The following is a 56,371-nucleotide window of genomic DNA, read 5'->3' on the forward strand; positions in this document are numbered from 1 at the left end:
GCTGAACGAGACACTGGGCCGGTTCCATTTCTGGGTCACCTTCCTCGGCGCCTATCTGATCTTCTTTCCCATGCACTATCTCGGCTTGATGGGCGTGCCGCGGCGGTACAACGAATTGACCGACATGACGATCATGACGGAATCGGCCCACCACCTGAACTCGTTTATCAGCATCATGGCTTTTATAGTCGGTTTTGCTCAGATTGTGTTTCTGTTCAATCTCATCTGGAGCATCCGCCATGGCCGTGAGGCTGGCGGCAATCCGTGGCGGGCAACGACGCTCGAGTGGCAGACGCCCGAAACACCGCCCGCCCACGGCAATTTCGGCAAGGATCTGCCGATCGTCTATCGCTGGGCCTATGACTACAGCGTACCGGGAGCCAAGGAGGACTTCATACCGCAAAACGTTCCGGGCTCCTTCGCGCCCTCCAGGGAGCCGGCATGAGCGTAATCCTGGTCTTCCTGCTCGTGATCGCCGGTATTGCCGGGTGGTGGCTTTCCCATCAGCGGCTAATGACGAAGCCGTGGCTCGAGCAAGGTATGATCGGGGATTTTGTCGCTCTGGACCGATCGGCGCTGCCGACCGCAAAGATCGGTCTCGGCGTCTTCCTTGCCGTCGTCGGCTGCCTGTTCGCGCTGTTCACCAGTGCTTATTTCATGCGCATGGCGCTGTCGGATTGGCGGCCGCTGCCCATCCCGCCCCTGCTCTGGCTTAACACCGGCGTACTGGTCTTGAGCAGCATTGCGATACAGTGCGCTTCGCTCGCAGCGCGCAAGGGTCAAGTGGACATGGTCAGGCTTGGCCTCGCCACCGCTGGACTCACGGCGCTCGTTTTCCTGATTGGACAGCTTGTGGCATGGCGGGAACTGAGTGCGGACGGCTATTTTCTGGCATCCAATCCGGCCAACAGCTTCTTCTACTTGCTAACGGGAATGCATGGCCTGCATATACTGGGAGGACTGGTCGGGCTGGGCAGAACGAGCGTCGGCGCCTGGAACGGAGCGCAGCCGCAGCGGCTTCGCCTCAGTGTCGAGCTGTGCGCCATGTACTGGCATTTCCTGCTTTTCATCTGGCTCGCCATCTTTGCGCTTCTGGCCGGCTGGGCTTCGACTTTAATCGACATTTGCCGAGGGTTGCTGACCTAGGAGGAATGGGCGGATGGCAGAGACGACACTGGCCCACATCGGCCGAACAGAGCTGCGGCCCGCAGGCTTGCAAGGCATCGCCGCCGACTGGTCCTCGGATCAGCGGGCGTTCAAAAACGTGTCCTGGGGCAAGGCCATGATGTGGATCTTCCTGCTCAGCGACACGTTCATCTTCGGCTGCTTCCTGCTCTCCTACATGACCGCGCGTATCTCAACACGCGTGCCGTGGCCCAATCCGAGCGAGGTCTTCGCCCTGCGCATCGGTGGCTCCGACATTCCACTGATCCTTATCGCCATCATGACCTTCGTGCTGATCTCGAGCAGCGGAACGATGGCCATGGCGGTCAATTTCGGCTACCGCCGCGACCGCCGCAAGACGGCAGTGCTGATGCTCTTGACCGCAGCACTCGGCGCGACCTTCGTCGGCATGCAGGCCTTCGAATGGACCAAGCTGATTACCGAGGGCGTGCGGCCTTGGGGCAATCCCTGGGGCGCTGCCCAGTTCGGCGCATCCTTTTTCATGATCACCGGCTTCCACGGCACGCACGTGACGATCGGCGTGATCTTCCTGATCATCGTGGCGCGAAAGGTCTGGCGCGGGGATTACGATGTCGGACGGCCCGGCTTCTTCACCAGCCGAAGGGGCCGCTACGAGAACGTCGAAATCATGGGGCTTTACTGGCATTTCGTCGACCTGGTCTGGGTGTTCATTTTCGCATTTTTCTATCTTTGGTGAGAGGCAGGACATGGCTGAAGCAACCGCAAACGGCCTGGGACAACACGCACTGGACAGCGCCCGTACCCATGATGCGACGACGACCGGCGTTACCCCGGCGGAGGTTCATCAGGAGCACCCGATCAAGCTCTATCTGGTGGTCTGGGCGTGGTTGTTCATCCTCAGCACCTGCTCCTATCTGGTCGACTATTTCGGTCTCCACGGCTATCTCAGATGGTCGCTGATCCTGATCTTCATGATCCTCAAGGCAGGACTGATCGTCGCCATCTTCATGCACATGGCCTGGGAACGGCTGGCACTGGCATATGCAATTATCCTGCCGCCGGTGCTGGTTCTGGTGTTCGTGACGATGATGGTCTTCGAAGCGGACTACACGCTTCTCACCCGAATGGCGTTTTTCGGGGCCGGGCCCTGACATGCAATCCGGATCCAGGCCGTCCGGTCCTGGAGCCTTCGCCTTGAAACAATCCACGACTGGTCCATTTCTGTTGGTATCGGAAACGACAGGCGATGCCGGCGTTTCCACATGCGTCGCGAACACCAGCAAGGGGCGCCCAAGATGACCATCGCAAACAGACTGAAGGACTTCATCGATAGGAAAGGAATTTCCTACGACACCGTCGAGCATCACCGCACGGCGACAAGCAGACAATCTGCCATTGCGGCACATGTGCCTGGCAGCATAATGGCCAAATCGGTGGTCGTTCACCACGACCGTGGCTACGCGCTCGCCGTGGTTCCAAGCACGCACAGGATAGAACTCGCGACATTGCAGGATGTCATGGACAAGCCTCTTGGACTTGCCTCCGAAGACGAGGTGGTCTCGTTGTTCGGCGATTGCGATGTCGGCGCTGTGCCGCCGATCGGCGCTGCCTATGATGTGCCAGTGGTCCTGGATGAAAGCCTCGGCGACGCTCCCGAAATCTATTTCGAGGGCGGTGACCATAGGACGCTGGTGCATGTGAGCGGCAAGGATTTCCGCGACCTGACAAAGGACGCGCGCCACGCCCGTTTCAGCCACCCGGCCTATTGAAAGCTCTGCCCCACCCTGCCCGCACCGGCACTTTCACCGGTGCGCGCAGGGCAGGTTTTTTTCAGCTCACGGTCTGGTGGCCGGCGGCGATTCCACAACTTTCCGATAGACATGCCAGGTCGCATGACCAAGGATCGGCAGCACGACTGCCAACCCGGCGAACACTGGCAGCGAGCCGACGATCAGGGCGACGGCGACGATAAGGCCCCACACGGCCATCACGATCGGGTTGGCCAGGACAACGCGCACCGAGGTGTGGATGGCTTCGTAGGCGCCGACATCGCGGTCGAGCAACAACGGGAACGCGACGACCGTGGTGCACAACACAACCGCGGCGAACACGAAGCCGATGGCGTGACCCAGGATGATGAGCGTCCAGCCGCGTCCCGTGGCGAATATTTCACTGATGAAGCTGGACAGCGATTGCGGCGGCGCCGGGCCGAACAGGGTCTGGTAGAATATCTGGGCCGTCAAAAGCCAGGCGATAAAGATCGCAAGCAGCATGACGCCGACCGCTGCAATAGCCGGCAGTGCCGGAGAACTCCTGACCTCAAAGGCGTGCCTCCACGAGGCGTCGAGCCCGGCTTCCCGTCGCCGGCTGATCTCATAGAGGCCGATCGCCGCGAACGGACCAATCAGTGCAAAGCCGGACACAAGCGGAAACAGCAATGGCAGCGTGTTGTTACCTGATGTCCAGACAGCAAGCACGACTCCCGCAATCGGATAGATCAGGCAGAGAAAAACGATGTGCGACGGCTTGACCATAAAATCGTCGACGCCACGCCTGAGCGCATCAAAAAGATCGGAGACACCGATTTTTCGAATTCTGGTGTGTTCCAGCGTCTCGCCGGCGCCTGCTATCACGTGAAAGCTTGCCATGACCATTCCTCCAGACCAGGTCCGGTAAGGTCGCGTTTTACGGTGCTGCCGTTCTGCATGATTGGCCCACGCAAACCGCGACCTGCACCATGATCAATATACTCTCATGCGGGGGACTTGTCGCGCTTTGTAGGAAGGCCCGGGAGTAGGAGCTCCCGGGTAGCCTGACTAGCTACGGACGCCGTTCTTCGATATGCTCTTCTAGTCGAAGGTGAAGGTCATGGACGGAAGGACAGTTCTCATACTCGGCCTTGGCGTCATTATTCTGCTGTTGCTGGGATTTTGTGCTCTGCCAACGTGATGTTTTGAGCCGGGGTCAATAGTCGGCTGAAGCGATCACTCGCATTACAATGGTGTCGGCAAGCAACGCCGCAAATATTGCGAAAAGATAGACAATCGAATACGCAAACAGTGCCTTTGCCGGCTTCATCTCCTTGTCGGCGACGAGAACCTTCCAGGCCTGCCAAATGAAACCTGCACCCAACGCGGCTGAAACAGTGCCGTAATATCCGCTCGCGAAGCCGAAGCCCCAAGGAAGCACGCCGATTGGCGCCAAGAGCAGCGAATAGGCGAAGATTTGTTTTCTGGTCGAGTGCTGGCCGGCCACATTCGGCATCATCGGGACCCCCGCCGCGGCATAGTCACCGACCTTGAAAAGGGCCAGCGCCCAGAAATGAGGCGGCGTCCAGAGGAAAATGATCAGAAACAGGATGAGACTTTCAATGCCGATTGCGCCGGTTGCAGCAGCCCACCCGATCACCGGAGGAAGGGCGCCTGCCGCGCCGCCTATGACGATATTCTGTGGCGTCGAGCGCTTCAGCCACATCGTGTAGATAACAACATAGAAAAAGATGGTGAACGCCAACAACGATGCGGCGAGCCACCCCACCAGCACGCCGAGCGTCATGACCGACAGTGCGGAAAGCACCAGACCGAAGCTGAGAGCTTCGCCAGGCGTGACGCGACCGGACGGAATTGGTCGCTTGGACGTGCGACACATCAAGGCGTCTATGTCTGCGTCGTACCACATATTGAGCGCGCCGGCGGCTCCCGCTCCAACCGCGATTGCGCCGATGGCAATTACGGCGATAACTGGATTCATCACGCCGGGCGCCATCATCAGGCCGACGAAGGCAGTAAACACGGCAAGCGCCATGACGCGTGGCTTCAAAAGCGCAAAGAAATCACCCGCCGTCGCCTCCGAGAGGCGGATGCCGGTATCCTTGAGACGGCTTTCTTCAGTCGACATTCAGACGACCACCGATGGGAATGGCAGCCTAGCCGGCCAATGTCTTTTTTGCAACGAGCCGCCCTCCCCACCGACACTGCCGGCAGATTGCGGCCGAGGCTATGCCTCGACCTGTTTGCTATGCCAAGATCCGGCGGAAGAGCCGGGCTATTTGGAGAATTGCTTCAGATAAGCAATGACGTTGGCGATGTCCTCGTCTTTCTTGAGGCCGACAAACGCCATCTTGGTTCCTTTGACCATCGCCTTGGGATCGCGAAGGTAGGTCGTCAGCGTGGCTTCGTCCCATTTAACGCCGGATTTTCCGGCCTCGGTCATAGCCTTGGAATAGCTGAACCCTGGATGCGTGCCGGCCGTTCGGCCGATGACGCCGTTCAAGGACGGACCGATCTTGTTCTGATCCTTGTCCGCGATATGGCAGACCTTGCATTTGGCGAAGACCTTCTCACCCGCCGCGGCATCCTGTGCCCGCGAGGGGCCGGCAATGACGGTGGCGACGGACATGATGATAAAAAACACAATGGCACGCATGGCATTTCCTCCCTGATCGCCAATTTGCCCTGGCTGACCTGCACAGGCCGACATTTAGTCCGCTGGCATGCGCTCTTGAATGGCAGAACGGATATCCAATGCCTGGGGTTGCGGCACCTACATACCACAGAACCCGGCCGGCAGGTAGAGTTCGGCCATGCAAAGGTTTAATGCGGACAATCTGCTCAAGGCAATTTGGTGTTGCAGCTGGCGGCGATCCGGCCGATCGCCTCTTCAACTCCGGTGAGGTCAAACTCGGCTTTGCCGCGCCCCGACAGCAGCCCGAACCGCCAGGACAGCAGCAGCCGGTCCGCGGAAATCAGTCGCCTGATGCCGTCGGCACCGTCGCGGACCAGCATTCTGCTGCGCGGGCCGACCGACCAGCTTTCGTTGAGCTTGCCGGATTGGCCGACAGTCACCGACATGGCGATGGTTCGGCTGGCGGAAACGGTGTCGCTCAGTTGCAGCCATTCGCTCCAACGCGGTTCGCCGGCTGTCCGGCAGGCGATCGTCAAAACCGGGCTGTAGCTCAATGCGCCGCCACCGGTGATGAGCTTGTTGGTCGCGTAAAGCGAGGCGGTGACAAGGCCATCGCTGCTCTTGTCGAACCGCCAGTTGTCGAGAACCGTATCAGCCTGGGCAATGCCGCAGACCGACGCAAGCAGGAACGCCGCCGCCACGCTTCCGATACCGAAGAACTGTCTCAACGATGCCTCCAACAACCGCTGCGGTCAGCAACCCAGCGCAGATAATCATCAAAGCTTCATATCGCTACCTCGACCGCCAGATGCGTGAAATCCGTTGCGTCTGCGCCACAACGAAAAAGGCCGCCTCGAGAAGGCGGCCTTTCGGAATTCAGCGGGGACGTTATTCAGCGTCCTTGGCGGCCTTCTTCTTCGGCGCGGCCTTTTTCTTCGGCTCTTCAGCGTCGTCGTCGGCCTTCTTGGTGTCCGCTTTTTTCGCAGCCGCCTTCTTCGCCGGCTTGGCCTTGGTTGTCTCCGTATCCTCGTCGTCGGCCAGCAGCTCTTCCTTGCTGACCTTGACATCGGTGACCGAAATCTGGCCGAGCAGATGGTCAACCACCTTCTCTTCGAACATCGGCGCGCGCAACGTGTTCAGCGCTTCGGGATTATTGCGATAGAATTCGAAGGCTTCCTGCTGCTGGTTGGCCGGATAGCGACGCACCTGCTCGAACAGGCCGCGCTGCAATTCCTCGTCCGTCACAGTGACGCCGGCCTTCTCGCCGATTTCGGCGAGAACCAGGCCGAGACGCACGCGGCGCTCGGCAAGCCGCATGTATTCGGCACGCGCTTCTTCTTCCGTCGTCTCTTCGTCGGCAAAGGTGCGCCCAGCAGCTTCGAGGTCGCGGTTGACCTGGTTCCAGATGTTGTTGAACTCGGCCTCGACGAGCTTGGACGGCGCCTCGAACGAGTAAGCAGCGTCGAGCTGGTCGAGCAACTGCCGCTTGACTTTCTGGCGCGTTATCGAGCCGAACTGGTTCTCGATCTGACCGCGCACCACCTCGCGCAGGCGCTCCAGCGATTCAAGGCCGAGATTTTTGGCCATCTCGTCGTTGATCTCAAGCGCACCGGGCTTCGACACTTCCTTGATCGTCACGTCAAAAGTGGCTTCCTTGCCGGCCAGATGCGCCGCCTGGTAGTTTTCCGGGAAGGTAACCGTGACCTGCTTCTCGTCGCCGGCCTTGCTGCCGACCAGCTGGTCCTCGAAGCCGGGGATGAATTCCTTCGAGCCGAGCACCAGCGGCTGATCGGTGCCGGCGCCGCCGCCGAAGGCTTCGCCGTCGATCTTGCCGACATAATCGATGGTCACGCGATCGCCCTCGGCGGCCTTGCCGGTCTTCGGCTCGTAAGTGCGGGCGGATTCAGCGACACGCTTGACCTGCTCGTCGATCTCTTCATCCGGCACGTCGAACACCTGGCGCGTCACCTTGATGTCGGAGAAATCCTTGATCTCGATCGGCGGAATGACCTCATAGTTCAGGCGGAACTCGAAATCGGCACCGCCTGCCAGGATCTTCTCGGCTTCCTTCTCGTCCTCGGTCATGATCACTTCAGGCTGCATGGCGGCCTTTTCGCCGCGCCCGGTGATGATCGAACGGGTCGAATCATTGAGAATCTCGTTGACCACTTCGGCCATGAATGATTTGCCGTAGACCTTGCGCAGATGCTGCACCGGCACCTTGCCGGGGCGGAAGCCGTTGATGCGGACCTTGTTCCTGGCGTCGGAGAGCCGCGCCATCAGCTTGGCTTCCATGTCACCGGCCGGCACGGTGATCTTGATCTCGCGCTTGAGACCGGAGTTGAGCGTTTCGGTGACCTGCATCATAAAACCTTTGTTTCCACCAATGAGGCCGTCAAACGGCCCCTGCCGTTTACAGCCTGCCGGTATGATCTTGCCGGGAATGGCTTTTGGTGCGGGACTTGGCGATCTGTCCGCTCAACGCGGCACAAATCCTCCAGAAATACGCTCCAAAATGTGAATAAGTCTTTGTTTTTCCTACTTCTTATCACATTCTGCAGAAGCGGATCGTCGCGTCCCGTCACATTCGACACGCCTTTTGTCACAGGCGCGGCCGATTTTCAACCATCTTTGCATTCCGGCCAATGATGCCGATGTGGGCTCTGACATTGACAGAATGATGGCTACATGGGATTGGCCGGGCAATGCGGATGTGGCGGAATTGGTAGACGCCCTGGATTTAGGTTCCAGTGCCGAAAGGCGTGGGGGTTCGAGTCCCTTCATCCGCACCACCCTTCGCTCTTCGAGCTGCAGGTGGCAGGCCACTCGAAGCTCCTCCGAAGCCTTGGCGAAGGAGGATCATTGCCAAGGCCGTAGCGCGATCTAGTAAAGCGGCTCCTCGAACAGTGTCTTGTCGCCATCCACCAGCGCCTTGATCTGCGCCGTGCCGTTCGCCGCAATCGCCACCCGGATGCCGAACGGCCGCACCCGCATGTCGTTCTGGATCGCCATCCCCTCGCCTTCCGGCAGATAGAAGCGCTCGATGCCGTAATCCGGCGCGATCGTCGTTGCTCCCTGGCTGATATTCCAGCCCTCGGAGACGTGTCCGACGATATCGGCTTCATCGGATGCTGCCGGCGCCGGCGCTTGCCCGAACCAAGCCGCGGTCGGCCCCCAATAGCCGTCGGCGCCCTGCTTCAGCCTGACCACGATCGACGTTTCCTCGCTGGAAAGCTTGCCGGCCGGAATGTTGCCGATCAGCTTCACCGGTATGCGCGAAATATCGTAGCCGAGCAGAATGTAGTCACCGCGCAAGAGATCGCGCGGATCGATCGGCTCGACCCTGAGCAGGACCTGCTTGCCATCGCGCAGGATCGCCGCGCGTCCGGCGATGATCCAGCTCAGAAAGCCGATCTGGACGAGCGCCAGGACCAGCGCCGAGATGATCAGTCTTTTGCCGGTCATCATGCCGCCGCTCCTGTCATGTTCGAGGCGTTCATGCGCTTTTCTATGCGGATGATAATGAAAGCAAGAACGGCGAGAAGCACCGCCGCCGCAAGGAAGAAGCCTGCCGTGTCGAGCATTGATTGCAGCATCACCACATAGATGATGGCGAGTTCGAAGGCGAAGCCCGCATAGGCAACCCAGCGCAGTCCCCGGCTCTCGCGGCCGCCCAGCACGATCGCCGCGACGATGCCGGCCAGCGCAACAGCCGAGGCAATGGCGAAGCCGCTATTGTAGCTGCTTTCATCCGCCAGTTCGAATTGGATCATCGCCAGGCCGGTGAGAAAGCCGATCAGCGCGTGCAAGGGCAACCTGCCGCCGAGTTGCAAAACCCTCTCGACCGGCCCGGCAGCAAAGATCGCAGCGGTAAAAAGCAGCACCGACGCGGCAACGAGCGGGATGGCGACTTGCAGCGTGTCGTATTCCATGGCCAACAGCACGAGGTAGAAAAGCACCGACAGGATGATCAGGTGGCGCGCCGCCTGGCTGCGCGTCCAGAACGAAACGGCGAACAGAATTAGCGCCATGACCACGAAGAGATGCGGAAATTCCGTGCGCCGGAAGTAGTCGAACCCTCTCAGGAACAGCCAGGCATCGGCGATGCCGACAGCAGCGACGGTCAGCGGGTTTGAGCGCAGCGCCACCGCCGCCAGCGCCGTGCCGGCGCCCCAGGTGATCAAGGCCGAGGCCTCGTCGCCCGACAAATGATACATCTGGCCGATCAGCGCGATCGATCCGCCGAACGCTGCTGCCGCGACGATCCACAGCGCCTCGCCGATCGCCGCATGGTCGCGCATCTTCAGCACCGCGCCGCCGACATAGCCGGCAAGGATAACGGCAAAAAGTGCCGCGACCCGCACCAGCCGCGGGATGACTTCCCAGTTGGCGGCGATAAAGATCAGGATAGCCGCGCCGAACAGCAGCGCCGCCATCATCGCCAGGATCGAGCCGAAACTCAGCGATTTGCGTTCGTTTGCCTCGACGTCGCGCGTCAGCGCATCGGCTGTCGGCGCGTCGATCAGGCCGGCCTGTTGCCATCGTGCGATATCCGACCTGACCCGTGACGAATAGCTCGCCATGCCCCTCCCCCTTTGCTTGGTCCTTTTAGCTCGTCCGGCCAAGCGTTTGACCTAACGGCATTTTCCGATCTGGGCGGAAAGCCGGACGCGCGTTAATGCTGCATTGCACAATTTGCATTGCTGCCATGCACCAATAGCGCTTTTAAATCGATATGACCCCACCTATTTTCACGGTGCACACAAAGACGGAATGATCCGAAAGAAAGACGAAACGAGACTACCATGAACCTGATCCGCAACTATCGCAACTGGCGCCGCTATAGGGACACCGTGTCCGAGCTGAACCGCCTGAGCACCCGTGAACTGACCGACCTCGGCATCAGCCGCAGCGACATTCACTACGTCGCCCGCAAGGCGGTCTAATCCTTCGGGCCGCAAATGGTCCGAACCAGTTTTGAAAAGAGAACGACAATGAACCTGATCCGCAACTATCGTAACTGGCGCGTCTACCGCGAGACGGTTACCGAGCTGGGTCGCCTGTCGAATCGCCAGCTCAACGATCTCGGCATCGTCCGCGACGAGATCAAGATGGTCGCTCGCAGGGCGATCTAACCACAAGAATTTCGCCAGGGTCGACCTCCTCCCCGACCCTGACGGATACGGTCAGCCTTCACCTCCTCCCGAGGGTTGACCACAAAAACGGCGCCCGCCGGACCTCCTCCCTCGGCGGGCGCTGTTTCCAGGTTGTTTCTAAAAAGGGTTTCGCGCCCTTTCAAATGGCGAAAAGAATTTCGTCAAAGCCGACCTCCTCCCCGGCGATGACGAATACGGTCGATCTTCACCTCCTCCCGAGGATCGACCAACAAAACGACACCCGCCGGACCTCCTCCCCCGGCGGGTGTTGTTGTTTTGGGGCGGCTTCCCCCGTCAGCCATTCTCCCGCGTGGCAATTGCAATCCTTGCGCCAAGCGACTATTTCGGCGCTCATGGACAAGAACCCCATTCACGTTATCGGCGGCGGACTTGCCGGCTCCGAAGCCGCCTGGCAGGCGGCCGAAGCCGGCGTTCCCGTTGTCCTGCATGAAATGCGTCCCGTCCGCGGCACCGATGCGCACAAGACCGACGGGCTGGCCGAGCTCGTCTGTTCCAATTCCTTCCGCTCCGACGATGCGCAAACCAATGCCGTCGGCCTGCTGCACGCCGAAATGCGGCTGGCTGGTTCGCTGATCATGAGCGCCGGCGATGCTCACCAGGTGCCGGCCGGCGGTGCGCTGGCCGTCGACCGCGACGGGTTTTCCGAAGCGGTGACCAGAAAGCTCGAAGCCCACCCGCTCATCACCATTCGGCGCGAGGAAATGCCGGGCCTGCCGCCGGCGGATTGGGACCAGGCGATCGTTGCCACCGGCCCGCTGACCGCGCCTTCGCTCGCCCAATCGATTGCGGAAGCAACCGGCGCCGACGCACTCGCCTTCTTCGATGCCATCGCGCCGATCGTCCATTTCGACACGATCGACATGGATATCTGCTGGTTCCAGTCGCGCTACGACAAGGTCGGCCCCGGCGGCACCGGCAAGGATTACATCAACTGCCCGATGGACAAGGAGCAGTACCTTGCCTTCGTGCAGGCGCTGGTCGACGGCCAGAAAACCGAATTCAAGCAATGGGAAGGCACGCCCTATTTCGACGGCTGCCTGCCGATCGAGGTGATGGCCGAGCGCGGCGTCGAGACATTGCGCTACGGGCCGATGAAGCCGATGGGACTGACCAATGCGCATAATCCGTCTGTAAAGGCGTATGCCGTCGTCCAGCTCCGCCAGGACAATGCGCTGGGTACGCTCTACAATATGGTCGGCTTCCAGACCAAGCTGAAGCACGCCGAGCAGGTGCGCATATTCCGCACCATCCCCGGGCTGGAAAACGCCGAATTTGCCCGCCTAGGCGGCCTGCACCGCAACACCTACATCAATTCGCCGACGCTGCTCGACGCGTCGCTGCAGTTGAAGTCGCGACCCGGCCTGCGCTTTGCCGGCCAGATCACCGGCTGCGAGGGCTACGTCGAGAGCGCCGCCATCGGTCTGCTTGCCGGGCGCTTTGCCGCCGCCGAAAGGCTTGGCCACGCGCCGTCGCTGCCGCCCTTGACCACCGCCTTCGGCGCCTTGCTCAACCACATCACCGGCGGCCATATTGTCTCCGACGACGAGCCGGGAAAGCGCTCCTTCCAGCCGATGAACGTCAATTTCGGTCTGTTCCCGCCCGTGGACGCGCCAAAGATCGAGGGCAAGCGGCTGCGCGGCAAGGACAAGACGGTTGCCAAGCGGCACGCCGTGACATCGCGCGCGCTCGCCGACTGCCGCGAATGGCTGGGGCTGCCTTCCCAGGCCGAAGCTGCGGAATAACGATCAGGTTGGCTACGCGGCAGCCTCTATGCGACCGGCCAGCCCCGCGTCGCGCGCCGGAACAAGAGCAAATGCCGGCGCAAGGCCGAAAGCCGCACCGCGCCATCAAGCGGTGAGTGGCGGGAGCCCTCCATCTTGCCGAGATACGCGCCCGTCAGAGCCAGCGGCAGAAAGGCCGGACGCAGTGAAACCGGCAGGGTGGACGCCCCCTGCTCGAAAGCGGAAAGATGCTCGCGTGCCAGCGCGATCATCGCGGCAACGGCGCGTTCCGCGCCCGGCCCGCCGTCGCCTGTAACGAATTCTTGCGGCGAGGATCCCGCCGCTGCCAAAATGTCGGCCGGGACAAAGCACTGTCCCCGCTTGCGATGCAGCGGCAGCAGAAGCAGCAGACCGGTCATCGCCTGCGCACAACCTGCCCTGCCGGCAAGTTCGGCAAAGCGCGGTGCTTCGGCCGGATCGAGCACGATCGCCGCAAGCTGGATGAGCGCGGCGGCAGTCTCGCCGCAATAGCCTTCGAGATCGGTGCGCGACGGCATCGGGTCGTCATAGAGATCGAAGACGCGCGCTTCGAGCATATTGTCGAAAGCGGCCTTGGGCAGGCGGTGAGTGGAAATCGTCGCCTTCAGCGCGTCCGCCACGGGATGGCCAATCTCTGCCTCATCCTCTTCGGCGGCGATGACATCGCGCCACCATTGCAGCCGGACCTCGCCCGGCAGCGCTTCGCGGATGCGATCGCGTATGCCGGCAATTTCGGCGTTGAAGGCATAGAGCGAAAACAGCGCGTCCCGCTTGTCTTCGGGCGCGTAGAGCGCGGTCAGATAGCGGTCATGATCGGCGGCGCGCACCGTCTCCATGACGACTTTGGTGTTTTCGGCCACGTCAGTCGACGGCGAGGAGTGCTGCCGCCACGGCGCGGTCTTCAGCCAGCAGCACATTATAGGTCCGCACCGCCGCCCCGGTCGACATCGGATCGGCGGAAATGCCGGCGTCCTTCAGCGCGGCACGCAGCGCGGTCGGCAACGGCCTCAGATCCTTGCCGCTGCCGACCAGCAGGATCTCGACCTTGGCGGCCTCGTTGAACAGCTTGGTGAAATCCGCTGCCGTCAGCGCCAACGGATCGGCCGGCTCCCAGCCATAGATGCCAGAAGGCAGGCACAGCAGCGAGCCGCGATGCGACATGTCGGCAAAGCGGAAACCGCCATTGCCGTAAGCCTCGATCGGTGCGCGGCCGGGGAAATGCGCCTCGCGGATGACGATGCCCTTGGCCACTTTTGAGGCAAGCCGTCAGGTGGCTATGGCTTTGCCGCCGCCCACCGGCTTTTCCTCATCGGACGCTGTGGCCTGCGGCCGCAGCTTGAACAGGATAAGCAGTGGCGCGGCGATAAAGATCGACGAATAGGTGCCGAACACGACGCCGAACAGCATGGCCATGGTGAACGAGCGGATCACCTCGCCGCCGAACAGCACCAGCGCCAGCAGCGCCAGGATCGTCGTCACCGAGGTCAGCGTCGTCCTCGACAGCGTCTCGTTGATGGCGTTGTTCAGCAATTGCGGCAGCGGCATTCGCTTGTATTTTCGCAGATCCTCGCGAACACGGTCATAGACGACGATCGTATCGTTGAGCGAATAACCGATGATAGTGAGGATCGCCGCCAGCGACGACTGGTTGAATTCGAGGCCGGTGATGACGAAGAAGCCGATCGTCATGACCACGTCGTGAACGGTCGCAACGATGGCGCCGACCGCGAACTGCCATTCGAAGCGGAACCAGACATAGATCAGGATGCCGAGCAGCGCGACCAGCATGGCAATGGTGCCTTGCTTGGCAAGCTCGCCCGAGACCGTCGGCCCGACCACTTCGACGCGGCGGAAATCATACTGGTCCTGCAGCTCGCCGCGCACTTTGTCGATGACGGTCTGTTCGGCGTTCTCGCCGCCCTCCTGCGTGCCGACGCGGATCAGCACGTCGTTCGGTTCGCCGAACTGCTGAACCTGCACCTCGCCGATGTTGAGTTCCGTCAGCCTGCCGCGGATGTCGGCGAGATCAGCATTGCCGGTCTTGGCCTGCACCTCGATCAGTGAGCCGCCCTTGAAATCGATGCCGTAATTGATGTCGATGGTCATGAAGCCGATGACCGACAGCACCGAAAGCACGCTGGACAGTGTGAACGTCCAGCGGCGGATGCCCATGAACGGAATTTTCGTTCCCGGCGGAATGAAGGTCACCGGCGCGCGCGGCAACTCCTTCGGACGGGCCCGGCGAAGCCAGATCGACACCAGCAGGCGGGTGAAGGTGAAGGCGGTGAAGACCGTGGTCAGGATGCCGATGGCATAGGTGACGGCAAAGCCCTTCACCGGCCCGGTTCCGAGCCAGAACAGCACCACGGTTGCGATCAGCGAGGTCACGTTGGAATCGACGATGGTCGCCAGCGCCTTGCTGAAACCGGTATCGATCGCCTGAATGACCGAGCGGCCGGCACGTCGCTCCTCGCGGATGCGTTCATAGATGAGGACGTTCGAATCGACCGCCATGCCGATGGTCAGCACGATACCGGCGATACCAGGTAGGGTCAGCGTCGCTCCAAGCAGCGACAGCAGCCCGACGATCATCGCAACATGCACCGCCAGCGCGATGTTGGCGAGGAAGCCGAGGAAACCATAGGCGACGAACATGAACGCCACCACCAGGATTGACCCGATGATGCCGGCGACCTTGCCGGCATGGATGGAGTCCTGGCCGAGGCCAGGGCCAACCGTGCGCTCCTCGATCACGGTGAGGGTCGCCGGCAAAGCGCCGGCACGCAGCAGCACGGCGAGGTCGTTGGCGCTCTCGGCAGTAAAATTGCCCGAGATTTGGCCGCTGCCGCCAAGGATCGGTTCGCGGATCTGCGGCGCCGAAATCACCTGATTGTCGAGGATGATGGCGAACAGCTTGCCGACATTCTGCGATGTCGCCTGGCCGAACCGCGTCGCTCCCCTGGAATTGAAGGTGAACGAAACCACCGGCTCGTTGGTCTGGGAGTTATAGGTCGCACTCGCTTTGTCGAGGTCTTCACCCGAGACGATGACGCGGTTCTCGATCAGATAGGGAACGGGCGGATCGTCCTGCGAATAGAGCACCGAGGACCCCGCCGGCGGGCGGCCCTTGAGCGCATCCTGCACCGGCATCGACTGGTCGACCATCTGGAAGGTCAGCTTGGCGGTCTGGCCGAGGATCTCCTTCAGCCGCTGCGGATCCTGCAGGCCCGGCACTTGGACCAGAACGCGATCGTCGCCCTGCCTTTGCACGATCGGCTCGGTGGTGCCGAGCTCGTTGACGCGGCGACCGACGACCTCGATCGACTGCGTCAGCGCCGCCGAGGTGCGGTATTTGATGCCGGCATCGGTGACGGTGAACTTGAGCAGGCCGGGCTGGGATTCATCCAGTGTCATCTCCCGGATGGAGCCGCCGCTGAACAGGCCAGCTTGCACCGGATCGGTTAATGTCTTCAACGCATTCTTGGCGGCATCGACCTGATTGGCATCGGTGATGCGGACCTGAACGCTGCGGCCCGATCCGGAAAGGCCGGTATAGCCGACCTTGGCATTGCGCAGCAGCGTTCGAATTTCGTCGCGCGTCGTCTCCAGCTGGTCCTTGATCAGATCGTTCGGATCCATCCTGAGCAGGATGTGCGAGCCGCCCTGCAGGTCGAGGCCGAGCGTCATCTGCCGCTTCGGCACCCAGTCGGGCAACTTGGCCAGCGTGCTGGCGGAAAAAAGGTTGGGCGCAGCGAGGACCACTGTGGCGGCCACGGCCAGCCAGATCAGGATCATCTTGAAGCGCGAAAAATAAAGCATATGGCGTCGTCCGTCAGGGCGTACTGGCGGATCGTTCCGCCGACAATTCGGTTATTTCTTGGCGTTCTGGTTCGCCACCGGCTCGCCCTTGACGCGCACGTCGGCGATCGTCGAGCGCAGCGCCGTCACCTTGGTACCGCCGCCAAGGTCTATCTCGAGCTCGTTATCGTCGATCACCTTGGTCACCTTGCCGACCAAGCCTCCACCGGTGACAACGGTGTCGCCGCGGCGAACCGCCGCCAGCATCTCGCCGCGCTTCTTCAGCTGTGTACGCTGCGGCCGGATGATCAGAAAATACATGATCACGAAAATCAGAGCAAACGGCACGATCTGGATAAACATTGCGGACGAGTCCCCGCCGATGCCTTGGGCGTATGCCGGTGTCACGAACATCGAGGTACTCCTGAATTTTAAAAACAGCCGCCAAACCGTTCTGGGAATTTGACGGCCCCGCCAAATTTGGCCGGAATATAGTCGGTAACGTTGCCAATGCAACTGCGCCGCCGGGCAAATCGGCTGCTTTTCCGGCTTGGTGAGCCGTGTTAGAGGGTGATCCCGAAAAGCGACGCTCGGTTTCCGCAAAAGATCATGCCCGAACAAATGCTTGGGACGAGTTTCGAAACCGCTGAAATCAGGTAGGTTGGCCTGCCGCACCATCCCAAATGCGAAACAAAAAAGACAAGAGATGACCGACAGTACCATCGATATCCTGAGCCAGAAGCTCGACCGCCTGATCGAGGCGGTCGCCCGCCTCGCCCCAACACCGGTGCCGCAAACCGACCTCGGCGAGGCCGATTGCTTCGTCTGGCAGGCCGATCCCGGCTATCTGGAGCCGGTGCGCAAGGTCAACCGCGTCGACATCGGCCTGATCCGCGGCGTCGACCGCGTCCGCGACATATTGGTCGACAACACCGAGCGCTTCGCCTTAGGCTATGCTGCCAACAACGTGCTGTTGTGGGGCGCGCGCGGCATGGGCAAATCGTCGCTGGTCAAGGCGGTGCACGCCGCGGTCAACGCTTCGGCCAACCTCGACCTGCCGCTCAAGCTTATCGAGATCCATCGCGAAGACATCGACACGCTGCCGAAGCTGATGGGACTGCTGAAGGCGGCACCCTTCCGCTTCATCCTGTTTTGCGACGACCTGTCATTCGACCATGACGACACGTCCTATAAATCGCTGAAGGCAGCTCTTGAAGGCGGCGTCGAGGGCCGCCCGGCCAACGTCATCTTCTACGCCACCTCGAACCGGCGGCATCTGTTGCCGCGCGACATGATCGACAATGAGCGCTCGACCGCGATCAACCCGTCGGAAGCGGTCGAGGAGAAGGTTTCGCTGTCGGACCGCTTCGGCCTGTGGCTTGGCTTCCACAAATGTTCGCAGGACGAATATCTCGACATGATCGACGGCTATGTCCGCCATCACGATCTCGCCATCGATCCCGAGACGCTGCGCGCCGAGGCGCTGGAATGGGCGACGACGCGCGGCAGCCGTTCGGGCCGCGTCGCCTGGCAGTTCACCCAGGATCTGGCAGGCCGGCTCGGCAAATCGCTGAAGGATTAGCCGCTCAAGGACTAACAGCAGAAGAAGCCCGCACCTTGCGGAGCGGACTTCCTCGGCGGGCTGAAGGTCAAGTGGCCCGCAAATCGCTTTCGTCTTCTATTCGAGATAGGTCGAAGGATCGACCGGCGCCGAGTTCTTGCGCACTTCGAAATGCAGTTTCGGCGAGTCGGTGGTGCCGCTCATGCCGGACAGGGCGATTTCCTGGCCGCGCTTGACCTTCTGGCCGCGCTGCACCTCGATCGAGCTGGCGTGGCCGTAGACAGTGACCAGACCGTTTTCGTGCCGCACCAGCACCGTGTTGCCGAATTCCTTGAGGCCGTCACCGGCATAGATGACGACACCGTTTTCAGCCGCCTTGACCGGCGTCCCCTCGGGCACGGCAATGTCGACGCCGTCCTTGCCGCCGCCGAAGCTTGAGATCACGCGGCCGCGCACCGGCCAGCGCATCTTGCCGATGCCGGTTGCGTCCGGAGCGACCGCATCGTCGTCCTCGGCCTGCTGGATGACTTTCGCGTCCTTCTTTGGCGGCGTGTAGGAGGCGAGCGTCTGCGTCGGCGTTGTCTTGGCCGGCGGCTGGGTGGTGGCCGTCGTCACCGGATCGACCTTTGCCGGCTTCACGTCGGCGACGACAGCGGTTCCGCCTGCCGGCACTTTCAGGGTCTGGCCGATCTTGAGCAGTCCATCCTGCATGCCATTCGCCTGCTTCAACGCGACGACGCCGACGCCGGTCTTTCTGGCGATGGCCGACAGCGTATCGCCTTGCTGAACCGTGTAGGTGCCGCCGGCACCGGCTGGCTTGGCCGTCGCCGAAGCCACTTTGGGCGCGGTCTTTCCATCCTTCGGCTGGCTCGCGGCAGCCGAGGCGTCCACCTGCGCGGCAGACTTGCCTTCCCTGAGCTTCGGCTGCTGCGGCAGCACGGCCACCTTCTCCGGCGCGTCGGCCGGCTGGTCGTGCCTGGTGCCGTTCGCGGGCTTGGCGTCGGCGACTTTCGGCGTGGCGCCGTTGCTCGAATACGCATAGGCCGGGATGACGAGCTTCTGGCCGGTCTTCAGCCCCTTGGTCGCGCTCAGCCCGTTGACTTTCATGATGGCATCGGCCGGCACGCCGTAGCGCCGCGACAGGCCGGAAATGGTCTCGCCGTCCTTGACGACGATCTCGGTTGCATGCGGTGCGCCGGCGGCCGTCGCCATGCGCGGCGCGTCGGGCTCGGCGTTCTTGAACGGCCTTGCCGCCGGAGCGACGGTGCCGGTTGCCGTCCTGTCGACACGAGGAGCGGCAGGCGCCAGGGCCGGCGCGGCAGCGGTACGCACCGGACGGGCGGCAGGCGCCATGGCGGGAGCCGGCGGCGGCAATTGCTGCGCCGTGACCGGTTCGAGGCTTGAGCGGCTGACCGACTGGGTGTGGCTGCCGTCGATCGGCGCGGCCGCAACATCGCCCGGATAGGGCTGGGCAGCATCCTGCTTGTCGATGATGGCGCGCTGGTTGTTGGTCGAGGCGGTGAACACGTCATCGACGCTGTTGAACCGCGCCACCTGGGAACTACACCCCGTCGCAGCGCCTGCGATCATGAGGACGGCGCAGCCACGCGCCAGATTGCGTCCGTTTGCCTTCAAAACACTGAATTGCATCGCACTAACCCGCACAGACCCGGTACAACTGAGTGTGATTAAAGCGCGTTAATGTTACCGGTCGGTTAAACCTGTAGAATCAGACGCAAATTTTCTTAAAATAGTCGAGGAAGGCTCTCAACTTCGTCGTCCTAGGGCGGAGCAGGAGCGAAGCTCCGTCGCGGAGACCCTGGGATCCATTCCGTGACCTTGGCCGAATAATACGGCGGAGCAGCATTCTGCACCCTTGCAACGCCTCAAGGGCGCGGCATGGATCCTAGGGTCTGCGCTGCGTCGCTTCGCGCCTCGCTGCGCCCTAGGATGACGAAACGACAGGCTTCGGCTGATCCCCAAGCGGCGCGATGCACCCGGAATCAGATCACCGCGGCGACACCGTGCAGGATCGGCTGCAGGCGCACCAGGCCGATATCCTCGCGTTCGAAGCGGCTGCCGATCTTGGTCAGCTTGGCCAGCACCTGCTCGCCTTCGTCGGGTCCGATCGGCGCGATGACGATGCCGCCGCTCGACAATTGGTCGAGGAGAAAGCGCGGCAGGCTGTCGAAGGCCGCCCAGGCGACGATGCGGTCGAACGGCGCTTCGTTGGCCAGCCCGTTGGAACCGTCCGCCTGGCGCACGATGACATTGCCGATGGCGAGCGCCTCGAGCCGCTGCCGGGCCTGTTCGGCCAGCGTCTTGTAACGGTCGATGGTGACGATCCGCGCGGCAAGCCGCGACATCACCGCCGCCGTGTAGCCGGACCCGGTGCCGATCTCGAGCACCCGGTTGCCCGGCTCGATGGCAAGTGCCGCGATCACCGCCGCCTGCAGGTCGGCGCCTTCGATGGCCTCGCCGCATTCGATCGGCAGCATACGGTCCGACCAGGCTATCGAGTGGAAATGCGGAGACAGAAAGCCGCGCCGCGGCGTCGCCTCGAAGGCGGCGATCAGCGCCTTCGGCACCGTCCCCCTGCCGCGCAGGCGAAGCAGGAAGGCAGCGAAACCTTCGCGCTCGTCGACCGTTGCAGCGTGGTTCAAGTTCATGCGAGCGCCTTGGCCAGTTGATCGCGGATTTCATGCGCGGTGAGATCGAGCTGCAGCGGCGTCACCGACACCAGCCGATTCCGCAAGGCATGGAGGTCGGTGCCTTGCTTGCCTTCGACTGGCTCGCGGCCGAAGCGCAGCCAGTAGTAAGGCAGGCCGCGCCCGTCGCGCCGCTCGTCGACCCACAGGCTGTGGACCAGCTTGCCCTGCGAAGTGACCACAGTGCCGGCGATCTCTTGCGGCTCGCAATTCGGAAAATTGACGTTGAGCAGCACGCCGTCCGGCAACGGCATGGCGACGAGCTTTTCGAGCAGGGCCGGCGCCAGCGCTTCGGTGGTCTCGTAGGGAACGACGCGGTCCTCGCCGACATAGGAATAGGCCTGGCTGATGGCGATCGATCGCACGCCGAGCAGCGCGCCTTCCATGGCGCCGGCGACCGTGCCCGAATAGGTGACGTCGTCGGCGATGTTGGCGCCGGAATTGACGCCTGACAGGATCAGGTCAGGGGCTTCGGGCAGGATCTTCTTCACGCCCATGATGACACAGTCGGTCGGCGTTCCGCGCACCGCAAAGTGCTTTTCGCCGATTTTCCTGAGCCGCAGCGGCTCCGAGATCGACAGCGAATGCGCATAGCCGGACTGATCCTGTTCCGGTGCCACCACCCAGACGTCGTCCGACAGCGTGCGCGCGATGCGTTCGAGTGATGCAAGGCCCTCGGCATGGATGCCGTCGTCGTTGGTCAGGAGGATGCGCATGAGACCGCCTTTGCAGAATTGGATTGACGGCAGCGCTCTACGATACCCCCCTCTGTCCTGCCCTCTTTTCCACCACTTGACATCTCCCCCTCAAGGGGGGAGATCGGCAATACCGTAGCCGCCGCCTTCCTTGCTACGCCAACAGTTGGCGAAAGCTGTGATGACGGCGCAATCTCCCCCCTTGAGGGGGAGATGTCCGGCAGGACAGAGGGGGGCGCGAAGGGACGCGGGGCCGACAAGCTTGTCACCTCGATGATTCGATCTTTGCGAGACCGCCCATGTAAGGACGAAGCGCTTCAGGAATGGTTACGCTGCCGTCCTCGTTCTGGTAATTTTCGATGACGGCAATGAGAGCGCGGCCGACGGCGGTGCCCGAACCGTTCAGCGTGTGGACGAAGCGGTTGCCCTTGCCGTCCTTGTCCTTGTAGCGGGCGTCCATGCGCCGCGCCTGGAAATCGCCGCACACCGAGCAAGACGAGATTTCGCGATAGGCATTCTGGCCGGGCAGCCAGACCTCGATGTCGTAGGTCTTGCGCGCGCCAAAGCCCATGTCGCCGGTGCACAGCGTCATGGTGCGGAACGGCAGGCCGAGCCGCTTCAGCACCTCCTCGGCGCATTCGGTCATGCGCTCATGCTCGGCAACCGAAGTCTCCTGGTCGGTGATCGACACCAGCTCGACCTTGTAGAACTGGTGCTGGCGCAGCATGCCGCGCGTGTCGCGCCCGGCCGAACCGGCCTCCGAGCGGAAGCAAGGCGTCAGCGCGGTATAGCGCAGCGGCAGCTTTTCATGCGCCGTGATCTCTTCGCGTACCAGATTGGTGAGCGGCACTTCGGCGGTTGGGATGAGGCCAAGCCTGCCGTCCCCGTGCCGAACGAAGAATAAATCCTCCTCGAATTTCGGCAGTTGCCCGGTCCCGAAAAGCACCTCGTCGCGCACCATCAACGGCGGCTGGATCTCTACATAGCCGTGCTCGGTGGTGTGCAGATCCAGCATGAACTGGCCGAGCGCGCGTTCCATCCGCGCCAGGCCGCTTTTGAGCACGGTGAAGCGCGAGCCGGAAAGCCGTGCTGCCCGCTCGAAATCCATCATGCCGAGCGCTTCGCCGATCTCGAAATGCTCCTTCACCCAGTTCGGCCGCGTCGGCACCTCGCCGACGACGCGCTTGACGACGTTGTCGTGCTCGTCCTTGCCGACCGGCACGTCGTCGAACGGCACGTTTGGCAGCACCGCCAATGCATCGGTCAGCGCCTTGTCGAGCTCGCGCTCGCGCGCCTCGCCATTCTGGATGAAGGCCTTGATCTCGCCGACCTCGGCCTTCAGCCTTTCGGCAAGAGCTGCATCGCCCGAGCGCATGGCATTGCCGATCTCCTTCGATGCGGCGTTGCGGCGTTCCTGCCTGGTCTGCAGCTCGGTCAGATGCTCGCGCCGCGCCTCATCCGCGGCGATCAGGTCGTCGACCGTGGACTGCGCATCCTCGGCCGACCACGAGCGCTTCTGGAGCGCTTCGACAAGGGCCTCCGGGTTGTCGCGAATCCATTTGATGTCAAGCATGGTCTGTTCGTCCTCAGAGGGCATGTCGCCCAAAAGTGCGCAGCGGTTTTGGGACAATGACATGCCCAAAACAAAGACCAGAGGGCGTAAACCGCATCGATACAAGACGTCAAGGCAGAGTTCCTTCGCGCCGACCTCAGGTAGGCAGCACGCGCAACGTTCGATCGAAAGGACCCTGGAAACAAAAAACCCGCCTCGGGAGGCGGGTTTTTGGAGCCAATTGGCACCATACTTAAATTAGTAGCATAGCTGCCGGCACAAAGCAAGAACAAAGTTGCTATGGCCGGCAAAAAAATGCTGCCCGCTTCAACCGAACCTACGTCGAAGACGCGTCCGCCGGCTTTTCGGCCACCTCTTCGGTGGCGTCCTGCTTTTCGCGGGCCACACGGTCGCGCTCCTTGCTGCGTTCGATCAGCCGGGCCGACCAGATCGAGACCTCGTAGAGCAGGATCGTCGGAATGGCGAGGCCGATCTGGCTCATCGGGTCGGGCGGCGTCAGCACCGCCGCCACCACAAAGGCGATGACGATCGCCCATTTGCGCTTCTCGGCCAGGGCCGTGGACGACAGCATGCCGACCCGCGTCATCAGGCTTGTCACCACCGGCAGCTGGAACACCAGGCCGAAGGAGAAGATCAGCGTCATGATCAGGCTGAGATATTCGGACACTTTCGGCAGCAGCGAAATCTGCACCTGGTCGTTGGTGCCGGTCTGCTGCATGGCGAGGAAGAACCACATCACCATCGGCGTGAAGAAGAAATAGACCAGCGATGCGCCCATCAGGAACAGGATCGGCGAGGCGATCAGGAACGGCAGGAAGGCGTTGCGCTCGTTTTTGTAGAGGCCGGGCGCGATGAATTTGTAGATCTGCGTGGCGATCAGCGGAAAGGCGATGACCATGCCGCCGAACATGGCGAGCTTGACCTGGGTAAAGAAGAACTCCTGTGGCGCCGTATAGATCAGCTCGACCTTGTGCGGGTCGAGCCCGGCCCATTGGGTCGCCCATCTGAACGGAATGACCAGAAGGTTGAACAGCCGCTTGGCGAAAAAGAAGCAGACCAGGAAGGCAACAAAAAAACCGCCAATCGACCAGATCAGCCGCCGGCGCAACTCGATCAGGTGCTCCATCAGCGGAGCCGACGATTTTTCTATCTCGTCCTTTTCCTTGTCCGAAACGCTCACTTGGCGGCTCCCGCCGTTTTCCTGGCGGCCGGCTTCTTCGTTGCTGACGCCGGCTTCTTCGTTGCTGACGACTGCGCTTTTTGCTCAACTTTTGCGGCAGCCTTTGGCGCAGCAGTCTTTGCCGGCTTGGCCGGGACGGCGGCCGGGGCTTTCGCGGGCGCTGGCTTCTTCTTTGCCGCAGGTGCTTTTTTCGGCACGGCCGCTGCAGCCGTTTGCGCCTGCACTGCCGGCGCTACGACGGACTCGTCCGTCATCGGCGGAAAGATCGGCGTGGCCGGCGCCGGCTCCGGCGGGCTGACGCCCGGCATCGTCGTTGCGCCGTTCTTAAGCGGCTCGGCCGCCTGCTCCGTCGCAGCGGCGGCATCGACGGCCGGCTTGGGTTTCATCACTGCGTCGACGCCGGAACGGACGTCGGCGGCGGCCTGCTCGAATGGATTGAGCTGTTTCCTGATCTCGGCTGCCGGATTGAGGCTTCTCAGCGAATCGACCGACTTCTTGACGTCGTCGAGCTCGGCTTCCTTCAACGCGTCGTTGAACTGCCGCTGGAAATCGGACGCCATGGCGCGCAGCTTCGCCGTCGTGCGGCCGAAGGTGCGCAGCATGTTGGGCAAATCCTTGGGCCCGACGACCACGATCATGACGATCGCGATCACCAGCATCTCGGTCCAGCCGACTTCGAACATAGCTATACGTTCCGACTCAAGTTTTGGCCGACTAAAGTTTTGGGCTCAGCTTTTGCTGGCCTTTTCCTTCGGCACCGAAACGGTCTCGTCGGAACGGTGTTCGACGGTGCGCTTGTCCTCAGCCGTCTCGTCGTCGGCCATGCCCTTCTTGAAGCTCTTGATACCCTTGGCCATGTCGCCCATCAGCTCGGGGATCTTGCCGCGGCCGAACACCAGCAGCACGATCACCAGAACGATCATCCAGTGCCAAATCGAAAATGAACCCATAGCAAATCTCTCTCGAACGGTTTCCCAGACGCTGATCTATGCGCTTTCGGGTTCGGATTCAAACAGAACTGCGACAGAGTTCATGAATGAGTCGCCGAAGTCACGCACTTTCGGCACGGCGGCCCGCTACCAATCGGCGCAGTTCCATCCTGCCTGTGGCTTTAAGATGGCGCTCGGCTCAATCTTCCGTGACGCGCGGCGTCAAAAGGCCGAGTTCTTCGAGGTCGATGTCGGTCAGCGGATCCTCGTCGTCGGTGAGCGCATCGGGGTCGGCCGGCGGCAGCGGCACCGAGAAATTCGACGGCATGCGGCCGGACAGCAGCCCCGCACCCTTCAATTCCTCCATGCCGGGGAGATCGCGTATCTCCTCCAGTGCGAAATGGTCGAGGAAAATGTCGGTCGTGCCGTAAGTGACGGGACGGCCGGGCGTGCGACGCCGGCCGCGCATCCTCACCCATTCGGTCTCCATCAGCGTGTCGAGCGTCCCCTTTGACGTCTCGACGCCGCGGATGTCCTCGATCTCGGCGCGCGTTACCGGTTGGTGGTAGGCGATGATCGCCAGCACTTCGAGGGCAGCGCGGGACAGTTTGCGCTGCTGCACCGTGTCACGGCTCATCAGGAAGGCGAGGTCGCCGGCGGTGCGAAACGCCCAGGCATCGCCGACGCGCACCAGATTGACGCCGCGCCGCGCATAGATCTGCTGCAGTTCGGCCATTGCCGCGGCAATGTTGATGCCGTCGGGCAGTCGCGAAGTGAGCTGTTTTTCGCTGACCGGCTCGGCGCTGGCGAATACGATCGCCTCGGCCATCCGTACGGCCTCCGCCATATGCAGCCGCTCGCCAGGATTCCGCGACAAATTCTGCCCCTGATTTTGTGCCGGGTTTTCGGCGACCGCGCCTTGCTCGGCATCGTCGTCGACCTTGAACGGAATGACCGAAGCGTTGGCGCGTTCGCTCATGGTGTTACCTCGACTATCTTGATGGCCTGGGCGCGGCCGCGCAGATACAGCGGCGCGAACACCTGGTCCTGCCGCATTTCCATCTTGCCTTCGCGCACCAGTTCCAGCGTCGCCGCAAACGAGCTGGCAACCGCAGTGCGCCGCTCTTCCGGGCCGGCCAGATATTCGACCAGGAAACTGTCGAGCGCCGTCCAGTCGCGCAGCGACCCGATCAGCCTGATCAGCACGTCGCGCGCATCCTTGAGCGACCACACGCCGCGCCTGGCGATCGTCACATTGGTTATTGCCTGCTTCTGGCGCTGCTGAGCATAGGCGGTCAACAGGTCGTAGAGCGAGGCCGAATAGGCATTGCGCTTCTCGACGATGACCATTTCCGGCATGCCGCGTGCAAACACGTCGCGTCCGAGCCGGTTGCGGTTGACCAGCCGTGCCGCCGCGTCGCGCATCGCCTCCAGCCGCTTCAGCCGGAACTGTAGCACCGCCGCCAGTTCCTCGCCGCTTTCGCCTTCATCGCCGGGCTGCTTGGGGATCAGGAGCTTCGACTTGAGAAACGCCAGCCACGCCGCCATCACCAGATAGTCGGCGGCAAGCTCCAGTCTCAGCGCCCTCACCTTCTCGACGAAGGCCAGATACTGTTCGGCCAGCGCCAGGATCGAGATGCGCGACAGGTCGACCTTCTGATTGCGGGCAAGATGCAGCAGAAGATCGAGAGGACCTTCGAAGCCGGCCACATCGACGACCAACGCCGGATCGCCGGTCAGCCGGGAATCGTCGTTCTCGGCCCACAAGCGGTCCATCGGTGCGGCCTTGCCGGCCTTCAGGTCCAATGTTTCCGCCACTTCGCTTCCTTTGATGCTAGGCCGCCGCGTCGAAATAACTGGCAAATTCGGCCCGAATCTCGGTCTCGTCCGCCACGTCACGGTTCCTGATATAGGTCAGCGCCCGCTCCGCGCGCTCAAACGACTTGCCTTCAAGCCCGGTCGTGCGCGATGCAATGCCGGCCATCTCCTCGAACACGCCATTGCAGTGAAGGACCAGATCGCAGCCCGCCGCAAGGATAGCGGCCGCCTTTGACGGGAAATCCCCAGAAAGTGCCTTCATCGAGGTGTCGTCGCTCATCAACAGGCCGTCGAAGCCGATTTCGTCGCGGATGATCTTTTCGATGACCTTGCCGGATGTGGTGGCCGGGTTCTTCGGGTCGATCGCGCTATAGACGACATGCGCCGTCATCGCCATCGGCAAATGGTTGAGCTCCCTGAACGGGGCAAAATCATGCCGCTGCAAGTCGCCGATCGAGGCGTCGACGGTCGGCAGTTCGAAATGCGTATCGGCGAAGGCCCTTCCATGACCGGGAATATGCTTCATCACCGGCAGCACGCCGCCCGCCATCAGGCCTTCCGCCGCGGCGCGACCCAATTCGATGACGGCGCGCGGCTCCTTGCCATAGGCGCGCGCGCCGATGACGTCGCTGGCGCCCTCGATGGGCACGTCGAGCACCGGCAGGCAATCCGCCGTGATGCCGTAGCGCAGCAGGTCGAAGGCATGCAGCCGCGCCATCAGCCATGCGGCACGGGTGCCGGCGTCATGGTCGTCGCGCCACAAGGCGCCGAGTGCACCGGCAGCCGGATAGTTCGGCGCCAGCGGCGGCCGTAGGCGCTGCACCCGGCCGCCCTCCTGGTCGATGAACACCGGCGCATCCGCACGCCCGACGCAGTCGCGCATCGCGGCGACCAGATCGCGGATCTGCTCGGTCTCGCCGATATTGCGCGCAAACAGGATGAAGCCCCACGGGCATTCGTTGCGATAGAAACGGATCTCGTCGCGGGTCAGTGATTTCCCGGCGCAGCCGAGGATCATGGATTTTGATTCGGTCATGCGGAACAGTTTAGAGCTTCGCGCCGACAAAGGGAATCGCCCGCAATTGCCTTCAGAGGTTTCCGTTCACGCAAAAAAGCCGGCGCGGACGCCGGCTTTTCGAGAGGTTTTGGTGCCTAGTGGGACACGAAGCAATTGCCGCCGGCAGCCTTGTAGCTGGTGCACAGTTTGATCGCCTCGTTGCGAGACTGCGCCGGAACGCGGACGCGGTAGAAGGTGCCCTTGCCGGCAATCTCGGCCTTGACGATGTTGGCGGTGCGGCCGGAAAGCACGCTGCCGTAGCGGCGCTGCAGATCCTGATAAGTCGCCTGGGCGCTTTCGACTGTCGGCTGCGAAGCGATCTGTATCGACCACGAACCAGCGCCGGCCGCGGCCGGATCGATGGAAGCGACCTGATCGGGCTTGACCTCGCCGACCACGTCGACCGGCTGGTCGGACGGGCGCTGCGGCGCCACCGGAACCGTGGCCGGGGTGCTGGCGGACTGCTTGCTGGCCGACGGCTTGGCTTCAGCCTTTGTGTCGGGCTTGGGCGCCGGCTGCAGCTTGGAGGTTTCGGCCTGATCGCCGCTCGCCTGGTCGCCAATCTTCGGATCACTTGTCAATTGGTCGATCAGGGGCACGGTGCCGGTCTGCGCCGCGGCGTCGGCCTGGGCGGCCGGAGCCACGTGCTGCGGCGCCGGATCGGCCGGCTCGGCAGCAGCCATCTGCGGGGCGGCGGGCGCCGGATCCTCGCGCGCCACGAGCGAGCCGTCAGGTTTCACGACCATGGTCCGTACCTTGCGCGGCGCAACAGCGACGATCTCGGGGGTTGCACCCTTCTCGGCCTCCTGCAGAACCTGCGCGATGCGATCCTCGGACTTGGGCGCCGGTGCGGCGGCGGTTTCGGTAGCGCCAGCCGCATTGGCGCCAAGCGCATTGGTGTCAGGCGCGCTGGTGTCACGCGCGTTGGTGCCAGACGCATTGCTATCAGACGCCTCGGTGCCGGGCGCGTCGATATCGTCCGCGGCATCGGGGTCATTGGGCGAAAGATCGACGACGCGGCTCTCCGGTTCGTTGGCTTTCAGGTCCACGGGCTCTTCGGTGTTGGTAACCAGCTTCTGCTGAACCGGCTCGGCGGGCTTGGCGCCCTTGACCACAGCGTCATAAACCTTGTTGTCCTGGTTCGGCACGACGGTGCCGCCTGGATTTTCCGGCTTGATCTTGATCGGCCTGTTGTCGGCCTTGACGATGACCGGCGCATCGCCGCCGCTCTTGCCTCCGAGGGTCAACGCAAAGGCGCCAAGGCCTCCGGCGATCGCCACGGCGCCGACCACCGCACCTATCAGCAGCCCGCGCCTGCGCGGCTGCCTTTCGGCCTCGCGTTCGGCGAGGCCCGGAACCGACATCTCCTCGTCCAGTTCGGGATCGTAGTCGAGCTCATCGAAGGTGAAATCGTCGGCTTGCGAAACCGGCTGGCCGCCAGGCAATGGGCCCAGATCGAAACCGTCCGCTGCATCGGCATAGGAAGCGGCCGCCGCGCTGACGGGGGCTTCCGCAGGCTTGGCGCCATAGGCGCGCGTCTCGCTACGATCTTGCTTATAGCCAGACACGAAGCCGGCATCGTATTCATCGTCATAGCCAGCACTGCGCACCGGGGCAGGCGCTATATCCGTGGCATTCATTTCGGTGAGAAGGCTGGCAAAATCGGCATCGAGATCGTCGTAGGCGGGCGCCACCGGCTCGTCATCGTCGAAGTTGAGCTCCGGAATGTCGAGATCGTCCGCCAGCGCCACGACGCGCTCGGGCACGTCGACCGTCTCGACATCGGGCATCTCGTCATAGGCGGAAGGCTGCTGATGCGAGCTTGGTGCAGCTTCCGTGTAGGCGGGCCGATCTTCATAGGATGGCCTCTCTTCGACCGGTGCGGCCCGATAGGACGGCGTTGCAGCCGGCTGCGGCGGTGGTGCCGGACGCGCCGAAGCTACCGGCTGGCTTGCAAAAGCGGGCTGAGGCTGTGCGACCGGTGTCACGCGGCTCCACGAGCGGGCCGGCTCGGGCGGCGTGGCGCGTGTCGTCAGCCAGTTCAGCGCATCGAGCGGGTCTTCTTCGGCAGCAGCTGCCGCACTCTTGTCGGCCGAGTCATGATCCAGGCCGATGTTCCTGGCGAAGTCGGCATCGAGCGCATCGCTGTCGAGATCATCCGCGGGTCCGGCAGCGGCTTCAACACCGAAATCCTCGCCTTCAAGCTCATCGAGGAGGACACTGCCAAGATCGGCGTCATCGGCGGCACTGGACTGCGGCGGCTCAGCGGGCTCGTGCTCGTCGAGTTCCCAATCCAGCTCGTCGACAGCATGCACCGGTTCGTTGGCGACGTCTTTGACCGCCGCCATTGGCTGTTCAGCGGCCACTGCTGGCTTCTGAATTACCGGCGCGATAGGCTGCTGAACAGCCATCACGGGCTGCTGGGCAGACTGCTGGCTTGTCTGAGGTTCGTTGACCGCTTGTGCCGGCCGTGTGCTCATCGCACCGAGCAGCGCGTTCAGTTCGTCTTCCAGGCTGCGTTCCTCAGCCACTGGGGCCGTCGGGACGACAGCGGCTGGCGCCACTGGTTCGGCCGCAACTTGCGCCACGGGCTCTTCGGCTTCCTCGGCAGGCGCATCGTCGAAGCTCAGATCGAAATCGTCGTCGAACGCCGCTTCAGCGGCCGTGCCGGAAAGCCGGGCGGCCTCTGGGTCTTCGATAAACTCTGGTTCTTCGATTTCGGCAGGCCCGTTCGAGCGAACGTCGAAGTCCATGTCGACATCGGCCATGGCATCATCGAGATGGCCGGCAAGATCCTCATCGGCCGAGACCGCCTCAACCGGCGATGCCGGGGCGGCGACGTTTTCCGCCGGCTCATGCTCGTCGAACATCAGCTCGTCTTCGAGCGAGCTTGCAACGGCATCGTCGAACTCGTCATCGAACGCAGGCGTGGCCGCTTGCGCGGCGGTTTCAACGGCGACGGTCTGCTCCATCGGCTCATGCTCTTCGAGCATCAGCTCGTCTTCGAGCGAACTTGCCACGGCATTGTCGAACTCATCGTCGAAGGCGGGCTCGTCGACCGGCTCGATCGCCCCGGCTGCGGCCCTGGGTTCATTCTCGCCGGTCACCGCGATCTTGGCCGTCACATCGTCGTCGTGCCGAAAATCCTGGTCGACAGAGGCGGCAAGTTCGTCGTCACTCGAAAGGTCGTCCTCGAACGGCGACACGTCTTCGAGCGAGCCGGCGACGGCGTTATCGAACTCGTCGTCGAGCTCCGGCTCGACGGCGGAAGCGAATGCCGTTTCGGGGGCGGAGGCAATTTCGTCGGCGGCAACAGAAGTGGCCGCAACAGGAGCAGCATCATCCGCCGCACTGTCGTCGAACGCGAAATCCTGTTCGAACGAGGCAGCAAGCGCGTCCTCCATTTCGTCGGCGGCGGCCGGTTCGGGTGTCGGCTCGCGAAGCTTGGCAGAGGAAGCATTGTCATTGGCGTCGGCGCCGAATTCGCCCATCAACTCCTTCTCGAGATCGATCTCGAAATCGCCCTCGTCCACCGACGGTTCGGCGGCAGCGGTTTTCGGCTGGGCCGGCGTTTGCGGTTTGACCGGCTGGCGCGGGTCGAACCCCATGATCCTGGTCAGTTCCGCGAACGGATCATCGTTGGCGATGTCGTTGTGGTCGGCTGCTCTCAGCTGGGTTCTGTCTGCCATTATTGTTCCCGAACTCGCACTCATTCGGACGCCATGGACGTCGCGTAGGGTTGGCCCTTACCAGCGCAATGTGGGCAAAAGGTGACAGGTTTTTTACTCAAACCTAACGCATTTCGGTGGGCGCATTGGCTCCGATCAGCGTCAGGCCGGACGTCAAAACGTCCGAAACAGCCTGCACCAGCCCTAGTCTGGCATGCGTCAATTGTCGGTCGTTAACCTTAACAAAACGTAAGTCGGGATTGTCGGTGCCCCGGTTCCAGTGTCCGTGGAAGCTGGAAGCGAGTTCGTAGAGGTAAAATGCCAGCCGGTGGGGCTCGAGCGCGAGCGCCGCGGCTTCGATCAGCCGAGGATATTCGGCGAGCTTCCTGATCAGGCCGATCTCCCCCTCATCGGTCAGCAAAGCCACTTCGGCGGCCAGCTGGTTGCGGTCGAACATGGCCTCGCCCAATTGCTCGCTCGCCTGCCGGAACACCGAATGGCAGCGCGCCGAGGCATACTGCACGTAGAACACCGGATTGTCCTTCGACTGCTCGGTCACCTTGGCGAAGTCGAAGTCGAGCGGCGCGTCGTTCTTGCGGTAGAGCATCATGAAGCGAACTGCATCTCGTCCAACTTCTTCGATGACCTCCCGAAGAGTGACGAAATTGCCAGTTCGCTTTCCCATCCGCACCGGCTCGCCGGCGCGAAAAAGCCTCACCAGCTGGCAAAGCAGCACGGTAAGCTTGACCTCGTCGCCGGCAATCGCCCGGGCAAGCGCTTCCAGCCGTTTCACGTAGCCGCCATGATCGGCGCCAAGCACATAGATCAGGTCGACGAAGCCGCGATCGACCTTGTCCTTGAGGTAGGCGACATCGGCGGCGAAATAGGTGAAGGTGCCGTCCGACTTGACCAGCGCCCGGTCCATGTCGTCGCCGACCGCGGTCGAGCGGAACAGCGTCTGCTCGCGGTCCTCCCAGTCGTCCGGCTTCTCGCCCTTGGGCGGCGGCAGCTTGCCCTTGTAGATGTGGCCCTTCAGCGTCAGGTCGCTGATCGCCGAGCGTATCTTGCGGGCGTTGTTCGCATGCAGCGTCCGCTCGGAGAAGAAGACGTCGTGATGCACGTTGAGCAGCGCCAGATCCTCGCGGATCATCGCCATCATCGCGTCGATCGTCCTGTCCTTGACGATGGCAAGCGCCTCCTCGTCCGGCATCTGCAGCAGGGAGCGGCCGAATTCGCTGGCCAGCGCCTGGCCGACCGGGACGAGATAGTCGCCTGGATAAAGCCCGGCCGGAATGTCGCCGATTTCCTCGCCGAGCGCCTCGCGGTAGCGCAGCATGACTGAGCGGCCGAGCACGTCGATCTGCGAACCGGCATCGTTGATGACGTATTCCTTGGTCACGTCGTAACCGGCGAAGGCCATCAGATTGGCGAGCGCGTCGCCGACCACGGCACCCCGGCAATGGCCGACATGCATCGGGCCGGTCGGGTTGGCCGAGACATATTCGACATTGGTTTTCTTGCCGCCGCCGATAGTCGAGCGGCCGTAATTGCGGCCTTCGCCGAGCAGCGCCGTCAGATGCGCCTGCCAGAAGCCGTCCTTGAGCCTGAGATTGACGAAGCCCGGGCCGGCGATCTCGGCGGCCGCGATATCCTCGTCGGCGCGCAGCGCCTCGGCCAGCCTTTCGGCCAGCGCACGCGGGTTCTGGCCGGTCGGCTTGGCCAACACCATGGCTGCGTTGGTCGCGAGATCGCCATGGCTGGCATCGCGCGGCGGCTCGACGGCGATGCGCGACAGGTCCGGCGACACGCCATCCTTGTCTTTCAAATCAAGCGCTTCGACGGCCTTTATGATTCGCGCGTTGAAATCGGCGAAGATGTTCATTGCTGTGGCTCTGACGGTTTTGCAGGGATCCGGCTCGTTGGCCGGCAAAATCGCGCCCGCCCTAGCTCAAATCCGGCGTATGGTCAAACAAACGCCTGTGTTCCTTGAGCGCATAAGTGTCCGTCATGCCGGCCAGGAAATCGGCAACACTGCGCGCCTTGACGCGGTCCTCTGCCCGATCGAGCCCTTCGCGCCAGCCATCCGGCATAGCGCGCGGATCGGCGAAATAGACGTCGAACAGGTCCCTGACGATCTGGTCGGCATCGGCGCGCACCCGCATGACCTCCGCATGCCGGTAGAGGTGTTTGTAGAGAAAGGCCTTCAGCTCCTTTTCCAATACGGCCGTCTCGGCGGAGAAGCTCACCATCGGCTCGCCGGCCGCCCTTACCGCTTCGGCGGTGCCGGGCTTGATGCGCGCCAGATTGGCTGTCGTCGAGACGATCACGTCCTCGACCATGATGGTGATCTGCCGGCGCATCAGCTCGTGGCCGGTGCGTACGTCATCGAGCGCCGGATAGCGCTGACGCACGCCCTTGAGGATCGACCCCGGCAGCGAGACGCCCTCCAGCATATCCAGCGTCAACAGCCCTGCCCTCAAGCCGTCATCGATGTCGTGGGTGTTGTAGGCGATGTCGTCGGCAATCGCCGCACACTGCGCCTCGATACCAGCGAAGCGGTCGAGCTCGAGGTCGTGCAGTTCGGAATAGTCGCGGATAGCCTGCGGCACCGGCCCCTTCAGCCCTTTGCCCTTGGCATCGGTCAGCGGGCCATTGTGCTTGACCAGCCCCTCCAGCGTTTCCCAGGTGAGGTTCAGCCCATCGAACTCGGCATAGCGCCGCTCCAGCCGCGTCACCACACGCAGCGACTGCGCATTGTGGTCGAAGCCGCCCCAGGCGGCCATCTTCTCGTTCAGCGCGTCCTCGCCGGTATGACCGAAGGGCGTGTGGCCGAAGTCGTGCACCAGGGCCACCGCCTCGGCCAGGTCCTCGTCGCCGCGCAGCGCCCGCGCCAGAGCGCGTGCGATTTGCGCGACCTCGATCGAATGCGTCAGCCTCGTGCGGTAATGGTCGCCTTCGTGTGCGACGAACACTTGCGTCTTGTGCTTCAGCCGGCGGAACGCCGTCGAATGGATGATGCGGTCGCGGTCGCGCTGGAACGGCGTGCGCGTCGGGCTTTCCACCTCGTCGAACAGCCGCCCGCGCGACTTCGCCGGGTCGCTGGCATAGGCCGCGCGCGGCCGATAGCCGAATCCGATGTCGCCCAACTCGTTGGTCATAGCGTATGCCGCAGTTGACTTGCCCCGTCGCGCTTCATACCTATCATACGAAACCGAATGCAAGGTGACGCCCATGGGCGCTGATGCCAAGACCGCCATGAAAGTCGAGATGACCGACGCCGCCGCCAGGCGGATCGCCAAGATTGTAGCGAGCGAAGCCGGTAAGACGGCCGTGCGCGTTTCGGTCGAGGGCGGCGGCTGTTCCGGCTTCTCCTACAAGTTCGACCTGGTCGACAGGCGCAATGACGACGACGTCGCCATCGAAAAGGACGGCGCCACCGTGCTGATCGACAACCTGTCGCTGGTCTATATGGGCGGCTCGGTGATCGATTTCGTCGACGATCTGATGGGCCAGTCGTTCCAGATCAGAAACCCCAATGCGGTCGCCTCCTGCGGCTGCGGCACCAGCTTCTCGATCTAGAAATGCCCGACATCGGCGCGGTCCGTCAGGTCGCGCTTTCCGCCGGGCGCGACCTCGATGCGACACTGGCGTTCTGGCGCGAGGTGCTCGGCATGAACCTGCATGCGCGTTTCGATCCGCCGGGCATCGCCTTTATCATGGCCGGTGACGTGCGCCTGCTTTTCACCGACGGCCTGCCTGCCGGCACCGTCTATCTCGACATATCGGGCCTCGACGAGTTCCACGCTTCGGCAAGGGCCGCCGGTGTTCCCTTCACCGCGCCGCCGGCGCTCGTCCATCGCGACACCGAAGGCCTGTTCGGCCAGGCGGGGGAAAGCGAATGGATGGCCTTCCTAAAGGACCCGGCAGGCAATACGATCGGCCTTGTCGAACGTCATCCACCGGATCGCTAGTCTCCGGACCACCAGCCTATCGAGGCCGTCATGAAAATCGTCACCTGGAACATCAACGGCGTTCGCGCCCGCATCGGCAATTTGACCCATTGGCTGACGGAAAGCGCGCCCGACATCGCCTGCCTGCAGGAGATCAAGACGGTCGACGAGCAGTTTCCTCGCGCCGAGATCGAGGCGCTCGGCTACAATGTCGAGACTTACGGCCAAAAAGGCTTCAACGGCGTCGCCATCCTGTCGAAGCTGCGTTTCGACGAGGTCAATCGCGGCTTGCCGGGCGACGATGCCGACGAGCAGGCGCGTTTCATCGAGGGCGTGTTCTCGACCGACAAGGGCGCCTTGCGCGTTGCCTCGATCTATCTGCCGAACGGCAACCCGATCGACGACGAGAAGAAGTTCTCCTACAAGCTTTCCTGGATGGCGCGACTTGAGCGCTGGGCCGAGGAGCGGCTTGCTCTGGAAGAGCCGCTGGTCCTGGCCGGCGACTACAATGTCATTCCCGAGCCGATCGACGCGAAGTATCCGGAAAACTGGCTAAGCGATGCGCTGTTCCAGCCCGCGACGCGGCAGGCGTTCCGGCGGCTGAAGAATCTCGGCTTCACCGAAGCCATGCGTGCCGTCACCGACGCCCCGGACATTTTTACGTTCTGGGACTATCAGGCCGGCGCCTGGCAGAAGAACAACGGCATCCGCATCGACCATTTGCTTCTGTCGCCCGAAGCCGCCAACTGGTTTTCCTCGGCTTCGATCGAAAAACAGGTGCGCGCCTGGGAAAAACCCTCCGACCACGTGCCGGTGGCGATCGATCTGGCGCTGCAGCCGGCCTGACCGGAGCTGCTGTCCGGCGGCACATTGATAAGTTGACCTCTTATCGCCACAAATCGCGCGCTTGATGAGAAATCATCATGGTGGCTGGGGTTCCCATGACTACTCGATTTGCACTCTGCCCGATCGGCTGCGCGCTTGCGATGGCGGTGGCGACGCCGGCTTTTGCCGATGCAGAGTGCCTGGCTAACGGAAAATCATTCCAGATCGGCCGGGTCGCCTGCCTGACGGTTGCAGGCCAGAGCCATCTCGCCCGCTGCGACATGGAGCTCAACAACACGTCCTGGATAAAGCTCCGCGACGGCTGCCCGGAGAACACGCTGGCCCCACATCTGCAGGGCACGCCGATCTCAACACCGGCGCCCAGCGGCATGCCGGCGGAACCGACCGACAATTGATCTAAAAACGGAATTCTGCCGACCTATTGGTCGCCGCCACCCTTGGTGAGGATGTCGTCGACCAGCGAGATCGCGGTGCGGCGGTCGGCTTCGCCGGCGGCCGCAAACGCTTCTTCCTGCATGCCGCGGATCCATGGCTGGTCGGCGGGTGAGGCCCGTTCGAGCGCCGCGGTCATCATCGCCAGCCCCCGCACGATCTTGCCGCTTTGGAAGAGCAGGTTGCCGAGCGTCGCCTGCGCGCCCGCATGGCCCTTTTCGGCCGCCAGCTGGAACCAGCGTCCGGCCTGCTTGACGCTGGCCTTGACGCCGCCCTCACCCTTGAGGAACATCTGGCCCATCTCGAACTGGGCGTTCGGGTTGCGGTAGTTGGCGGCGGCGCGCATGTAATATTCTTGGGCCGCCACCTCGTTCTCCTCGACGGGGCTGCCGGGAATGCCCTTCCTCAGATAGTCGCCAAGCGCCACCAGCGCGTCCGAAACATAGCTTTCCTCGGGCGAACCGGGCTCGACATCCTGGTCGACGATCTCGCTGAAGAACTTGAACGCCGCGTAGTCGTCTCGCGCCACGCCATCGCCTTCGGCATACATGCGCGCAAGCTTCCAGGTGGCGCCGATCTGGCCGTTCTCGGCGGCATATTTATAGGCTTCCGCAGCCTGCTCCTTATGGCCGTTCTTGTAGGCGGAAAAGCCGAACTGGAACACCGCCCACGGGCTCGACTGCGGCTTCACGCCGGTCTTGTCGTCGAACACCTTGTCGTCGAACGCCATGGCCTGGCCAACGGCGCCCAGGGTCGCGCCAAACGTGGCGAGCGCAACCAGTGCCGAAAGGACAGACGACCTCAACAACTCAGATGTCCGCATAGCAGTGTGTTTCTTTGGCACCGCCGGGATGGGTGACCGCGCCGTCGCGGGCAGGTCCGACCGTCTGTGCGTATTTCCAGATCGCGCCCGACTGATAGTCGGTCGTGCGCGCCTTCCATGCTTTTGCCCTCGCCGCCAGTTCGGCCTTGGACAATGCAACCTCGATCGTGCCGTTCACCGCATCGATCGAGATCAAGTCGCCATCCCTAAGCAGCCCGATCGGGCCGCCCACTGCCGCTTCCGGCCCGACATGGCCGATGCAGAAACCGCGCGTTGCGCCCGAAAAACGCCCGTCGGTGATGAGCGCCACCTTGCCGCCCATGCCCTGGCCGTAGAGAGCCGCCGTCGTCGACAGCATTTCGCGCATGCCCGGGCCGCCGCGCGGACCCTCGTAACGGATGACGAGAACCTCGCCTTCCCTATAGTTGCGATGCGTAACCGCTTCGAAACATTCCTCTTCCGAATCGAAGCAGCGTGCCGGACCCGAGAATTTGAGCTCCGCCATACCTGCGACCTTCACGATCGCGCCTTCGGGGGCAAGGTTACCCTTCAAGCCCACGACCCCGCCGGTCTGGGTAATCGGCCTGTTGGCGGGACGGACCACATCCTGGCTGTCATTCCAGGAAACATGTTCCATATTTTCGGCCAAAGTGCGGCCGGTCACCGTCAGGCAATCGCCATGAAGATAGCCATGGTCGAGCAGCGTCTTCATCAAGAGCGGAATGCCGCCGGCCTCGAACATGTCCTTGGCGACGTATTTGCCGCCCGGCTTGAGGTCGGCGATATAGGGTGTTTTCTCGAATATCCTGGCCACGTCGAAAAGATCGAACTTTATCCCGGCCTCGTGCGCGATCGCCGGCAGATGCAGCGCCGCGTTGGTCGAGCCGCCGGTGGCCGAGACCACGGTCGCGGCATTTTCCAACGCTTTTATAGTAACGATGTCGCGCGGGCGGATGTTCCTTGCGATCAGCTCCATGATCTTTTCGCCGGAAGCGAAATTGAAGCGGTCGCGCATCTCGTAGGGTGCCGGCGCGCCGCAGGAATAGGGCAGCGCCAGGCCGATCGCCTCAGCGACGGTGGCCATGGTGTTGGCGGTGAACTGGGCGCCGCAGGAGCCGGCCGACGGACAGGCGGCTTGCTCGATCTCGAGCAGCTCGGCGTCGCCGATGGTGCCGACCGAGTGCTGGCCGACCGCCTCGAACACGTCCTGCACGGTGATCTGCCGGCCACGGTAGCTGCCGGGCAGTATCGAGCCGCCATAGATGAAGATCGACGGTACGTTGAGGCGCACCATGGCCATCATCATGCCGGGCAGCGACTTGTCGCAACCGGCCAATCCAACCAGCGCATCGTAGCAATGGCCGCGCATGGTGAGCTCGACCGAGTCGGCGATGACCTCGCGCGACACCAGCGACGACTTCATGCCCTGATGACCCATGGCGATACCGTCGGTGACGGTGATGGTGCAGAATTCGCGTGGCGTGCCGTTGGCCGCCGCCACGCCCTTCTTGACCACTTGCGCCTGGCGCATCAGCGAGATGTTGCAGGGCGCGGCCTCGTTCCAGCAGCTGGCGACACCGACCAGAGGCTGCGCGATCTCGGCCGCCGACAGCCCCATCGCATAAAGGTAGGAGCGATGCGGCGCCCGCTCGGGACCAACGGTCACGTGGCGGCTCGGCAGCTTGGCCTTGGAGATCGCTCTGGCGTCCATACTCGTCCTTGCCGCGGGCGGTGCGGCCTGCCTCTTCGCCTAGCCTTTTGGCGCATGTCCCGAGACAGGTTCGAGGTGCGCCGGGTTTATGGCGGGAAATAGGCAATGTTCCCGGGCGGCCGGGCGACGCGAGGGTTGTTCAGAAACTGTTGCCAAAACGTCACAATTATCGGAGCGAACATCATGGGGGCAATTTGTTGCGCTGGCCGAACGCCGGATGACGCACCGAAACAAAACGGCCGGGCAACGCCCGGCCGTTTTGTCGTTTAAAATTTAATAGTTAGAACTTGATCTTGACGGAAGCCGAACCAGCGAGAAGCAGGTCGTTGCCGTAGGTGTAGGTAACGGCATTTGCCACGTCGCCGACACCGCTGAAAGTCGATGACCCGCTCGTCAGCACACCGATCGAGCCGCCCAGCCTGACCTCGACCTGATCGTTCGGCGAATAGGAGACGCCGCTGGCAACGGCCCAGGTATCCGACTGATAGCCGGAGGTCGTCGAGGTGCCGCGATCCCAGGTCAGCGAAACCACGCCCGACAATTGATCGGTGAACTTGTGCCCGATACCGCCCGTGACCGTCCAGCCGTCGCGATAAAGCAGGTCGAATGAAACGGGCGAGGGCAAACCGGTTACCGGACTGCGCACGCCATTGATGGCAATGACGCCAAGCTTGCTCCACTCCTGCCAGCGGACGGAACCAAAGGCCAGCCAGCCAGGAGCTATGCCGCTCTGCAGCTTGAATTCCAGAGCCTGAGGTATCTCAGCCGACGCCGAGACTGGGTACACGCCGGTAGAGCCGGGAATCAGATCCGCTGGAAAGGCGCCCCTGAAGCCGGTCGTGTCGACGGTTCCCGACAGCCCGTCATATTTGTAGCTCGAAGAGTACATCAGGCTGGCGCGCAGAGCGATCTCGGGGATCTCATAGGCTGCGCCCGCACGCCAACCCCATGCCTCGTCGGAAAGCTTGAAGACGCCGAGGCCGGTATTGCCGAAGGCGAGCAGTGTCTGACGGGAAAGAAACGCGTCTACCTGCTGGTAGGAGACACCGCCGATGAATCGTATGGCGCCCTTGCCGACGTTCACCTTGTAGGAGCAGGTGAGACCGAAATCGTCTGTGTCGACGGCGTATTTGACCGCTGTCGGCGAATAGGCGTTGTTCATGCCGAAATTCGCGTCCGCACCATACGGTCTCGTATAGGTGGCAAGACAGTCTACGGGCTCAAAGATGTTGGCCTTGATGCCGACATGCGGCACCGCATAGTCGCCACCAACATCCACCGCTGATGTCGACAAACCCGAGCCATCGAGGCGCTGCACATTCTTGAGTTTGCGCTGTGGCGAAACATAGGTGACGCCTGCGTCGAACGAATATGGCGCCGCGTCGAACAGCTGGTCGATATTGACGCCGCCCCGGTCAAAGCCCCCGGCTTGCACCGTCCCAGCCAAAGCCAGCGAAAAAGCCCCCGCGCCCAGCAGCACTTTCAGACGCGAATAACACATGAATCTCCTCCCCGAAATATCCTTGCATCAAGCTAGAACCAATTCAGGTTAACGGCGCAACAACGAATTCGCCGTGCGTACATGTACACCTTGGCTGAACGCGTTTCCGACAAGGTGTCGGCCTTCTTACCGAGGCGGGAAAATGGCCGCCACAATACAGATCGACGAGAAAACTCGGGAAAAACCCCTAAATCACTACAGATCAGGGCATTTTGCGTGCCCAGTCAGCCATTGTTACATTATGGCAACAATGGGGCAAAAACATTCAGTTTTCCTCAAGATTTACGCTGCGGAATGCCTGTTTTCGTGGCAGGAGGCCTGTCTGGAAGGCAGATTCGTGACCGGCGAATCTATTGCGGCCAACAGGCCCAATTTGTTTGATCAGCCGGCCCAATCTGTTCGATCAACCGGCCCAATCCGTTCGATCAACCGGCATCGCGCACCCGCGCCAATGCCACCGAAAGCTTCTCTTGCGCCTCGCGATATTCGGCGAGTTTTTCACGCTCGGCCTCCACCACCTCTTCCGGCGCGTTGGCGACGAATTTCTCGTTGGACAGCTTCTTGTAGAGCCGCGCTATTTCCTCGGTCACCTTGGCAAGCTCCTTGTGCAGGCGCGCTGCCTCGGCGGCAAGGTCGATCAGGCTGCCGAGCGGCAGGCAGATCGTCGCCTCGTTGACCACGATCTGGGCGGATCCCCTCGGTGGCGCCTCGGCGAGCGAGATGTCGCCGACCCGCGCCAGACGCTTGATAGCCGAGCCCTGACGCTCGAGCCTTTCGTGTGTCGCGTCGTTGGCGCCGATCACCACGAGCGGTGCGATAGCCGCCGGCGGCACGTTCATCTCCGAACGCACCGAGCGGATGCCGGAGACAAGGTCGACCAGCCAGTTGATATCGGCGGCGGCCGCCTCGTCCTCGAAGTCGGGCGACGGCCATGCCGCATGACAAAGCAGCGATTGCCGTTGCCTGCCCTCGCCGGCGGTTTCGGCCCACAGTTCCTCGGTCATGAACGGCATCATCGGATGCAGCAGCTTGTAGATCTCGTCGAGTACGAAGGCGACGCATGCCCTGCTCTCGGCCTTGGCGGCCTCGTCGGTGCCCATGAACACCGGCTTCAGCAGTTCCAGGTACCAGTCGCAGAACTGGTTCCAGACGAAGCGGTAGGCGGCACCCGCCGCCTCGTTGAAGCGGTATGAGGTGATACCGTCCGTTATGTCCCGCGCGGCTCGCGTCAACTCCGTCAAGATCCAGCGGTTGACCGCCAGCTTGGCGTCCTGCAGCCAGAAATCGTCGTCGCGCGCCACTTCGTTCATCTCGGCGAAGCGCGTCGCGTTCCACAGCTTGGTGCCGAAATTGCGATAACCGGCTATGCGGGCCGGATCGAGCTTAACGTCGCGCCCTTGCGCTGCCATCACAGTCAAGGTGAAGCGCAGCGCATCGGCGCCGTATTCGTCGATGAGCTCGAGCGGATCGATGACGTTGCCTTTCGACTTCGACATCTTCTGCCCGTTCTTGTCGCGAACCAGCGCATGGACATAGACGGTATGAAACGGCTCCTGATCCATGAAATGCAGGCCCATCATCATCATGCGGGCGACCCAGAAGAAGATGATGTCGAAACCGGTCACCAGCACGTCGGTCGGGTAATAGGTCTTCAGCTCCCGCGTCTGGTCCGGCCAGCCAAGCGTCGAGAACGGCCACAGCGCCGACGAGAACCATGTGTCGAGCACGTCCTCGTCTCGGGTCAGGATCTCGCCAGGCTGGAAATTCTCAAGCTTGTCCTCGACCCAGGCCTTCCACGGCCCTTCCAGCGCCAGATAATATTCGACGGCGGCACCGAGCGCCTCTTCCTCGGTCTTTTCGACAAAGACATGCCCGTCCGGCCCGTACCAGGCAGGGATCTGGTGACCCCACCAGAGCTGGCGCGAAATGCACCAGGGCTGGATGTTTTCCATCCAGTCGAAATAGGTCTTTTCCCAGTTTTTGGGCACGAAGTTGGTACGGCCCTCGCGCACCGAGGCGATCGCCGGCTTGGCCAGTTCCGCCGCATTGACATACCACTGGTCGGTCAGAAACGGCTCGATCGGCACGCCGCCGCGGTCGCCATGGGGCACGGCGTGGCGATGCGGCTCGACCTTTTCGAGAAAGCCGCCCGCCTGCATCAGTTCAACGATCTTCTTGCGCGCATCGAAACGGTCCAGACCATCGAGGCTGTCCCAGACGGCCCGGCGCTCCGGTGTCACGTCCAGTCCGGCGAGAAAGTCCTCATTGTCCTTGAGGCTCACCGCCGCATTGACGGTAAGGATGTTGACCGCCGGCAGCCGGTGGCGCTTGCCGACCTCGAAGTCGTTGAAGTCATGCGCCGGCGTGATCTTGACCGCACCGCTGCCTTTTTCGGGATCGGAATACTCATCCGCCACCACCGGAATCCTGCGGCCGACGATCGGCAGGATGAGGTTCTTGCCGATGAGATGCCGGAAACGTTCGTCGTCGGGGTGGACGGCGACAGCCGTATCGCCCAGCATCGTCTCCGGGCGGGTCGTCGCAACGGTAATGAAGGTCTTCGGATTTTCCGGATCGAAGGTCATGCCTTCGACTGGATAGCGGAAGTGCCAGAGGTTGCCGTTGACTTCCTGCTGCTCGACCTCGAGATCCGAGATGGCGGTCAACAGCTTCGGATCCCAGTTCACAAGGCGCTTGTCCTTGTAGATCAGCCCTTCCTTGTAGAGCGTCACGAACACTTCGAGCACGGCCTTGGACAGGCCCTCGTCCATGGTGAAGCGCTCCCGGCTCCAGTCGGCCGAGGCCCCGAGCCGCTTCAGCTGGTTGAGGATGGCGCCGCCGGACTCGGCCTTCCACTCCCACACCTTGTCGATGAACTCATCGCGCGTCAGGTCGCGGCGGTGGATCTGCTTTTCCATAAGCTGGCGCTCTACCACCATCTGCGTGGCGATGCCGGCATGGTCCATGCCTGGTTGCCAAAGAACATTCTTGCCGCGCATGCGCTCGAAGCGCACCAGAATGTCCTGCAGCGTGTTGTTGAGCGCATGACCCATATGCAGCGAGCCGGTGACATTCGGCGGCGGGATGACGATGGTGAAGGCTTCAGCCCCCTCCTCGGCCCCGGCGCCGGCCCGAAAGGCGTCGGCCTCTTCCCAGATCCTGGCAATCTTCGGCTCGACGGCTTTGGCGTCGTAGGTCTTTTCGAGCATGGGAAAACGGTCCGCGCTGTCCGGAATTTGTGGTCCGGTGTAAATCGGAAGGTTGTTGCCAAGTCAACCGCAAGGGCATGGCCGATAGATAGCGCCGGGATGGTTCGGTGCAACTCGCGGAACTGAATGTTGCACGGCAATCGCTTCAGGTTTGCGCTGCCCCTCATTGCCCTGCCGGGCATTTCTCCCCGTATAGTGACGGGGAGAAAGACGCCTGTACTGAAGCTCTCACCAATCACGAACGTTGCGGAAAAGGCGCCTAAATTGCGGTCAACCCCTTCTCCCCGTCACTATACGGGGAGAAGGTGCCGGCAGGCGGATGAGGGGCAGCGCCGACTTCGACAATTCGCCGGTCGAGCGCCGCCTATTGGCGGCTCTCCGAATTGCTACTGCGCGCCGCGCGCGACGCGCTCGATTTCCTCGCGCACCAGCCGCTCGACCAGCGTCGGCAGGTTGTTGTCCAGCCAGTCCTGCAGCATGGGCCGCAGCATCTCCTCGGCCATCTCGTCGAAAGTCTTCTTGCTGCGGCTGGCAAACGCGTCGGAAAGCTCGCCGAAGGCCGCGGCAACCTGCCGGCCCGTATGCTCCGAAAGGATTGCCGGACGTGCGGGCGGCGCCTCGCTGGCCGCCGGACGCGCCACGCCGACTTTCGAAGATTCCGGGCCGGTTTTCGAAGGCTCCGGGCCGCTTTCCGAAGGCTCCGGCCCAATTTCCGAAGGCTCCGGCACAGGTCCAGCAGTCGCCTCGTTCTCGAAAACCTCGGCTTTCGGCTCGGCGTCCGGCGTCCGGAGTGGCTCGGCGCGCTCCGGCTTGGCCATCGCGTCGCCGACCGCGGCGATCTCGCGCCGCCAATCGGCAATGATGGTGTCGGTCGTCTCGGCAGCCTTGGCTGTCGCAGGCCGATCCGGCTTTGCGGGCGGTGCGGGAGCGGCGTTCACCTCAGCCAGCGTCACCGCTGCTTTTACCGGGCCGGGGCGGAGCGGCGTTTCCAGGCGCTCAATAACCGGCGCGGCCGTTGGCTGCACCTCGGCCCGCGTGGCCGGCTTGGCGATCTCCAGTCCGCCGCGCAGTTCGGAGCGGAACGCATCCGCCTCCGCTGTGCGTCCGGCTGCCGGCGCCGGTTGCAGGTCCTGGCGCAGCTCGTCCGCGTCGCCCGGCTGCTTGCGGCCGGTATCGCTGTCCTCGATGATCCTTCTGATGGAAGCCAGTATTTCTTCCATGGAAGGTTCGCGCTGTACGCTGCTTGCCGTCGCCATCGTCACATCCGCCGCCCTTGTGACTCGTTCTCAGATTTCCTGTCCGGCAAACGCCGGATTCGAATCATGGCAACAGCGTAACCGACGGAACGGCTTGCGAGAATCCCCAATCTGGCGACATCTCGGATTTCAACAGATTAGGGTCGGGAGTTGAAAGCCCGCGCGTCGTTCGAGCGCGGGCTGAAAACACGGCTTGGCGATCAGCGGCCGTCCGGCGTGCGCAGGCCGATCCACTTGTCCTTGACGGCGTTGTAATGCTCTTCGGGCCTGTACTTCGTCACATTGAGCGCAAGGCGGTCTGCCGACAAATGGCCAACCGCCGAGAGGATGGCATAGCTCGCCACCACCACGTCGCGTTCGGCGCTGACAAGATTGATCTTGGCAGTGATGAGGGTCGCCTGCGCATTGAGCACGTCGAGCGTGGTGCGCTGGCCGACATTGCGCTCTTCGATGACGCCGTTCAGGGCAAGCTGCGCGGCGGCGACCACCTGCCGGTTGGCCGTGACGCTTTGCTGCGCGGCGGTGTATTGCGACCATGCCGAGGTAACGGCCTGGCGCACCTGGTCGCGACTCACGTCGACTTCGATCCGCGCCTGGCTGAGCGATTCCTTGTTCTGGCGCACGGTCGCCGAGGTCCGTCCGCCGGAATAGATCGGCACGGTCAGTGTCGCGCCGATGTTCGCCGACGTCCTTGTGCCATCCTGCGATGCCCCAAGGACGCCCGGAACCGTGTTGCGATAGTCGCCGGAAACGCCGGCGCTAGCCGAAAGCTGCGGCAGCAGCGCGCCTTCGGCCGATTTAACCGAAAACGCCGCCGCGTCGACCAGGTGCTCGGTGGCGAGGATGGCCGGATGTTCGGCCGATGCGATCGCGATCGCTGCATCGAGGCTCGACGGCAACAGCTTCGACAGCGGCGAAGCCGGCCTGAGCCTGCCCGGCTCGTCGCCGACGATCTGGCGATAGGTCGCAGCGCTTGCCAGCGCCGTCGCGCGGGCGGCGCTCAACTGCGCCACCGCGGAGGCACGCTGCGCGTCGGCTTGCGCGACGTCGGTGCGGGTACCTTCGCCGACCTCGAAGCGCGAACGCGCCGCACGCGCCTGCTCGGTCAGGAACTGCAGGTTCTGTTCGGTCAGCACCGCGATCTGGCGGTCGCGGATGACGTCCATATAGGCGCTTGCCGCGTTGAAAAGGGTGTTTTCTTCGGTGTTGCGCAGGCTCTCGACCGAGGCGCTGACCCGCGCTTCGGCGGCCGCGACGTTGTTCCTGGTCTGAAAGCCGTCGAACAGGGTTTGATTGATCTGGACGCCAAAGTTGCCGGTAGTTATGCGCGCGGTTCGACTAGTACCATTGATATGGGTGCTGGTGTAGTCGATGTCCGCGGAACCGGTGATGGTCGGGCGCCAGCCGGACTTTGCGATTGCAACGCCCTCGTCGGTGACGCGAACGCCGGCGCGTGTCGAATTGAGCGAGGAATTGTTCTGATAGGCTTTTGAAAGGGCCCCGAGAATGGTTTCGGCCGAGGCGGCCATTGGAGACAGCGCTGTCGCCGAAACGAGGACAGCGGTAAAAAGCAACTTGCGTACAGACGGCACGTTATATTCCCTCATTCGTTTTGCACGGGAACTGCGCCACGCTGGCTTCTCCTTCTGATCAGCCGGCGCCGCGTTTTTTATCGTTCCCCCGCTGAAAGCCCCCAGAAACGCCCGGTTATGCAGATCAGCAACGATTGTTCAAACGCAAGCGATCATGACAGCGCCTTCGCTGCAAGGCAAAATCACTCAGAATTCGAAGGCGGGAATGCGTTCGAATCCCGGTAGTGGCTTAATTGCCGCATTAAATGCGCGTCTTCCCGTTACAACCCCTCCAGTCTTAAAAAAAAGCCGGGCTACGCCCGAATTGCCCTGCCCCTCCACGGCGACGAGTCGGCCGCCTTCGGCAAGCTGGTCGAACAGCGCCGCCGGCACCTCCCCGACGCTGCCGCCGATCAGGATGACGTCGTAAGGCGCCTTATCTGCGTGGCCTTGCGGCAGCGGCCCGTGGACCACGGTGACATTGCCGCAACCAAGTGCCGCAAGCGTCGAAGTGGCGGTCTCGGCCAGCGCCGGATCGCTTTCCAGCGCCACCACGGACCTTGCCAGCCGCGACAGGATCGCCGCCGCATAGCCGGTGCCGCAGCCGACATCTAGTGCCGAATCGCTTGGGCCGATATCGGCCAGCTGCATCAGCTTGGCCAATGGCGACGGTTCCATCAGATAGCGCGGACCATCTGCCGTATCGGCAATGCGGATGTCCTCGTCGATATAGGCAAGATCGCGCTGGCCGGCGCCGACAAAGGCCTCGCGCGGCACGACAAGCATCGCCTCGAGCAGCGGTGCGCTGGTCACGTCGGTGGTGCGGATCTGGCCGTCGACCATCTTCACCCGGCGTTCGGCAAAATCAGCGCTCATGTTCCAACCATCCGCTTGCCGCGCAAAGGCCGCGGCTGTTTCGACCGGAACTGAAGCCCCCTGGCGCTGACGCGCGGGAGCTCGGGCATTGGAGGCCTCGCCCGGAATCGAACCGGGGTGCAAGGATTTGCAGTCCTCTGCGTAACCACTCCGCCACGAGGCCTCATTGCTCCCGGCGTTCCACCCGGCTCCAATAGGTTGCGGCGAAAATGCCGTCAAGCGGCCACCATGCATTCCCAACGGTTCCTCGACATTCCATGCCCTGCCTTATCAACGCAATGCCCATGTTAGCAATAACATATTAGCTTATCGTTAAGCATGATTCTGGGCGACGGGAACCCGAAACCGGCGGCCACGTTGGGCAAGGAAGAGGCTCCGCCATGCGTCGAGCAGCTACGAAGGACGGCACGTCGCGCGGATTGTCGCAGTCTGCAGAGCTTGTGCGCTATGCCATCGACCGCCTCAGCATAGAAGGCGCAAACAGCCTGCCGCCGCGCGACCGGGCGCGGCTGGCATCGGCTACCGCCGTTCTCAAGGAGCTTTGCGAACGCCTGGAAAGCTGTTTCGACCAGCCTCGGTGAGGCCTGGACGGACCACGCCGCTCTCCGACATTTTGCCGGATACCGGCCTGTCAGCAGGGCAGTCTCAATCCGGCCGGCGCCGTCGCTCCCACCAGACGACGAAGCGGCGCCGGTGACGGCGCACCAATGCGAATTCGTAGGAGAGCACCAGCAATCCGATCGGCACCATCCAGAAACCCAGGATCGGCAGGAAGCCGAGAATGCCGCCGATGATCAGCACAACGCCGATCGCAATCCTGAGGCCGCGCGAGCGCGGCATGGTGAACTGGCGGCCGAAGACCGAGATTTTCCGGGCCGGTGGCTGTTCGTCGCTCATTGCCGTCATGTGAAATGTCGATCCGTTTGCATCAGTAGCACCATCAGCCGGAGAAAGCCGCAACGGCCTTTTCTGTTCCGTGACAGGCGAGAGACAGCTCATATGAGGGCGCTCGCCGGCCATTGCCAGCAAGCCCTGCGCCAAAAAGCACCGAAAAAATGCGAAATGCTTCTTTGCAAAGCCGAAACGGGTTTGCTATAGGCTGCCCCACTCACGCAAGAGCCTCTGTTCCCCGGTAGCTCAGTGGTAGAGCAACCGGCTGTTAACCGGTTGGTCGCTGGTTCGAATCCGGCCCGGGGAGCCACCGCCTCTTCTACGCCATAGCGCGATATTGCGCGCCAGCGTGCAATTTCTCCCTACGCGTCGATCTCGATAGTCCTGCCTCCAGAGTGTCAGAGCATCGAGGACCGATGAAATCAGGCGTAGAATAGCAGGGCTCGCCCGCCCACGCCTATTCGGCGGCTACCGCGCGGAAATACTGATGACCGGCGGCTTCGCGCCCGAGTGCGCCGTTCAGTTCGCCGCGGCGGCGTCCGAACGTTGCCGCCCGTTATTACTTGCCGTCGCTGCCTCAACGACAGCAGCTTACAGACGGGCGCGAGGTGTTCGTGGACGGCGGATTGCATAGCTTTGAGCCTGCGCGCGCGAGGCGTCGCTGGGACAAAGCGGAGAGGCCTCGCGCCAGATCTGCACAGGCAAGATCTCAACGCCTACTCGGTTGAACATGATCCGCGTGGACGTCGCGCCTGCGGCGTTGCCTGGAGAATTTACCCCCGTGCCTCCTGCCGGTGGGGAGGCTTCGCACCGTTCGTGTCCTAGTTGTCAAGACCCCAAAGATCCGTGTTCCGTTTGAAGTACTCAATTAGCATCTCGGTGAGCACCCGCACTTTCCGCGTGGGATGCTGACCCGGCGGTCGGACGACATACGCGGCCCCTGGAGGTACCGGATAGCGTGTCATGATCGGGACCAGCGCGCCGGAGGCCACATATTCATGTGTGATGCAATCGGGGAGCCAGGCGATGCCGAGACCTGCCGCCGCCGCGGCGGCAAGCGCCGTGGCGCTATCGGCCTTGAACCTGCCCTGCGGCTGGACCGTAACAATCTTGCTGCCATTTATGAACTGCCAGGCTTCCGTTCCCTGCATGAGGGCCTGATGGGTGACGAGTTCGTCCAGAGTCTCGGGTGACCCGTGCACCTCGATATAATCCGGGCTTGCGACAAGCTTTCCATGGATCGGCCCGACGCGCTTCGCGATCAGGTTGGAGTCTTGAAGGTAGGCGCCCCGGATCGCGCAATCGAAACCTTCTGCGATGAGATCGACGAAGCGATCGCTGTAGGAAGTATGGATGTGAAGCTTCGGGTGCAGACGCGCCATTTCCGCGAGCACGGGGGCGAAGTGGGTCGCGCCGAAAGTAAGCGGCATGGCAACCCTCAGGCGGCCGCGCAGCTCACCGGTGGGGAGGATCGTTTCCCGAGCCGTATCGATCTCTGCGCTGGCCCGGGCCGCATGGTCTCTGAACGCGATTCCCGCTTCGGTGAGCGCGGCGCCGCGGGTCGTTCGTGCAAGAAGCTGGACGCCAAGTTCCGCTTCAACCCGAAAGAGCCGCCGACTGACGATTGACTTGGAGACGCCGAGCCGGCGCGCGGCGGCCGATACGCCCCCTGCATCGGCCACTGCGACGAATGTCCGTAGATCTTCGATGTCCAATTCAGCGTTCCTCATTTCGCGACACAGCTTGCCTGATTATGGCACTACTGCATCACCAAAAGGAACGGCAAATTGCGTCCAGGCAACGTCGCCCGCTGGCGCATGTCTCCCGTGAAACCCATTGCCGTCCATAGCGGCAGAGAAAGATTGCCGTCCATGGCGGCAGAGAAAGGAAGTCTTGATGACCCCTCGCAACGGCCTTGATTCGCTTCTTCGTCCTGAAGACTCGGTACTCGTTCTGATCGACCACCAGCCTTACCAACTCGCGAACCTGAACAGCCACGATCCGCAAGCTGTGGTCAACAACGCGACCGCGCTGGCGAAGCTAGCAAAAGCCTTCAATGTTCCGACCATTCTCACCAGCGTGATCGCGGGTCGTGGCGGCATCCTCTTCAAGCAGATCACTGACGTCTTCCCGGGGCAGGAAGTGATCGACCGGACTTGGGTGAACGCCTGGCAGGACGAGAAGGTGGTGGACGTGGTCAAGGCGACCGGCCGCAAACAACTGGTTATCGCAGGCCTTTGGACCGAAGTCTGCGTCGCGATGCCTGTCATCCAAGCCCTCGGCGAAGGCTGGGACGTGTCCGTGATCACCGATGCGTCGGGCGGCGTTTCGACCGAGTCCCACCAGATCGCCATCCAGCGGATGATCGCGGCTGGCGCAAACATGATGACCGTGATGGCGCTCGCTGGCGAATGGCAGCGCGACTGGGCGCGCACCGAGCATGTCGAAGAGCTGACCGAGATTCTCATCCAGCACTTCGGCGGCAGCGGCATCGCCTTCCTGTGGGAGCAACAACTCCTCAAGACGCCTGTGCCGAGCGAAGGCTGATTCGGGCCGGGATGGCGAGCATTTCGGTGAGGGTCGGAATCGATCCGTTTGCCGGCCCTCGCCATCTCACCTCACAGGGAAGCCTTGTGATGCCGAACCCACCTTCACGAGCAGTCGCTCGTCGCACATCCTGGATAGATAGCATCGGGGATGCCGATGGCCGTGAGTTCAGCCGTGCGCACCTCGCCCCGCCCTCGCGGTAGAGCGATGGCCCGCTCCCTGAGCGTCGGTGTCGGCCCGCCGGCGAGGCGTAGGGCTTCTGCGCCGTCCGGTCACGTTTGCGCATTTTTGGCGACTCTGGTGCATTCTGGTGTAGGGGTATGGCAAATTCGTATTTCTCAGCTTCATCGACTCCGGCGAGCCATCGCCTTTTCTACGCCAAGTCGCGATTTTGCACGCCGCCGTCCGACTTTTCTCCGCGTAACGATCTGGTTCAAGTTTCCACCAGCCTGGCGGACAGGAATTCGATGAAGCGCTGGGTCTTGGCTGGAATGAGGCGCGTTTCGGTGACGGCGTGAATGCTGACCGACGATCCCTGCCATTCGGGCAGGACACGCCGGAGCCTGCCCGAGGCCAAATCTTCGGCGACGATCTTCTCGGCAAGCAGGGCGATGCCCTGGTGGTCGACCGCCAGGGCGCGGATCATCCCGACGCTGTTGACTGTGAAGCGGCCTCCAACCTCGACTTCGACCTTGTTCATCCCCTGATGCAGGGTCCAGATCTTCGGCATGCAGATGCATTCATGCTCCGCCAGATCCGCCGGTGTCGCCGGCTCGTCGGACGCTTCGATGTAGCCAGGAGACGCATAGAGGTGGCGCGCGTGGCGCCCGATCAGGCGAGCGATCAGGCTGGAGTCTTCCAGCTCGCCGATGCGGATCGCTACATCGAACGGCTCGGCCACCAAATCGACGCGGCGCGGGGTCAGGTCGAACTCGAAGGTGATGCCGGGATAGTGCCGCGCGAAATCGACGATGATCGGCGTCAGGTAAAGCGTGGCGAAGTCGACCGGGAGCGAGACCCGCAGGACACCGCTCGGCTGCTCCAGCATCGCGCCGAGCTGCTCGTGTGCGAGCCGTGCCTCGTCGACGATGCGTTTGCTTCGTTCGTAATAGAGCTGGCCGGCCTCGGTGAGCTCGATCTTGCGCGTCGTTCGATGCAGAAGCCTCAGGCCGATCGCCTTCTCCAGCGCGCTGATACGTCGCGACAGAGTCGAGTTGGGCATGCCCAGAGCCTCAGCCGCCTTCCGGAAGCTCCTCGCTCTCGCCACCTCCACGAACAGCGCCATGTCGTTCAAGTGGCTCACGCTATTGCTCCATATTTGGAATATTGATTTCACTTTTGCCGGATTTATCCCGACATTGGAATAGTGGACAAGCGCTCCAGCAAATGGAGATCCCAATGAGTCCCTTATTCACCCCTGTCCGCGTCGGCCGCTACACTCTGCCTAACCGCCTCGTCATGGCCCCGATGACCCGCAGCCGCGCCGGCTTCGACGGTACGCCGGGCGAGCTGGCCACCGAATATTATTCCCAGCGCGCCGGCGTCGGCCTGATCGTCACCGAAGGCACCCAGCCCTCGGATGACGGCCAGGGCTATCTCACCACCCCCGGCATCTACACGCCCGCCCATGTCGCCGGCTGGCGGAAGATCACTTCTGCCGTGCACGACAAAGGCGGCCACATCTTCATCCAGCTCATGCATGCCGGGCGCATGTCGCATCCCGACAATACGCTGCATCACTGCCAAGGGGTCGCGCCGTCCGCGATAGCGCCGGGGACGGGTATGTTCACCATGACGGGGATGCAGGACATTCCCCCGCCGCGCGCGCTGACGACCGAAGAGGTGCGCCAGACGGTCGCCGATTTCCGCCATGCCGCGCGCTCGGCGGTCGAGGCCGGCGCCGACGGCATCGAGATTCACGGCGCGAACGCCTACCTGGTCCAGCAGTTCTTCGCGCCCAGCGCCAACACGCGCACGGACGAATATGGCGGGTCGATCGAGACCCGAGCGCGCTTCGCCATCGAAGTCGCCACGGCGATCGCCGAGGAGATTGGCGCGGACCGCACCGCGATCCGCCTGTCACCCGGGACGACGATATGGGGGATCGACGAAGGCGCCGAGGGGCCGGACCTCTACCGCTATCTGGTCGCCGAACTCGACAAGCTCGGGCTCGCTTACGTGCACATCATGCACCAGGGCGACGAGGCGCTGCTGGCCGATATCCGCAAGCTCTGGCACCAATCGCTGATCCTCAATCGGCCAAGTCGTCCGCGTGACCAGATCGGCGCCGACGTAGCTTCGGGGCTGGCCGATCAGGAGTCCTACGGCCAGATGGTCCTGGCCAATCCGGACTTTGTGGAACGGTTGAAGACCAATGCGGCGCTGAATGCGGCAGTCCAAGCCACTTTCTATGGTGGCACCGCCCTGGGCTACACCGACTATCCTGCTTTGAGCGCGTAAAGCGAAAGCAAGTAAATCCCCAAGCGACAGCAGCCGAATAAACATTTCTAACCCGATGTGGACTGCATACTTAGAAGTTCTTCTTGAGAGATTTCAAACTATATCGTCCCACAGGAAGGATAAACCCGATGAATGACTTCAAAAGCGCCCCCCGCCGGTCTGAACCGCTTGGCTCCGGCCGGGCCCTACGTCTTCAAGCATATGGCGGCACAGAGAGCTTGAAAGTCGATTGGCTATCCGCCCCAGAGCCTGGTCCCGACCAAGTGCTCGTCCAGGTCAAGGCTGCCGGAGTAAACGGAATCGACTGGAAAATCCGTGAAGGCTACGTCCGCGACAAGTTCAAGTTATCTTTGCCCGCGACGCTTGGCATCGAAATGGCGGGGGTCGTGCTGCGGACCGGCTCCAACGTCGAAGGCGTGAGGGTCGGAGACCGGGTCATGGCCGCGCTGGGTGGCCTGGGCGCTTATGCTGACCACTTGCTGATAAATGCCGAAAAACTTGTCAAGACGCCTGCGGTCCTGTCAGACATTGACGCAGCGGCAGTACCGGTGGCGGCGATGACGGCATGGCAAGTCCTTCAGGTCGCCGATTTCAACCTTCGGGGGCGGCGGGTGTTGATCCACGGCGCGGCTGGCGGGGTGGGCAGCTTCGCTGTCCAGTTCGCCAAGACGGCTGGAGCGACCGTCTATGCTACAGCCTCAACCAAGAGCGTGGCCCATGTCCAAGCCTTGGGCGCTGACGAAGTGATCGATTACCAGAAACAGAACTTCGAGGTTCTTGCGAGCGACATTGACCTTATCGTCGATCTTGTCGGGGGCCAGGTCTTAGACAAATCTTGGTCGGTCCTATCGCCTGGCGGCGTCCTTGCCAGCATCGCTGCAACTGATGTGGTTTCGCGCGCCCCGGCAGGCCGTCATGGCATCTGGTTGTCAGTCAAACCTGACACCGCGCGCCTAGCCACAATCGCTCAAGAGATCGCTGACGGCTCGCTGCGGTCCACGATTGCAGAAGTGGTCGGCTTCGACGATCTGGCATCCGCGATCGAGCGCAATCGCACCGGCCACGCTCCCGGAAAGATAGTCTTAGACCTCACCAGGTGACTGCAGCTCATGGTAATCGTCCCTAAAGGGGGGACCGTCTGCATTCGGCTCATGTTGGGACGGCCGTGAACCACAGTTATGCAGGGCCTTTCCGCTCCGCCGCAAATCTCAAATGCGCGTTTTTTCGCTTTCCCTGACCGGCAGCGCCTTTTCCCTAAAATCGATCGCCCTATTTCGCCTCGACAGGTGGGCGGCTGCTTGCTGGACGAGTCCCTGCGACGAGTACGGCATGTGCTTCGAGGTAACCCCCAATGGACTTCCACGATCGGCACCTATTGCGGTTGCGGGTGAACGGAGAGGACCACAGCCTTTCCGATCTCGATCCCCGCGTCACGCTGCTCGACCTGCTGCGCGAGCGGCTTCATCTGACCGGAACGAAAAAGGGATGCAATTTCGGCGAGTGCGGCGCCTGCACCGTGCACCTCGACGGACGGCGTGTGAATGCCTGCATGATACTTGCCGTGTCCTGCGAGGGACGCGAGGTCACGACGATCGAAGGCCTGGCAAACGACGATGCGCTTCATCCCGTGCAGCAGGCGTTCATCGATCATGATGGTTTCCAGTGCGGATTCTGCACGCCCGGCCAGGTGATGTCGGCGGCGGCGCTGATTGAGGAGGGACATACCGGCTCCGATGCCGAGATCCGCGAATGGATGAGCGGTAATCTGTGTCGCTGCTCGGCCTATCCGCAAATCGTCGAGGCCGTGCGCGCGGCGGCCGGGAGGGTGAGCCAATGACCCCATTCGTCTACGCGCGCGCCGACAGCCTGGGCGAAACGATCGCGGCAGGTGCCGCGCCGGACAGCGCCTTTCTCGCCGGCGGCACCGAATTGCTCAACTGGCTGCGCCTTGGCATTGCCGAGCCGACCCGGATCATCGACATCTCCCGCCTCGACGGGCTGGATCAGATCGAGGCACTGCCCGGCGGCGGCTTGACGATCGGCGCGCTGACGCATCTCAACGATGTCGCGCAGCATGCGCTGGTCATGCGCGACTATCCGGTGTTGAGCCAGGCGATCCTCAACGCCGCATCGCCGCAGCTGAGAAACCTAGCAACGATAGGCGGCAATCTTCTGCAGAAGACGCGCTGTGCCTATTTCCGTGCCGAAGAGCAGTTGCCATGCAACAAGCGTCAGCTCGGCTCCGGCTGCTCGGCATTGCATGGCATCAACGACAATCACGCGATATTCGGCTGGACCGAGGATTGCGTCGCCACCCAGCCATCCGACCCGGCCGTGGCGCTGGCAGCACTTGATGCGGTCATCGTCACCGCGCACCGCAGCGGCGGCCGGCGCATTCCGGCAGCGGAATTCCACCTGCTTCCCGACACGCGGCCCGAGGCAGACAATGTGTTGCAGCAAGGCGAACTGATCACGGCAATCGAGCTGCCGGCGCCGGCGCCGCGATCGGCTTACCTCAAGGTGCGCGAGCGCGAATCCTACGAATACGCCATCGTCTCTGCCGCCGCTGTGCTGGAGATGGACGGCCAAACCATCCGTCGGGCGGCCCTGGCGCTGGGGTCCGTCGCGCTGCGGCCGTGGCGGCTGAGCGCCGCCGAGGAGCAGCTCGCCGGTGCCGAAATCGGCGATCGCGAGGCATTGAGCACCGCTATCGAGCAATCCTTCGCCGAAGCGCGTCCCTTGTCGCAGAACGCCTACAAGATCGAACTGGCCAAGACCGCCGCTTTGCGGGCGATCGAAAGAGCAGCGAGGATGCCGTCATGAT

54 protein-coding genes and 3 tRNA genes (2 of these 57 running past the window's edge) are annotated in these 56,371 nt (G+C 62.5%); 22 read left to right on the forward strand and 35 right to left on the reverse strand.

Annotated features, from left to right (window positions below; all coding sequences use genetic code 11):
• From ctaD to NKI17_RS25470, 5 genes are all read left to right on the forward strand, one after another.
• On the forward strand, positions 1 to 445 hold the 3' end of the coding sequence (gene ctaD / locus NKI17_RS25450; protein WP_023678901.1) for a cytochrome c oxidase subunit I. The gene continues 1,325 nt to the left of window position 1, outside the view; only the last 445 of its 1,770 coding nucleotides appear in the window; its start codon lies beyond the left edge, outside the window; its stop codon occupies positions 443 to 445.
• Complete coding sequence (locus tag NKI17_RS25455; RefSeq protein WP_352466990.1) at positions 442 to 1,146, forward strand: cytochrome c oxidase subunit 3; 705 nt, start codon at positions 442 to 444, stop codon at positions 1,144 to 1,146. The genes ctaD and NKI17_RS25455 overlap by 4 nt, the downstream gene beginning before the upstream one ends.
• Before the next feature lie 13 nt (positions 1,147 to 1,159).
• Positions 1,160 to 1,882, forward strand: coding sequence for a heme-copper oxidase subunit III family protein (locus NKI17_RS25460; protein ID WP_352466991.1), 723 nt, complete (start codon positions 1,160 to 1,162; stop codon positions 1,880 to 1,882).
• Positions 1,883 to 1,892: 10 nt separating this feature from the next.
• Positions 1,893 to 2,297, forward strand: coding sequence for a cytochrome C oxidase subunit IV family protein (locus tag NKI17_RS25465; protein WP_352470444.1), 405 nt, complete (start codon positions 1,893 to 1,895; stop codon positions 2,295 to 2,297).
• Between the two features lie 144 nt (positions 2,298 to 2,441).
• A complete protein-coding gene (locus NKI17_RS25470) occupies positions 2,442 to 2,915 on the forward strand; it encodes an aminoacyl-tRNA deacylase (RefSeq protein ID WP_352906955.1) in 474 nt (157 codons plus the stop codon).
• 66 nt (positions 2,916 to 2,981) lie between these two features.
• Here NKI17_RS25470 and NKI17_RS25475 read toward each other — a convergent pair whose 3' ends face one another.
• The 5 genes from NKI17_RS25475 to tig all read right to left on the reverse strand — a co-directional run bounded on the left by NKI17_RS25475 (position 2,982) and on the right by tig (position 7,914).
• Entirely contained in the window at positions 2,982 to 3,794 is an 813-nt protein-coding gene (locus NKI17_RS25475) for a DUF2189 domain-containing protein (protein ID WP_352454471.1), read from the reverse strand.
• A 316-nt stretch (positions 3,795 to 4,110) separates the two neighbouring features.
• Positions 4,111 to 5,043, reverse strand: a complete 933-nt coding sequence (locus NKI17_RS25480; protein ID WP_352906956.1) for a heme o synthase — start codon at positions 5,041 to 5,043, stop codon at positions 4,111 to 4,113.
• Between the two features lie 147 nt (positions 5,044 to 5,190).
• A complete protein-coding gene (locus tag NKI17_RS25485; protein WP_502894605.1) occupies positions 5,191 to 5,544 on the reverse strand; it encodes a c-type cytochrome in 354 nt (117 codons plus the stop codon).
• A gap of 212 nt (positions 5,545 to 5,756) precedes the next feature.
• Positions 5,757 to 6,278: a hypothetical protein gene (locus tag NKI17_RS25490; protein ID WP_023678909.1), complete on the reverse strand. Its 522-nt coding sequence runs from the start codon at positions 6,276 to 6,278 to the stop codon at positions 5,757 to 5,759.
• Between the two features lie 160 nt (positions 6,279 to 6,438).
• On the reverse strand, positions 6,439 to 7,914 hold the full coding sequence (gene tig, locus NKI17_RS25495) for a trigger factor (protein WP_023678910.1): 1,476 nt from the start codon (positions 7,912 to 7,914) through the stop codon (positions 6,439 to 6,441).
• A gap of 343 nt (positions 7,915 to 8,257) precedes the next feature.
• Here tig and NKI17_RS25500 point away from each other — a divergent pair.
• Positions 8,258 to 8,342 (forward strand) — tRNA-Leu (locus tag NKI17_RS25500).
• Positions 8,343 to 8,433: 91 nt separating this feature from the next.
• Here NKI17_RS25500 and NKI17_RS25505 read toward each other — a convergent pair.
• Together NKI17_RS25505 and NKI17_RS25510 are read right to left on the reverse strand one after the other, a co-directional pair.
• A complete protein-coding gene (locus NKI17_RS25505; protein WP_352587907.1) occupies positions 8,434 to 9,018 on the reverse strand; it encodes a GDYXXLXY domain-containing protein in 585 nt (194 codons plus the stop codon).
• Entirely contained in the window at positions 9,015 to 10,133 is a 1,119-nt protein-coding gene (locus NKI17_RS25510; RefSeq protein ID WP_352568847.1) for a DUF2157 domain-containing protein, read from the reverse strand. The genes NKI17_RS25505 and NKI17_RS25510 overlap by 4 nt, the downstream gene beginning before the upstream one ends.
• 222 nt (positions 10,134 to 10,355) lie before the next feature.
• On the opposite strand from NKI17_RS25510, the gene NKI17_RS25515 reads away from it, so the two are divergent.
• The 3 genes from NKI17_RS25515 (at position 10,356) to trmFO (ending at position 12,469) form a co-directional block, all read left to right on the forward strand.
• Positions 10,356 to 10,496 (forward strand): DUF1127 domain-containing protein, encoded by a 141-nt coding sequence (locus tag NKI17_RS25515; RefSeq protein WP_023678913.1) that lies wholly within the window; start codon positions 10,356 to 10,358, stop codon positions 10,494 to 10,496.
• 48 nt (positions 10,497 to 10,544) lie between these two features.
• Entirely contained in the window at positions 10,545 to 10,685 is a 141-nt protein-coding gene (locus tag NKI17_RS25520) for a DUF1127 domain-containing protein (protein WP_023678914.1), read from the forward strand.
• 374 nt (positions 10,686 to 11,059) lie between these two features.
• Positions 11,060 to 12,469, forward strand: coding sequence for a methylenetetrahydrofolate--tRNA-(uracil(54)-C(5))-methyltransferase (FADH(2)-oxidizing) TrmFO (gene trmFO / locus NKI17_RS25525; protein WP_352568848.1), 1,410 nt, complete (start codon positions 11,060 to 11,062; stop codon positions 12,467 to 12,469).
• A gap of 26 nt (positions 12,470 to 12,495) precedes the next feature.
• Here the strand turns inward: trmFO and NKI17_RS25530 are convergent, their stop codons facing one another.
• From NKI17_RS25530 to yajC, 4 genes are read right to left on the reverse strand one after another with little or no spacing between them, the layout of a single operon-like run.
• Positions 12,496 to 13,323, reverse strand: coding sequence for a phytoene/squalene synthase family protein (locus NKI17_RS25530; protein WP_502894606.1), 828 nt, complete (start codon positions 13,321 to 13,323; stop codon positions 12,496 to 12,498).
• A gap of 25 nt (positions 13,324 to 13,348) precedes the next feature.
• Positions 13,349 to 13,738 carry an Mth938-like domain-containing protein gene (locus tag NKI17_RS25535; protein WP_352568849.1) on the reverse strand — a complete coding sequence of 130 codons (390 nt, stop codon included), beginning with the start codon at positions 13,736 to 13,738 and terminating at the stop codon, positions 13,349 to 13,351.
• Positions 13,739 to 13,753: 15 nt separating this feature from the next.
• Positions 13,754 to 16,306 (reverse strand): protein translocase subunit SecDF, encoded by a 2,553-nt coding sequence (secDF, locus tag NKI17_RS25540; RefSeq protein ID WP_352568850.1) that lies wholly within the window; start codon positions 16,304 to 16,306, stop codon positions 13,754 to 13,756.
• Positions 16,307 to 16,357: 51 nt separating this feature from the next.
• Entirely contained in the window at positions 16,358 to 16,699 is a 342-nt protein-coding gene (gene yajC / locus NKI17_RS25545; RefSeq protein WP_352451381.1) for a preprotein translocase subunit YajC, read from the reverse strand.
• A gap of 292 nt (positions 16,700 to 16,991) precedes the next feature.
• On the opposite strand from yajC, the gene NKI17_RS25550 reads away from it, so the two are divergent.
• Complete coding sequence (locus NKI17_RS25550; protein ID WP_352906957.1) at positions 16,992 to 17,867, forward strand: ATP-binding protein; 876 nt, start codon at positions 16,992 to 16,994, stop codon at positions 17,865 to 17,867.
• Between the two features lie 96 nt (positions 17,868 to 17,963).
• Here NKI17_RS25550 and NKI17_RS25555 read toward each other — a convergent pair whose 3' ends face one another.
• From NKI17_RS25555 to NKI17_RS25615, 13 genes are all read right to left on the reverse strand, one after another.
• Positions 17,964 to 19,496, reverse strand: a complete 1,533-nt coding sequence (locus tag NKI17_RS25555; protein ID WP_352906958.1) for a peptidoglycan DD-metalloendopeptidase family protein — start codon at positions 19,494 to 19,496, stop codon at positions 17,964 to 17,966.
• Positions 19,497 to 19,849: 353 nt separating this feature from the next.
• Entirely contained in the window at positions 19,850 to 20,515 is a 666-nt protein-coding gene (locus NKI17_RS25560; RefSeq protein WP_352906959.1) for a protein-L-isoaspartate(D-aspartate) O-methyltransferase, read from the reverse strand.
• Complete coding sequence (gene surE, locus NKI17_RS25565; protein WP_352577592.1) at positions 20,512 to 21,270, reverse strand: 5'/3'-nucleotidase SurE; 759 nt, start codon at positions 21,268 to 21,270, stop codon at positions 20,512 to 20,514. The genes NKI17_RS25560 and surE overlap by 4 nt, the downstream gene beginning before the upstream one ends.
• Before the next feature lie 244 nt (positions 21,271 to 21,514).
• On the reverse strand, positions 21,515 to 22,822 hold the full coding sequence (serS, locus tag NKI17_RS25570; protein ID WP_352906960.1) for a serine--tRNA ligase: 1,308 nt from the start codon (positions 22,820 to 22,822) through the stop codon (positions 21,515 to 21,517).
• A 316-nt stretch (positions 22,823 to 23,138) separates the two neighbouring features.
• Positions 23,139 to 24,002: a twin-arginine translocase subunit TatC gene (gene tatC / locus NKI17_RS25575; RefSeq protein WP_023678927.1), complete on the reverse strand. Its 864-nt coding sequence runs from the start codon at positions 24,000 to 24,002 to the stop codon at positions 23,139 to 23,141.
• Positions 23,999 to 24,685 (reverse strand): Sec-independent protein translocase protein TatB, encoded by a 687-nt coding sequence (gene tatB / locus NKI17_RS25580; protein ID WP_352827177.1) that lies wholly within the window; start codon positions 24,683 to 24,685, stop codon positions 23,999 to 24,001. Before tatB ends, tatC begins: the two co-directional genes overlap by 4 nt.
• A 45-nt stretch (positions 24,686 to 24,730) precedes the next feature.
• Entirely contained in the window at positions 24,731 to 24,952 is a 222-nt protein-coding gene (locus tag NKI17_RS25585; RefSeq protein WP_023678929.1) for a twin-arginine translocase TatA/TatE family subunit, read from the reverse strand.
• 178 nt (positions 24,953 to 25,130) lie between these two features.
• On the reverse strand, positions 25,131 to 25,910 hold the full coding sequence (gene scpB, locus NKI17_RS25590) for an SMC-Scp complex subunit ScpB (RefSeq protein WP_352451389.1): 780 nt from the start codon (positions 25,908 to 25,910) through the stop codon (positions 25,131 to 25,133).
• On the reverse strand, positions 25,907 to 26,707 hold the full coding sequence (locus NKI17_RS25595) for a segregation and condensation protein A (RefSeq protein ID WP_352482297.1): 801 nt from the start codon (positions 26,705 to 26,707) through the stop codon (positions 25,907 to 25,909). The genes scpB and NKI17_RS25595 overlap by 4 nt, the downstream gene beginning before the upstream one ends.
• A 58-nt stretch (positions 26,708 to 26,765) precedes the next feature.
• Positions 26,766 to 27,785 (reverse strand): beta-N-acetylhexosaminidase, encoded by a 1,020-nt coding sequence (gene nagZ, locus NKI17_RS25600; RefSeq protein ID WP_352906961.1) that lies wholly within the window; start codon positions 27,783 to 27,785, stop codon positions 26,766 to 26,768.
• A 116-nt stretch (positions 27,786 to 27,901) separates the two neighbouring features.
• Positions 27,902 to 31,495 carry an SPOR domain-containing protein gene (locus NKI17_RS25605; protein ID WP_352467013.1) on the reverse strand — a complete coding sequence of 1,198 codons (3,594 nt, stop codon included), beginning with the start codon at positions 31,493 to 31,495 and terminating at the stop codon, positions 27,902 to 27,904.
• A 103-nt stretch (positions 31,496 to 31,598) separates the two neighbouring features.
• The gene (argS, locus tag NKI17_RS25610; protein WP_352467014.1) at positions 31,599 to 33,356 is read right to left on the reverse strand and encodes an arginine--tRNA ligase; all 1,758 of its coding nucleotides are present in this window, start codon (positions 33,354 to 33,356) and stop codon (positions 31,599 to 31,601) included.
• Between the two features lie 61 nt (positions 33,357 to 33,417).
• Positions 33,418 to 34,632 (reverse strand): deoxyguanosinetriphosphate triphosphohydrolase, encoded by a 1,215-nt coding sequence (locus NKI17_RS25615; protein ID WP_352467015.1) that lies wholly within the window; start codon positions 34,630 to 34,632, stop codon positions 33,418 to 33,420.
• 73 nt (positions 34,633 to 34,705) lie between these two features.
• Here NKI17_RS25615 and erpA point away from each other — a divergent pair, with 73 nt between their 5' ends.
• From erpA to NKI17_RS25635, 4 genes are all read left to right on the forward strand, one after another.
• Entirely contained in the window at positions 34,706 to 35,053 is a 348-nt protein-coding gene (gene erpA / locus NKI17_RS25620; protein WP_352692346.1) for an iron-sulfur cluster insertion protein ErpA, read from the forward strand.
• 2 nt (positions 35,054 to 35,055) lie between these two features.
• Positions 35,056 to 35,445, forward strand: coding sequence for a VOC family protein (locus NKI17_RS25625; protein WP_352470415.1), 390 nt, complete (start codon positions 35,056 to 35,058; stop codon positions 35,443 to 35,445).
• Positions 35,446 to 35,475: 30 nt separating this feature from the next.
• Complete coding sequence (gene xth, locus NKI17_RS25630; protein WP_352692345.1) at positions 35,476 to 36,270, forward strand: exodeoxyribonuclease III; 795 nt, start codon at positions 35,476 to 35,478, stop codon at positions 36,268 to 36,270.
• Between the two features lie 77 nt (positions 36,271 to 36,347).
• Complete coding sequence (locus NKI17_RS25635; RefSeq protein WP_352692344.1) at positions 36,348 to 36,665, forward strand: hypothetical protein; 318 nt, start codon at positions 36,348 to 36,350, stop codon at positions 36,663 to 36,665.
• Between the two features lie 23 nt (positions 36,666 to 36,688).
• Here NKI17_RS25635 and NKI17_RS25640 read toward each other — a convergent pair whose 3' ends face one another.
• The 8 genes from NKI17_RS25640 to NKI17_RS25675 all read right to left on the reverse strand — a co-directional run bounded on the left by NKI17_RS25640 (position 36,689) and on the right by NKI17_RS25675 (position 47,812).
• A complete protein-coding gene (locus NKI17_RS25640; RefSeq protein WP_352906962.1) occupies positions 36,689 to 37,525 on the reverse strand; it encodes a tetratricopeptide repeat protein in 837 nt (278 codons plus the stop codon).
• Entirely contained in the window at positions 37,512 to 39,236 is a 1,725-nt protein-coding gene (ilvD, locus tag NKI17_RS25645; protein WP_352906963.1) for a dihydroxy-acid dehydratase, read from the reverse strand. Before ilvD ends, NKI17_RS25640 begins: the two co-directional genes overlap by 14 nt.
• Before the next feature lie 280 nt (positions 39,237 to 39,516).
• Positions 39,517 to 40,737 (reverse strand): OmpP1/FadL family transporter, encoded by a 1,221-nt coding sequence (locus NKI17_RS25650; RefSeq protein ID WP_352644698.1) that lies wholly within the window; start codon positions 40,735 to 40,737, stop codon positions 39,517 to 39,519.
• Positions 40,738 to 41,162: 425 nt separating this feature from the next.
• The gene (locus NKI17_RS25655) at positions 41,163 to 43,946 is read right to left on the reverse strand and encodes a valine--tRNA ligase (protein ID WP_352724873.1); all 2,784 of its coding nucleotides are present in this window, start codon (positions 43,944 to 43,946) and stop codon (positions 41,163 to 41,165) included.
• Between the two features lie 386 nt (positions 43,947 to 44,332).
• Positions 44,333 to 45,202, reverse strand: coding sequence for a DUF2497 domain-containing protein (locus tag NKI17_RS25660; protein ID WP_352906964.1), 870 nt, complete (start codon positions 45,200 to 45,202; stop codon positions 44,333 to 44,335).
• A gap of 200 nt (positions 45,203 to 45,402) precedes the next feature.
• The gene (locus NKI17_RS25665; protein ID WP_023676398.1) at positions 45,403 to 46,794 is read right to left on the reverse strand and encodes a TolC family outer membrane protein; all 1,392 of its coding nucleotides are present in this window, start codon (positions 46,792 to 46,794) and stop codon (positions 45,403 to 45,405) included.
• 186 nt (positions 46,795 to 46,980) lie between these two features.
• A complete protein-coding gene (locus NKI17_RS25670; protein WP_352568867.1) occupies positions 46,981 to 47,649 on the reverse strand; it encodes a protein-L-isoaspartate O-methyltransferase family protein in 669 nt (222 codons plus the stop codon).
• Positions 47,650 to 47,738: 89 nt separating this feature from the next.
• Positions 47,739 to 47,812 (reverse strand) — tRNA-Cys (locus NKI17_RS25675).
• A 217-nt stretch (positions 47,813 to 48,029) separates the two neighbouring features.
• On the opposite strand from NKI17_RS25675, the gene NKI17_RS25680 reads away from it, so the two are divergent.
• Positions 48,030 to 48,230 (forward strand): hypothetical protein, encoded by a 201-nt coding sequence (locus NKI17_RS25680; RefSeq protein ID WP_156937330.1) that lies wholly within the window; start codon positions 48,030 to 48,032, stop codon positions 48,228 to 48,230.
• A 64-nt stretch (positions 48,231 to 48,294) separates the two neighbouring features.
• Here NKI17_RS25680 and NKI17_RS25685 read toward each other — a convergent pair whose 3' ends face one another.
• The gene (locus tag NKI17_RS25685) at positions 48,295 to 48,555 is read right to left on the reverse strand and encodes a hypothetical protein (RefSeq protein WP_023676401.1); all 261 of its coding nucleotides are present in this window, start codon (positions 48,553 to 48,555) and stop codon (positions 48,295 to 48,297) included.
• Between the two features lie 220 nt (positions 48,556 to 48,775).
• Between NKI17_RS25685 and NKI17_RS25690 the strand changes: the two genes are divergently transcribed.
• Positions 48,776 to 48,850: transfer RNA gene (locus NKI17_RS25690), tRNA-Asn, on the forward strand.
• Between the two features lie 511 nt (positions 48,851 to 49,361).
• Here NKI17_RS25690 and NKI17_RS25695 read toward each other — a convergent pair.
• Positions 49,362 to 50,255 carry a LysR family transcriptional regulator gene (locus tag NKI17_RS25695; RefSeq protein ID WP_352568868.1) on the reverse strand — a complete coding sequence of 298 codons (894 nt, stop codon included), beginning with the start codon at positions 50,253 to 50,255 and terminating at the stop codon, positions 49,362 to 49,364.
• Positions 50,256 to 50,436: 181 nt separating this feature from the next.
• On the opposite strand from NKI17_RS25695, the gene NKI17_RS25700 reads away from it, so the two are divergent.
• Positions 50,437 to 51,087 carry a hydrolase gene (locus tag NKI17_RS25700; protein WP_352568869.1) on the forward strand — a complete coding sequence of 217 codons (651 nt, stop codon included), beginning with the start codon at positions 50,437 to 50,439 and terminating at the stop codon, positions 51,085 to 51,087.
• A gap of 433 nt (positions 51,088 to 51,520) precedes the next feature.
• Here NKI17_RS25700 and NKI17_RS25705 read toward each other — a convergent pair whose 3' ends face one another.
• Positions 51,521 to 52,390 (reverse strand): LysR family transcriptional regulator, encoded by an 870-nt coding sequence (locus NKI17_RS25705; protein WP_352568870.1) that lies wholly within the window; start codon positions 52,388 to 52,390, stop codon positions 51,521 to 51,523.
• 83 nt (positions 52,391 to 52,473) lie between these two features.
• On the opposite strand from NKI17_RS25705, the gene NKI17_RS25710 reads away from it, so the two are divergent.
• The 5 genes from NKI17_RS25710 to NKI17_RS25730 form a co-directional block, all read left to right on the forward strand.
• Complete coding sequence (locus tag NKI17_RS25710) at positions 52,474 to 53,547, forward strand: alkene reductase (RefSeq protein ID WP_352906965.1); 1,074 nt, start codon at positions 52,474 to 52,476, stop codon at positions 53,545 to 53,547.
• A gap of 128 nt (positions 53,548 to 53,675) precedes the next feature.
• Positions 53,676 to 54,647, forward strand: coding sequence for an NADP-dependent oxidoreductase (locus tag NKI17_RS25715; protein WP_352568872.1), 972 nt, complete (start codon positions 53,676 to 53,678; stop codon positions 54,645 to 54,647).
• A 251-nt stretch (positions 54,648 to 54,898) separates the two neighbouring features.
• Positions 54,899 to 55,384, forward strand: coding sequence for a (2Fe-2S)-binding protein (locus NKI17_RS25720; protein WP_352568873.1), 486 nt, complete (start codon positions 54,899 to 54,901; stop codon positions 55,382 to 55,384).
• Positions 55,381 to 56,370 carry an FAD binding domain-containing protein gene (locus NKI17_RS25725; RefSeq protein WP_352568874.1) on the forward strand — a complete coding sequence of 330 codons (990 nt, stop codon included), beginning with the start codon at positions 55,381 to 55,383 and terminating at the stop codon, positions 56,368 to 56,370. The genes NKI17_RS25720 and NKI17_RS25725 overlap by 4 nt, the downstream gene beginning before the upstream one ends.
• Positions 56,367 to 56,371 carry the start of a xanthine dehydrogenase family protein molybdopterin-binding subunit gene (locus NKI17_RS25730; protein ID WP_352906966.1) on the forward strand. Its footprint extends 2,218 nt past the window's final position, so 5 of the gene's 2,223 nt are visible here — the first part of the coding sequence; its start codon is at positions 56,367 to 56,369; its stop codon lies off the right edge, out of view. Before NKI17_RS25725 ends, NKI17_RS25730 begins: the two co-directional genes overlap by 4 nt.

The organism is Mesorhizobium sp. M0816 (assembly GCF_040320005.1).
In the GTDB taxonomy this organism is placed as follows: Bacteria; Pseudomonadota; Alphaproteobacteria; order Rhizobiales; family Rhizobiaceae; genus Mesorhizobium.

Coding starts and splice junctions, on each gene's coding strand:
- NKI17_RS25455 (WP_352466990.1), top strand. CDS start 442: ATGAGCGTAATCCTGGTCTTCCTGCTCGTGATCGCCGGTATTGCCGGG.
- NKI17_RS25460 (WP_352466991.1), top strand. CDS start 1,160: ATGGCAGAGACGACACTGGCCCACATCGGCCGAACAGAGCTGCGGCCC.
- NKI17_RS25465 (WP_352470444.1), top strand. CDS start 1,893: ATGGCTGAAGCAACCGCAAACGGCCTGGGACAACACGCACTGGACAGC.
- NKI17_RS25470 (WP_352906955.1), top strand. CDS start 2,442: ATGACCATCGCAAACAGACTGAAGGACTTCATCGATAGGAAAGGAATT.
- NKI17_RS25475 (WP_352454471.1), bottom strand. CDS start 3,794: ATGGCAAGCTTTCACGTGATAGCAGGCGCCGGCGAGACGCTGGAACAC.
- NKI17_RS25480 (WP_352906956.1), bottom strand. CDS start 5,043: ATGTCGACTGAAGAAAGCCGTCTCAAGGATACCGGCATCCGCCTCTCG.
- NKI17_RS25485 (WP_502894605.1), bottom strand. CDS start 5,544: ATGTCCGTCGCCACCGTCATTGCCGGCCCCTCGCGGGCACAGGATGCC.
- tig (WP_023678910.1), bottom strand. CDS start 7,914: ATGCAGGTCACCGAAACGCTCAACTCCGGTCTCAAGCGCGAGATCAAG.
- NKI17_RS25505 (WP_352587907.1), bottom strand. CDS start 9,018: ATGATGACCGGCAAAAGACTGATCATCTCGGCGCTGGTCCTGGCGCTC.
- NKI17_RS25510 (WP_352568847.1), bottom strand. CDS start 10,133: ATGGCGAGCTATTCGTCACGGGTCAGGTCGGATATCGCACGATGGCAA.
- NKI17_RS25515 (WP_023678913.1), top strand. CDS start 10,356: ATGAACCTGATCCGCAACTATCGCAACTGGCGCCGCTATAGGGACACC.
- NKI17_RS25520 (WP_023678914.1), top strand. CDS start 10,545: ATGAACCTGATCCGCAACTATCGTAACTGGCGCGTCTACCGCGAGACG.
- trmFO (WP_352568848.1), top strand. CDS start 11,060: ATGGACAAGAACCCCATTCACGTTATCGGCGGCGGACTTGCCGGCTCC.
- NKI17_RS25530 (WP_502894606.1), bottom strand. CDS start 13,323: ATGGAGACGGTGCGCGCCGCCGATCATGACCGCTATCTGACCGCGCTC.
- secDF (WP_352568850.1), bottom strand. CDS start 16,306: ATGCTTTATTTTTCGCGCTTCAAGATGATCCTGATCTGGCTGGCCGTG.
- yajC (WP_352451381.1), bottom strand. CDS start 16,699: ATGTTCGTGACACCGGCATACGCCCAAGGCATCGGCGGGGACTCGTCC.
- NKI17_RS25550 (WP_352906957.1), top strand. CDS start 16,992: ATGACCGACAGTACCATCGATATCCTGAGCCAGAAGCTCGACCGCCTG.
- NKI17_RS25555 (WP_352906958.1), bottom strand. CDS start 19,496: ATGCAATTCAGTGTTTTGAAGGCAAACGGACGCAATCTGGCGCGTGGC.
- NKI17_RS25560 (WP_352906959.1), bottom strand. CDS start 20,515: ATGAACTTGAACCACGCTGCAACGGTCGACGAGCGCGAAGGTTTCGCT.
- surE (WP_352577592.1), bottom strand. CDS start 21,270: ATGCGCATCCTCCTGACCAACGACGACGGCATCCATGCCGAGGGCCTT.
- serS (WP_352906960.1), bottom strand. CDS start 22,822: ATGCTTGACATCAAATGGATTCGCGACAACCCGGAGGCCCTTGTCGAA.
- tatB (WP_352827177.1), bottom strand. CDS start 24,685: ATGTTCGAAGTCGGCTGGACCGAGATGCTGGTGATCGCGATCGTCATG.
- NKI17_RS25585 (WP_023678929.1), bottom strand. CDS start 24,952: ATGGGTTCATTTTCGATTTGGCACTGGATGATCGTTCTGGTGATCGTG.
- scpB (WP_352451389.1), bottom strand. CDS start 25,910: ATGAGCGAACGCGCCAACGCTTCGGTCATTCCGTTCAAGGTCGACGAC.
- NKI17_RS25595 (WP_352482297.1), bottom strand. CDS start 26,707: ATGGACCGCTTGTGGGCCGAGAACGACGATTCCCGGCTGACCGGCGAT.
- nagZ (WP_352906961.1), bottom strand. CDS start 27,785: ATGACCGAATCAAAATCCATGATCCTCGGCTGCGCCGGGAAATCACTG.
- NKI17_RS25605 (WP_352467013.1), bottom strand. CDS start 31,495: ATGGCAGACAGAACCCAGCTGAGAGCAGCCGACCACAACGACATCGCC.
- argS (WP_352467014.1), bottom strand. CDS start 33,356: ATGAACATCTTCGCCGATTTCAACGCGCGAATCATAAAGGCCGTCGAA.
- NKI17_RS25615 (WP_352467015.1), bottom strand. CDS start 34,632: ATGACCAACGAGTTGGGCGACATCGGATTCGGCTATCGGCCGCGCGCG.
- erpA (WP_352692346.1), top strand. CDS start 34,706: ATGGGCGCTGATGCCAAGACCGCCATGAAAGTCGAGATGACCGACGCC.
- NKI17_RS25625 (WP_352470415.1), top strand. CDS start 35,056: ATGCCCGACATCGGCGCGGTCCGTCAGGTCGCGCTTTCCGCCGGGCGC.
- xth (WP_352692345.1), top strand. CDS start 35,476: ATGAAAATCGTCACCTGGAACATCAACGGCGTTCGCGCCCGCATCGGC.
- NKI17_RS25635 (WP_352692344.1), top strand. CDS start 36,348: ATGGTGGCTGGGGTTCCCATGACTACTCGATTTGCACTCTGCCCGATC.
- NKI17_RS25640 (WP_352906962.1), bottom strand. CDS start 37,525: ATGCGGACATCTGAGTTGTTGAGGTCGTCTGTCCTTTCGGCACTGGTT.
- ilvD (WP_352906963.1), bottom strand. CDS start 39,236: ATGGACGCCAGAGCGATCTCCAAGGCCAAGCTGCCGAGCCGCCACGTG.
- NKI17_RS25650 (WP_352644698.1), bottom strand. CDS start 40,737: ATGTGTTATTCGCGTCTGAAAGTGCTGCTGGGCGCGGGGGCTTTTTCG.
- NKI17_RS25655 (WP_352724873.1), bottom strand. CDS start 43,946: ATGCTCGAAAAGACCTACGACGCCAAAGCCGTCGAGCCGAAGATTGCC.
- NKI17_RS25660 (WP_352906964.1), bottom strand. CDS start 45,202: ATGGCGACGGCAAGCAGCGTACAGCGCGAACCTTCCATGGAAGAAATA.
- NKI17_RS25670 (WP_352568867.1), bottom strand. CDS start 47,649: ATGAGCGCTGATTTTGCCGAACGCCGGGTGAAGATGGTCGACGGCCAG.
- NKI17_RS25680 (WP_156937330.1), top strand. CDS start 48,030: ATGCGTCGAGCAGCTACGAAGGACGGCACGTCGCGCGGATTGTCGCAG.
- NKI17_RS25685 (WP_023676401.1), bottom strand. CDS start 48,555: ATGACGGCAATGAGCGACGAACAGCCACCGGCCCGGAAAATCTCGGTC.
- NKI17_RS25700 (WP_352568869.1), top strand. CDS start 50,437: ATGACCCCTCGCAACGGCCTTGATTCGCTTCTTCGTCCTGAAGACTCG.
- NKI17_RS25710 (WP_352906965.1), top strand. CDS start 52,474: ATGGAGATCCCAATGAGTCCCTTATTCACCCCTGTCCGCGTCGGCCGC.
- NKI17_RS25715 (WP_352568872.1), top strand. CDS start 53,676: ATGAATGACTTCAAAAGCGCCCCCCGCCGGTCTGAACCGCTTGGCTCC.
- NKI17_RS25720 (WP_352568873.1), top strand. CDS start 54,899: ATGGACTTCCACGATCGGCACCTATTGCGGTTGCGGGTGAACGGAGAG.
- NKI17_RS25725 (WP_352568874.1), top strand. CDS start 55,381: ATGACCCCATTCGTCTACGCGCGCGCCGACAGCCTGGGCGAAACGATC.